Origin of the sequence: Hymenobacter montanus (genome assembly GCF_014699115.1) — a bacterium.
In the GTDB taxonomy this organism is placed as follows: domain Bacteria; phylum Bacteroidota; class Bacteroidia; order Cytophagales; family Hymenobacteraceae; genus Hymenobacter; species Hymenobacter montanus.
Genome location: NZ_JACXAD010000007.1, coordinates 112,995 through 169,394, shown reverse-complemented (window position 1 = coordinate 169,394; position 56,400 = coordinate 112,995). Strand labels below are relative to the sequence as shown.

The 56,400-nt window shown below is 60.9% G+C and carries 56 protein-coding genes (2 of these 56 running past the window's edge); 36 read left to right on the top strand and 20 right to left on the bottom strand.

Features of this window, described 5'->3' with window-relative positions; genetic code table 11:
- From IC235_RS08435 to hemF, 7 genes are all read left to right on the top strand, one after another.
- Window positions 1-52 carry the 3' end of a hypothetical protein gene (locus tag IC235_RS08435; RefSeq protein ID WP_191004733.1) on the top strand. 287 nt of this gene lie to the left of the window's left edge, so only the last 52 of its 339 coding nucleotides appear in the window; the start codon falls outside the window, past its left edge; it ends in the stop codon at window positions 50-52.
- Window positions 49-930, top strand: a complete 882-nt coding sequence (locus IC235_RS08430) for a cbb3-type cytochrome c oxidase N-terminal domain-containing protein (RefSeq protein WP_191004732.1) — start codon at window positions 49-51, stop codon at window positions 928-930. The genes IC235_RS08435 and IC235_RS08430 overlap by 4 nt, the downstream gene beginning before the upstream one ends.
- Before the next feature lie 147 nt (window positions 931-1,077).
- Window positions 1,078-2,487, top strand: coding sequence for a cytochrome c oxidase accessory protein CcoG (gene ccoG, locus IC235_RS08425; protein ID WP_191004731.1), 1,410 nt, complete (start codon window positions 1,078-1,080; stop codon window positions 2,485-2,487).
- A 128-nt stretch (window positions 2,488-2,615) separates the two neighbouring features.
- Entirely contained in the window at window positions 2,616-3,077 is a 462-nt protein-coding gene (locus IC235_RS08420) for a FixH family protein (RefSeq protein WP_191004730.1), read from the top strand.
- A gap of 49 nt (window positions 3,078-3,126) precedes the next feature.
- The gene (locus IC235_RS08415) at window positions 3,127-3,873 is read left to right on the top strand and encodes a sulfite exporter TauE/SafE family protein (protein WP_191004729.1); all 747 of its coding nucleotides are present in this window, start codon (window positions 3,127-3,129) and stop codon (window positions 3,871-3,873) included.
- Window positions 3,874-3,927: 54 nt separating this feature from the next.
- On the top strand, window positions 3,928-4,815 hold the full coding sequence (locus IC235_RS08410; protein ID WP_191004728.1) for a universal stress protein: 888 nt from the start codon (window positions 3,928-3,930) through the stop codon (window positions 4,813-4,815).
- A gap of 180 nt (window positions 4,816-4,995) precedes the next feature.
- Entirely contained in the window at window positions 4,996-5,931 is a 936-nt protein-coding gene (gene hemF, locus IC235_RS08405) for an oxygen-dependent coproporphyrinogen oxidase (RefSeq protein WP_191004727.1), read from the top strand.
- A 69-nt stretch (window positions 5,932-6,000) separates the two neighbouring features.
- Here hemF and hemA read toward each other — a convergent pair whose 3' ends face one another.
- Entirely contained in the window at window positions 6,001-7,248 is a 1,248-nt protein-coding gene (gene hemA, locus IC235_RS08400) for a glutamyl-tRNA reductase (RefSeq protein WP_191004726.1), read from the bottom strand.
- A 166-nt stretch (window positions 7,249-7,414) separates the two neighbouring features.
- Between hemA and IC235_RS08395 the strand changes: the two genes are divergently transcribed.
- Together IC235_RS08395 and IC235_RS08390 are read left to right on the top strand one after the other, a co-directional pair.
- Window positions 7,415-8,404: a 2-hydroxyacid dehydrogenase gene (locus IC235_RS08395; RefSeq protein WP_191004725.1), complete on the top strand. Its 990-nt coding sequence runs from the start codon at window positions 7,415-7,417 to the stop codon at window positions 8,402-8,404.
- A gap of 164 nt (window positions 8,405-8,568) precedes the next feature.
- Window positions 8,569-11,169, top strand: coding sequence for a M14 family metallopeptidase (locus IC235_RS08390; RefSeq protein WP_191004724.1), 2,601 nt, complete (start codon window positions 8,569-8,571; stop codon window positions 11,167-11,169).
- Window positions 11,170-11,314: 145 nt separating this feature from the next.
- On the opposite strand, the gene IC235_RS08385 is transcribed toward IC235_RS08390, so the two are convergent.
- The 3 genes from IC235_RS08385 to IC235_RS08375 form a co-directional block, all read right to left on the bottom strand.
- Window positions 11,315-11,680, bottom strand: a complete 366-nt coding sequence (locus IC235_RS08385) for an MmcQ/YjbR family DNA-binding protein (RefSeq protein ID WP_191004723.1) — start codon at window positions 11,678-11,680, stop codon at window positions 11,315-11,317.
- Window positions 11,680-11,868: a DUF6728 family protein gene (locus IC235_RS08380; RefSeq protein ID WP_191004722.1), complete on the bottom strand. Its 189-nt coding sequence runs from the start codon at window positions 11,866-11,868 to the stop codon at window positions 11,680-11,682. The genes IC235_RS08385 and IC235_RS08380 overlap by 1 nt, the downstream gene beginning before the upstream one ends.
- 201 nt (window positions 11,869-12,069) lie before the next feature.
- Window positions 12,070-12,819 carry a phytanoyl-CoA dioxygenase family protein gene (locus tag IC235_RS08375; RefSeq protein WP_191004721.1) on the bottom strand — a complete coding sequence of 250 codons (750 nt, stop codon included), beginning with the start codon at window positions 12,817-12,819 and terminating at the stop codon, window positions 12,070-12,072.
- A gap of 427 nt (window positions 12,820-13,246) precedes the next feature.
- Here IC235_RS08375 and IC235_RS08370 point away from each other — a divergent pair, with 427 nt between their 5' ends.
- Window positions 13,247-13,696, top strand: coding sequence for a hypothetical protein (locus tag IC235_RS08370; protein WP_191004720.1), 450 nt, complete (start codon window positions 13,247-13,249; stop codon window positions 13,694-13,696).
- A gap of 255 nt (window positions 13,697-13,951) precedes the next feature.
- Window positions 13,952-14,422: a nuclear transport factor 2 family protein gene (locus IC235_RS08365; protein WP_191004719.1), complete on the top strand. Its 471-nt coding sequence runs from the start codon at window positions 13,952-13,954 to the stop codon at window positions 14,420-14,422.
- Between the two features lie 88 nt (window positions 14,423-14,510).
- Here the strand turns inward: IC235_RS08365 and IC235_RS08360 are convergent, their stop codons facing one another.
- From IC235_RS08360 to ispG, 3 genes are read right to left on the bottom strand one after another with little or no spacing between them, the layout of a single operon-like run.
- Window positions 14,511-14,789, bottom strand: a complete 279-nt coding sequence (locus IC235_RS08360) for a hypothetical protein (protein WP_191004718.1) — start codon at window positions 14,787-14,789, stop codon at window positions 14,511-14,513.
- Window position 14,790: 1 nt separating this feature from the next.
- Window positions 14,791-15,075 (bottom strand): hypothetical protein, encoded by a 285-nt coding sequence (locus tag IC235_RS08355; RefSeq protein ID WP_191004717.1) that lies wholly within the window; start codon window positions 15,073-15,075, stop codon window positions 14,791-14,793.
- A gap of 20 nt (window positions 15,076-15,095) precedes the next feature.
- Window positions 15,096-17,084 carry a (E)-4-hydroxy-3-methylbut-2-enyl-diphosphate synthase gene (gene ispG, locus IC235_RS08350; protein ID WP_191004716.1) on the bottom strand — a complete coding sequence of 663 codons (1,989 nt, stop codon included), beginning with the start codon at window positions 17,082-17,084 and terminating at the stop codon, window positions 15,096-15,098.
- A gap of 200 nt (window positions 17,085-17,284) precedes the next feature.
- On the opposite strand from ispG, the gene IC235_RS08345 reads away from it, so the two are divergent.
- Window positions 17,285-17,770: a TlpA disulfide reductase family protein gene (locus IC235_RS08345; protein WP_191004715.1), complete on the top strand. Its 486-nt coding sequence runs from the start codon at window positions 17,285-17,287 to the stop codon at window positions 17,768-17,770.
- 33 nt (window positions 17,771-17,803) lie between these two features.
- A complete protein-coding gene (locus tag IC235_RS08340; protein WP_191004714.1) occupies window positions 17,804-18,412 on the top strand; it encodes a thioredoxin family protein in 609 nt (202 codons plus the stop codon).
- Between the two features lie 54 nt (window positions 18,413-18,466).
- Here IC235_RS08340 and IC235_RS08335 read toward each other — a convergent pair whose 3' ends face one another.
- Both IC235_RS08335 and IC235_RS08330 read right to left on the bottom strand, forming a co-directional pair.
- Window positions 18,467-19,012 (bottom strand): PAS domain-containing protein, encoded by a 546-nt coding sequence (locus tag IC235_RS08335; protein WP_191004713.1) that lies wholly within the window; start codon window positions 19,010-19,012, stop codon window positions 18,467-18,469.
- Between the two features lie 40 nt (window positions 19,013-19,052).
- Entirely contained in the window at window positions 19,053-19,418 is a 366-nt protein-coding gene (locus tag IC235_RS08330) for a hypothetical protein (RefSeq protein ID WP_191004712.1), read from the bottom strand.
- A 136-nt stretch (window positions 19,419-19,554) separates the two neighbouring features.
- Here IC235_RS08330 and IC235_RS08325 point away from each other — a divergent pair, with 136 nt between their 5' ends.
- Entirely contained in the window at window positions 19,555-20,121 is a 567-nt protein-coding gene (locus tag IC235_RS08325; RefSeq protein ID WP_191004711.1) for a hypothetical protein, read from the top strand.
- Window positions 20,122-20,270: 149 nt separating this feature from the next.
- Here the strand turns inward: IC235_RS08325 and IC235_RS08320 are convergent, their stop codons facing one another.
- Window positions 20,271-22,460 (bottom strand): glutamine synthetase III family protein, encoded by a 2,190-nt coding sequence (locus tag IC235_RS08320; RefSeq protein WP_191004710.1) that lies wholly within the window; start codon window positions 22,458-22,460, stop codon window positions 20,271-20,273.
- 244 nt (window positions 22,461-22,704) lie between these two features.
- Between IC235_RS08320 and IC235_RS22585 the strand changes: the two genes are divergently transcribed.
- Together IC235_RS22585 and mtaB are read left to right on the top strand one after the other, a co-directional pair.
- Entirely contained in the window at window positions 22,705-24,567 is a 1,863-nt protein-coding gene (locus IC235_RS22585; RefSeq protein WP_317173546.1) for an LTA synthase family protein, read from the top strand.
- Between the two features lie 149 nt (window positions 24,568-24,716).
- Entirely contained in the window at window positions 24,717-26,042 is a 1,326-nt protein-coding gene (mtaB, locus tag IC235_RS08310) for a tRNA (N(6)-L-threonylcarbamoyladenosine(37)-C(2))-methylthiotransferase MtaB (RefSeq protein ID WP_191004708.1), read from the top strand.
- A gap of 223 nt (window positions 26,043-26,265) precedes the next feature.
- On the opposite strand, the gene IC235_RS08305 is transcribed toward mtaB, so the two are convergent.
- The 4 genes from IC235_RS08305 to IC235_RS08290 form a co-directional block, all read right to left on the bottom strand.
- Window positions 26,266-27,141, bottom strand: a complete 876-nt coding sequence (locus IC235_RS08305; protein WP_191004707.1) for a helix-turn-helix transcriptional regulator — start codon at window positions 27,139-27,141, stop codon at window positions 26,266-26,268.
- A 49-nt stretch (window positions 27,142-27,190) separates the two neighbouring features.
- Complete coding sequence (locus IC235_RS08300) at window positions 27,191-27,913, bottom strand: hypothetical protein (protein ID WP_191004706.1); 723 nt, start codon at window positions 27,911-27,913, stop codon at window positions 27,191-27,193.
- Between the two features lie 149 nt (window positions 27,914-28,062).
- Window positions 28,063-29,301 (bottom strand): ABC transporter permease, encoded by a 1,239-nt coding sequence (locus IC235_RS08295; RefSeq protein ID WP_191004705.1) that lies wholly within the window; start codon window positions 29,299-29,301, stop codon window positions 28,063-28,065.
- 42 nt (window positions 29,302-29,343) lie between these two features.
- A complete protein-coding gene (locus IC235_RS08290; RefSeq protein ID WP_191004704.1) occupies window positions 29,344-29,742 on the bottom strand; it encodes a hypothetical protein in 399 nt (132 codons plus the stop codon).
- A gap of 148 nt (window positions 29,743-29,890) precedes the next feature.
- Between IC235_RS08290 and IC235_RS08285 the strand changes: the two genes are divergently transcribed.
- The 4 genes from IC235_RS08285 (at window position 29,891) to IC235_RS08270 (ending at window position 36,456) form a co-directional block, all read left to right on the top strand.
- Window positions 29,891-31,168 (top strand): asparagine synthetase B, encoded by a 1,278-nt coding sequence (locus tag IC235_RS08285; RefSeq protein ID WP_191004703.1) that lies wholly within the window; start codon window positions 29,891-29,893, stop codon window positions 31,166-31,168.
- Between the two features lie 495 nt (window positions 31,169-31,663).
- A complete protein-coding gene (locus tag IC235_RS08280) occupies window positions 31,664-33,601 on the top strand; it encodes a PAS domain-containing hybrid sensor histidine kinase/response regulator (protein WP_191004702.1) in 1,938 nt (645 codons plus the stop codon).
- A 38-nt stretch (window positions 33,602-33,639) separates the two neighbouring features.
- Complete coding sequence (locus IC235_RS08275; RefSeq protein ID WP_191004701.1) at window positions 33,640-33,930, top strand: hypothetical protein; 291 nt, start codon at window positions 33,640-33,642, stop codon at window positions 33,928-33,930.
- Between the two features lie 669 nt (window positions 33,931-34,599).
- Entirely contained in the window at window positions 34,600-36,456 is a 1,857-nt protein-coding gene (locus IC235_RS08270) for a glycoside hydrolase family 2 protein (protein ID WP_191004700.1), read from the top strand.
- Window positions 36,457-36,469: 13 nt separating this feature from the next.
- Here the strand turns inward: IC235_RS08270 and IC235_RS08265 are convergent, their stop codons facing one another.
- A complete protein-coding gene (locus IC235_RS08265) occupies window positions 36,470-36,775 on the bottom strand; it encodes a hypothetical protein (RefSeq protein ID WP_191004699.1) in 306 nt (101 codons plus the stop codon).
- A gap of 197 nt (window positions 36,776-36,972) precedes the next feature.
- Between IC235_RS08265 and IC235_RS08260 the strand changes: the two genes are divergently transcribed.
- Complete coding sequence (locus IC235_RS08260) at window positions 36,973-38,079, top strand: Mrp/NBP35 family ATP-binding protein (RefSeq protein ID WP_191004698.1); 1,107 nt, start codon at window positions 36,973-36,975, stop codon at window positions 38,077-38,079.
- A complete protein-coding gene (locus tag IC235_RS08255) occupies window positions 38,079-38,342 on the top strand; it encodes a NifU family protein (protein ID WP_191004697.1) in 264 nt (87 codons plus the stop codon). Before IC235_RS08260 ends, IC235_RS08255 begins: the two co-directional genes overlap by 1 nt.
- 46 nt (window positions 38,343-38,388) lie before the next feature.
- Here the strand turns inward: IC235_RS08255 and IC235_RS08250 are convergent, their stop codons facing one another.
- Window positions 38,389-39,006 carry an SET domain-containing protein gene (locus IC235_RS08250; protein ID WP_191004696.1) on the bottom strand — a complete coding sequence of 206 codons (618 nt, stop codon included), beginning with the start codon at window positions 39,004-39,006 and terminating at the stop codon, window positions 38,389-38,391.
- A gap of 115 nt (window positions 39,007-39,121) precedes the next feature.
- Here IC235_RS08250 and fahA point away from each other — a divergent pair, with 115 nt between their 5' ends.
- Window positions 39,122-40,408 (top strand): fumarylacetoacetase, encoded by a 1,287-nt coding sequence (gene fahA / locus IC235_RS08245; protein ID WP_191004695.1) that lies wholly within the window; start codon window positions 39,122-39,124, stop codon window positions 40,406-40,408.
- 69 nt (window positions 40,409-40,477) lie between these two features.
- On the opposite strand, the gene IC235_RS08240 is transcribed toward fahA, so the two are convergent.
- A complete protein-coding gene (locus IC235_RS08240) occupies window positions 40,478-40,918 on the bottom strand; it encodes a potassium channel family protein (RefSeq protein WP_191004694.1) in 441 nt (146 codons plus the stop codon).
- Window positions 40,919-41,354: 436 nt separating this feature from the next.
- On the opposite strand from IC235_RS08240, the gene IC235_RS08235 reads away from it, so the two are divergent.
- From IC235_RS08235 to IC235_RS08185, 11 genes are all read left to right on the top strand, one after another.
- Window positions 41,355-41,963, top strand: coding sequence for a TetR/AcrR family transcriptional regulator (locus tag IC235_RS08235; protein WP_191004693.1), 609 nt, complete (start codon window positions 41,355-41,357; stop codon window positions 41,961-41,963).
- A gap of 39 nt (window positions 41,964-42,002) precedes the next feature.
- The gene (locus IC235_RS08230) at window positions 42,003-43,295 is read left to right on the top strand and encodes a TolC family protein (protein ID WP_191004692.1); all 1,293 of its coding nucleotides are present in this window, start codon (window positions 42,003-42,005) and stop codon (window positions 43,293-43,295) included.
- Window positions 43,296-43,309: 14 nt separating this feature from the next.
- Window positions 43,310-43,525, top strand: a complete 216-nt coding sequence (locus IC235_RS08225) for a hypothetical protein (RefSeq protein WP_191004691.1) — start codon at window positions 43,310-43,312, stop codon at window positions 43,523-43,525.
- Window positions 43,522-44,436, top strand: coding sequence for an HlyD family secretion protein (locus IC235_RS08220; RefSeq protein WP_191004690.1), 915 nt, complete (start codon window positions 43,522-43,524; stop codon window positions 44,434-44,436). Before IC235_RS08225 ends, IC235_RS08220 begins: the two co-directional genes overlap by 4 nt.
- 12 nt (window positions 44,437-44,448) lie before the next feature.
- The gene (locus tag IC235_RS08215; protein WP_191004689.1) at window positions 44,449-45,375 is read left to right on the top strand and encodes an ABC transporter ATP-binding protein; all 927 of its coding nucleotides are present in this window, start codon (window positions 44,449-44,451) and stop codon (window positions 45,373-45,375) included.
- Window positions 45,372-46,157: an ABC transporter ATP-binding protein gene (locus tag IC235_RS08210; RefSeq protein WP_191004688.1), complete on the top strand. Its 786-nt coding sequence runs from the start codon at window positions 45,372-45,374 to the stop codon at window positions 46,155-46,157. The genes IC235_RS08215 and IC235_RS08210 overlap by 4 nt, the downstream gene beginning before the upstream one ends.
- A 29-nt stretch (window positions 46,158-46,186) precedes the next feature.
- Window positions 46,187-47,296, top strand: coding sequence for an ABC transporter permease (locus IC235_RS08205; RefSeq protein ID WP_191004687.1), 1,110 nt, complete (start codon window positions 46,187-46,189; stop codon window positions 47,294-47,296).
- Between the two features lie 67 nt (window positions 47,297-47,363).
- Complete coding sequence (locus IC235_RS08200) at window positions 47,364-48,482, top strand: ABC transporter permease (RefSeq protein WP_191004686.1); 1,119 nt, start codon at window positions 47,364-47,366, stop codon at window positions 48,480-48,482.
- A gap of 60 nt (window positions 48,483-48,542) precedes the next feature.
- A complete protein-coding gene (locus IC235_RS08195) occupies window positions 48,543-49,010 on the top strand; it encodes a DUF2147 domain-containing protein (protein ID WP_191004685.1) in 468 nt (155 codons plus the stop codon).
- A 483-nt stretch (window positions 49,011-49,493) separates the two neighbouring features.
- A complete protein-coding gene (locus IC235_RS08190; RefSeq protein WP_191004684.1) occupies window positions 49,494-50,606 on the top strand; it encodes an adenylate/guanylate cyclase domain-containing protein in 1,113 nt (370 codons plus the stop codon).
- Window positions 50,607-50,667: 61 nt separating this feature from the next.
- A complete protein-coding gene (locus IC235_RS08185) occupies window positions 50,668-50,871 on the top strand; it encodes a hypothetical protein (RefSeq protein WP_191004683.1) in 204 nt (67 codons plus the stop codon).
- Between the two features lie 594 nt (window positions 50,872-51,465).
- Here the strand turns inward: IC235_RS08185 and miaE are convergent.
- The 3 genes from miaE to lpxK are packed head-to-tail and all read right to left on the bottom strand — an operon-like array spanning window position 51,466 to window position 55,222.
- Window positions 51,466-52,062 carry a tRNA-(ms[2]io[6]A)-hydroxylase gene (gene miaE, locus IC235_RS08180; RefSeq protein WP_191004682.1) on the bottom strand — a complete coding sequence of 199 codons (597 nt, stop codon included), beginning with the start codon at window positions 52,060-52,062 and terminating at the stop codon, window positions 51,466-51,468.
- A 10-nt stretch (window positions 52,063-52,072) separates the two neighbouring features.
- Window positions 52,073-54,073 (bottom strand): putative porin, encoded by a 2,001-nt coding sequence (locus IC235_RS08175; protein WP_191004681.1) that lies wholly within the window; start codon window positions 54,071-54,073, stop codon window positions 52,073-52,075.
- Window positions 54,074-54,130: 57 nt separating this feature from the next.
- Entirely contained in the window at window positions 54,131-55,222 is a 1,092-nt protein-coding gene (gene lpxK, locus IC235_RS08170; protein WP_191004680.1) for a tetraacyldisaccharide 4'-kinase, read from the bottom strand.
- 117 nt (window positions 55,223-55,339) lie between these two features.
- On the opposite strand from lpxK, the gene IC235_RS08165 reads away from it, so the two are divergent.
- Both IC235_RS08165 and IC235_RS08160 read left to right on the top strand, forming a co-directional pair.
- Window positions 55,340-56,032, top strand: a complete 693-nt coding sequence (locus tag IC235_RS08165; protein ID WP_191004679.1) for a DUF6992 family protein — start codon at window positions 55,340-55,342, stop codon at window positions 56,030-56,032.
- A 218-nt stretch (window positions 56,033-56,250) separates the two neighbouring features.
- Window positions 56,251-56,400, top strand: the start of a protein-coding gene (locus IC235_RS08160) for a uracil-DNA glycosylase family protein (RefSeq protein ID WP_191004678.1). The gene runs 594 nt beyond the window's last position; 150 of the gene's 744 nt are visible here — the first part of the coding sequence; it begins with the start codon at window positions 56,251-56,253; its stop codon lies beyond the right edge, outside the window.

Below are 56,400 nucleotides of genomic sequence, written 5' to 3'. Positions count from 1 at the left end.
TCCTACGCCCGCCTTCGCGGCGGCTGCCACCCCCGAAGCCATTGCCGCATGAGGGCCTTCCGTTACTTTCTGGGCGCGGCCGGCGTAGGGCTGCTGGCCGCCCGCCCGGCCTTGGGCCAGGCGGCGGAGGTGGTGGCGCGGACCCAGCCCGCCGGCCCCGGAACCGAGAAGCTGTTCTGGTTTGGGCTGAGTACGCTGGGACTGGTGCTGCTCGTGTTTCTGGTGCTATTTATGGCCCTGCTCCTCAACCTGAGGCTCGTGCTGCGCAAGGTATATGCCCTGCCCACGGTGCACGACACCTGGAGCGGCCGGGCCCTGGGCCTGCTCGTGGGCGACGCCCGCCTGGTAACCGGCGAGTACCGCGACGAGCTGATGGGCCACGACTACGACGGCATCACCGAGTACGACAACGACCTGCCGCCGTGGTGGAAGTACGGCTTCTACCTCACCATTGTGTTTGCCTTGGTCTACGTGGGCTACTACCACGTGGCCCGGTCCGGGCAGCTGCAACTGGCGGAGTACGAAACTGAGATGCGACAGGCCGCCCGGCTTGTATCGGCCGGCCCCGACGACCCCAACCGGCTCACCACGTACGCCGCCCTCTCGGCACCGGCCGATTTAAGCGCTGGCAAGGCCCTGTTCGTGACCAACTGCGCACCGTGCCACGGCGCCAACGCCGAAGGCAAAGTGGGCCCCAACCTGACCGATGACTACTGGCTGCACGGCGGCGAAATCAACCAGGTGTATAAAACCATCAAGTTCGGCGTGGCCAGCAAGGGCATGGTGGCCTGGAAGAGCAAGCTCGCCGGCAAGCAGATCCTGCAGCTAGCTTCCTACATCAAATCCCTGCAGGGTACGAAGCCAGCCAATGCCAAAGAGCCGCAGGGTGAGAAGGAAGCGGCCGACAGCAAGCCGGTCGCCGCTCAGTAGGGCGGACTCCGCAGGCCACAGCCATAGACCACACTACAAGCCTATTTGAGCAGCATTGGTTGCGCTAAAATTCCCTAGGCCGCGACCACAGACCACACATCAGCTAACTGTTCCCGGGCGGGCTGCGAAGGCCGCGCCCCTTATCCAATGGCCGCCATCAAGTACCAACCCAGCGACGACTTCCGCACCCACCTGTCAACGGTGGATGCCGCGGGCAAGCGCGTGTGGCTGTACCCCAGAAAGCCCCACGGCCCCCTCTACCGGGCCCGCCAGTGGCTCAGCGGGGGGCTGCTGGCGCTGCTGTTCGCGGGCCCCTGGCTGCGCTGCAACGACTTGCCCCTGCTCCTGCTCAACCTGCCGGCGCGGAAGTTTATCATCTTCGGCCAGATTTTCTGGCCCCAGGACTTCTTCATTCTGCTGGTGGGCGCACTGACGTTTGCGGTGTTCATCATCGTGTTTACCATCGTCTACGGTCGGGTGTTCTGCGGCTGGGTCTGCCCGCAGACCATCTTCCTGGAAATGGTGTTCCGCCGCCTGGAGTACTGGCTGGAGGGTGACGCGCCCCAGCAGAAAGCCCTGGACCGCGCGGCGCTAAGCTGGAACAAGCTCGGCCGCAAGGCTACGAAGCACGCGCTGTTCCTGCTTATCTCCTTTCTCATTGCCAACACCTTTCTGGCTTACATCATCGGCACCGATGAGCTGGGGAGGATAGTGACCGACCCACCCCGGCAGCACTTGGGCGGCCTGGTTTCAATAGTGGGGTTCACGGGACTGTTCTACGCCGTGTTTGCGCGGTTCCGGGAGCAGGTCTGCACCATTGCCTGCCCGTATGGCCGCCTGCAGGGCGTGCTGCTCGACCAGGACAGCCTGGCGGTGGCCTACGACTATCAGCGCGGGGAGCCCCGCGAAAAGATGCGCCGGAACCAGGCGCGCACCGCCGGCGACTGCATCGACTGCCAGCAGTGCGTGCAGGTGTGCCCCACGGGCATTGACATCCGCAACGGCGCCCAGCAGCTGGAATGCGTGAACTGCACCGCCTGCATCGACGTCTGCAACAACATCATGCACCTGCTGAACAAGCCCCCCGGCCTGATTCGGCACGCTTCCGAGCACAACATCGCCGAGGGTACCCGCTTCCGCCTCAACGGGCGGGTAAAGGTCCTGTCGGGGGTGCTGGGGGTGCTGGTAGCCGGGCTGATTTTCCTGCTGGCGTCGCGCTCCAACGTGCAGGCCACCGTGCTGCGCACCCCCGGCCAGCTGTTCCAGAAAACCACCCGCGGCACGATTACCAACCTCTACAACGTGTCCATCATCAACAAAACCAACCGCCCCTATCCCATTACGCTGCGGGTGTTGGAACCCGCCGGGGGCACCATCGCGCTGGTGGGGAATGAGGGGCTGCAGCTGCCGGCCCAGGGCATGACCGAAGGGGTGTTTTTCGCGGAGCTACCCAAGTCGGCACTGCATACCACCAACCAGAAAATCCGCATTGGCGTGTTCAGCGGCAACCAGCTCATCACCGAAACGAAAACCAAGTTCCTCGGCCCCATCCGGTAGCGCGGCCGCTGTGGTTCGTGCTGCTTCAATTCTCATGCCCGCTATACGCGGACTTACAAAGTCCGCGCTACTTCAACTTCTATGGCCGCCATACGCGGACTTACAAAGTCCGCGCTACTTCTATTCTCATGACAACCACTCGCCGCAACCTGTGGCCCGCCGCCATTATCGCCACTTTCGTGCTGTTCGCCGGCTACATCGGCTATATGGTGCAGCAGGCCATGCGCACCAGCGTGGACCTGGTCAGCGTCGACTATTACCAGCAGGAGCTGGCCTTCCAGCAGCGCCTGGAGTCAGTGGCCCGGACGGCCGCCCTGCCCGCCCCGGTGCGGGTAAGCTACCAGCCCGGGGCGCGACGCCTTACGCTGCAGCTACCACCCAGCCTGGCCGCGCAGGCAGTGCACGGCACGCTGCACTTCTTCCGACCTTCCGACCAGAGGCTGGATTTTAAGCTGCCCTTCGAGCCCACCGGCGATTCGGCCCGGCAGCACCTGAACACGAGCCGGCTGCGGCCCGGGCACTGGCGGCTGCGGCTGGATTTCACCGCAGGCCGCCAGCAATATTTCATCGAGCAAGAACTGACCATCTGAACCAGCCTCGCCAACAAGGAATAAACAGCTGACTATTAACACTATCATCATGCTTTGGGCGGGCTTCTTATTTGGGGTGCTGGGCAGCTTCCACTGCGTGGGCATGTGCGGCGCCATTGCCCTGGCCTTGCCGGGCAGCAGCTCCCGGGGCCGGTACGGGGCCGGGCGGGTGCTCTACAACCTTGGGCGGGTTACGACTTATAGCCTGCTGGGAGCGACCGCGGGCCTCCTGGGCCAGGGTCTGCGAGTGGCCGGCTGGCAGCAGGGCTTGTCGCTGCTATCGGGCGCCCTGATTCTAGGGCTGGTCGTGACGCCAAAACGCTGGCAGTCCCGCGGTGCGGCTTCACTGGGTTTAGACGTCGTGCTGGCCCAGGTGAGAAGCCGGCTGGGGTATTTCTACCGGCATCCTTCGCTGGGCGCCCTGTACGCCACCGGGGTGCTGAATGGCCTGCTGCCCTGCGGGTTGGTTTACGTGGCCCTGGCGGGAGCGCTGAGTGCGCCGGGCGTAGCCGGGGCGGCGGGCTACATGGCCTTTTTTGGCCTGGGCACCGTGCCCCTGATGCTGGCCTTATCCCTGACCGGGCAGTTGGTGCCTCTGGGGTGGCGCGGGCGGCTACGCCGGGCCGTGCCGGTGCTGGCAGCCGTGCTGGCGGGCTTGTTCATCGTGCGCGGACTGGGGCTGGGCATCCCCTACCTAAGCCCCCAAATGGGCAGTGTTACCACGGCCCCGGCTGGGCAGCCCCAGCCTGCCTCGGTGCACTACTGTCAGGGGCCGGTCGAGACTCCGGCCGAATAAGCCTATCCATATTCTAGCAGCTTGCTCATCAACTTTTTTCCGCCTCCTAACGCCATGCAAACCATCCTGGTGCCTATTGACTTCTCCGCGGCCTCCGAAAACGCGCTGGTTTACGCCAACAAGCTGGCTCTGCGCCTGCCAGCCGAAATCGTGCTGGTGCACAGCCGCACCGGTCGCCTCCTCCCCGCGGAACAGCAGACCGCTGTGCTTCACCGGCTTAAAGCCCTGGCCGAGCGTGTGCGCTACCAGCAGCTCACCCGGCAGAGTGGCCGCCGCATCAGCTACCGCTGTCACGTAAGCACTGAGCCACTGGCCGAGGCACTGGCAATGCTGGTGGCGGACTACCGGGCCAGCCTGGTGGTAGCGGGGCTGACGCTGAACGATTGTGCTACGAACCAAGCCCCTGGCAGCCCGCTGGCCCTGCTGCCCGAACGCGTGAGCTGTCCCGTGCTGCTGGTTCCCCTGGGCCGGCACGAGCTAGCCAGCCGGATAGTGATATCCGGCAACTTCGCCGGCCTGGATGGCAGCTACCTGCAATGGCTCAAGCCGCTGGCCAGCCCGGCCGGAGCGCACTTCAACCTGGTTCAGTTCCACGCGCCGACCAGCGCGGGCCTGGCTCCCCTCAAAAAGGCCCTGATCAGTGCCCGCGCCCATTTCGCGGATGCCACGGTGCACTTGCTGCCCGAGGAAGATACGCTCGAGGGCCTCAGCGACTTCAGCGCCGAGCACGGCGCGCAGCTGCTGGTGGTAACCACGGCCGACGGCTGCCTGGTGCGGCGCTTCTTCAACCCCCACTACACCAAAACTAACGCCTACCACCTACGCATTCCGGTGCTACTACTGCCCACCAGCACCGAGCCCACCCCCGCCTGCTGCGAGCAGTGCAGCCTGCGCCAGGCGGCGGAAGCCCGTTTACAGGCCTACTTGCTGGAACTGACTTGATTGCCCACGCCTAGCTGCCCCGGGTAATTGCACTCCTGCCTAATGTAAAGCTTTGCGGCTTCTTTGCTTCGCGCCCAGCCGCCCCGGGTAATTGCACAAGCCCTCTCAATCTACCTTCTCTTTTCAGCGCTGCCACCGGCGGCCCAGTAAGCCGCGACCTGACGCCCAACCGTTTCCGCTATGCAACCTGCCGAATCTATTCACCCCGCCCCCACTACCTCCAACGCCCGGACTTCCGTAGAGGCCTGGATGCGCCACTTTCAGGACTGGCTGTGCCAGCAGCTCGAGGCGGCCGATGGCGGCACGACCTTTCAGGAAACGCCCTGGGAACACGGCGAAGGTGGTGGGGGCCGCACCCGCGTCATCGGTAACGGCGCGGTGCTGGAAAAAGGTGGGGTGAACTTCTCCGCCGTCTGGGGCCGCCTGAGCGAGGCCGCCGCGCGCCAGCTGCTCATGCCCGACCCCGCCTACTTCGCCACCGGCGTGAGCGTGGTGCAGCACCCGCGCAGCCCTATGGTACCCATCTCCCACATGAACGTACGCTACTTCGAGGCCGGCAACGGCGAAGCTTGGTTCGGCGGCGGCCTCGACCTGACCCCGATTTACGTGGACGAGGCCCAGGCCCGCTGGTTTCACCAGCAGATTCGCGCGGTGTGCGAGCGCCACAACCCCGGCTACTACTCCCGCTTTAAGGACTGGGCCGATAAGTACTTCTACCTGCCCCACCGCCAGGAGACGCGCGGGGTGGGCGGCATCTTTTTCGACCGCCTCACCGTGGGCCAAGATGGCAGCTTTGACGAGCTGTTTGCCTTCGTGCAAGCCGTGGGGGAAGTTTACGGCCGCACCTACTGCGAGCTGCTGCGCCAGAACCGCGACCTTCCCTATGGCGAGTCGGAAACCCAGTGGCAGCTCCTACGCCGGGGCCGCTACGCGGAGTTCAATCTGGCCATTGACCGGGGCACCCGCTTCGGCCTGGAAACCGGCGGACGCACCGAATCCATCCTCATGAGCCTGCCGCCCCTGGCCGCCTGGACCTATGACTACCAGCCCGCCCCCGGCTCCCCCGAAGCCGTCACCCTAGCCTGGCTCCGCCAAGGCGTGAACTGGGTGCAGTAACGCGGACTCTGCGAGTCCGCGCGTGAACGATGCCCCATGGTTCTAACTCGCGGACTCGCAGAGTCCGCGTTACGGGGCTAAGGCAGCGAACAGGCCTTCAATCGGTCTGGTTTCGCCGCGCTGCAAGGCGGCTTTTAGCTGCAGCACCTGCCGCTTCAGCACCTTTTGCACCAACGCCTTCGTTGCTTCTTCCAGCAATTGAGACTGGGCCGGACTGGCGCTTTTGCGGAACCGGGCTAGCTCTTTTTGCCGCAGCTGCTCCAAGGCACTTTTCACCTGCTGAATAACCGGCGCGAGGCACAGTTCGCGGGCCCACTGGGCAAACCCGGCCTTGCTCTCCGCAATAATGGCCCGCACCTGCGGAATAGCCGCTACCCGCCGGGCCAGCGCCGCCGAGGCTTTGCTTTGGATGGAATCGATGTTGTACACCAGCACGCCCGGCACGTTCTCCACCTCAGCCGCAATGCTGCGCGGCACCGACAAGTCAATAAAGAACTTATGCGCTGAAATGGGGAGGCCCGACACCATTTCGGAGGTAAAAAAGGGGGCTGCCGCATTTAGGGAAGAAATAATGACGTCCGCGGCCCGCAGGCCCTGGCTTAGCTGCGCAAAGTCGAGCAACTGCACACCGCACTCAGCGGCCAGGGCAGCAGCTATGGCCGTGGTGCGGTTGCAAATCGTCACCTCGGCAAAACGCTTGCTTTTAGCGAAATGACGGCAGACATCGGCGCCTATCTCGCCGAGCCCCACAATGAGAACCCGCGGCCGGTCCATATGAGCGGTCAGCTCCCGCACCAGCTCCAGGGTCGCGTAGGAGGTGGACGCGGCACCGTCGCGAAACGCGGTTTCCTGCTGCACCCGCTTGCTGCTGCCCAGCACGGTGTGCAGCAGGCGGTGCAGAAACGGCCCGGCGGCCTGCGCGGCGGCCGAGCGTTGGTACGCCCGTTTCACCTGTCGGCTGATTTGCCGGTCGCCGACTACTTGGGCATCCAGGCCCAGGGCCACTTCAAACAGGTGCTGGACCGCTTCCGGCGCCGTGTTGAACGCGGTAAAGTAAGAGCGGTAGGCGGCCCCGTCGGCCAGCCCCGCCACTTGTCCTAAGGCTTTGATGATGGCCCCGCTCGGGTCGCCCTCGGCCGAGTAGTACACTTCGGTGCGGTTGCAGGTGCTGAGCACCAACAGGTCAGCCAGCCCAAGCTCGTGTTGCAGGGTGTGCAGCAGCAGCCGGCAGGCGGCTTCATCGAGCGCCAGCAGTTCCCGGATTGCCAATGGCGCTTTCTTGTAGGTAAGGCTAAGCGCCTTGAAAGGATAAGTCATAAGGAGGGCAGGGCTGAGCAGTGCAGGGTCAAATTTCCGCTCTGCCAGCGCGGAGGCCCATGATTATTCTTATGGAGCGGGATGACAGTTATCAGGCCGCGACAAGCGAAAAGCTGAGCCGGAGGCAAAGCGGTAGCTTTGGGCCGCACAAACCACGTTTCTTCTTATGCGCCTTACCGTTTTCAGCGCCCACCGCTTCGAGCAGCCTTATCTGATTCAGGCGGCCCAGGGGCAACACGAGCTGCATTTTGTTGAAGCAGCCCTCGGGCCTGCTACTGCCGCTCAAGCCCGGGGCAGCCAGGCGGTGGCCTTATTCACCGGCGACAATGCTTCGGCTGCCGTACTGGAGCAGCTGCACGCCCTCGGGGTGCGCTTCGTAGCCGTGCGGGCCGCCGGGTACGACCACGTTGACCTGGCCGCGGCCCGCCGCCTGGGCTTGCGGGTAGCCAACGTGCCGGAGTACTCGCCTTACGCCATTGCCGAGCATACCATCGCGCTTATTCTCGCCCTGAACCGACGGCTACACCTGGCCGACCAGCAGCTGCGCACCTATGATTTTCGGCTCGACCAGCTGATTGGCTTCGATTTACACGGCAAGACCGTGGGCATTATTGGCTGCGGCCGCATCGGCGGCATTGTTGCCCGCATCCTGCACGGCTTTGGCTGCCGGCTGCTGGGCTATGACCTGGTGCCTGACTCCCGGCTGGGAGCGGAGCTGGGGATAGCCTACGTAGCACTTAACGAGTTGTATGCACAAGCCGACATCATCACCATTCACGCCCCGCTAACCGAGCACACCCGCCACCTGATTGATGCCAAGGCGCTCGCCCAAATGAAGCCCGGCGTAATGCTCATCAACACCGGCCGCGGGGGCGAGTTGGACACGCTCGCGGCGCTCGCAGCTCTGCGAAGCGGGCAGCTCGGCTATCTTGGCCTGGACGTGTATGAGCACGAGAAAGGGCTGTTTTTCGAAGACCACTCCCATGAGGCTCCGCCGGATGCCACCTTCGCCCAGCTCCTGGCTCAGCCCAACGTGCTTATTACCGGCCATCAGGCCTTTCTGACCCGGGAAGCCCTAACCAATATTGCCGACACTACCGTAGCCTCGCTCTCGTGCTGGGGGCGCGGCGAGGCCTCCGATACCGAGCTTCAATAGCGGAGAGTTCCTGCGGATGGGGTCAGCTCAGGCCCTAAGCCCCCAAAGCCGCCACCTCGCCCGAGATAGCCGGCTTCCGCTGCCTTATCCAGCTCAGCGTCCTGAATGCATATTTGTACCGGGTGGCCCGTCCTTCCTGTTCAGCGCATTCTTTTCGATTTTTCATGTCCATATTCCTACCCTTCCGCGGGCCAGCCCTGGTCCGCGCTTTCTACCGCTTTTGTGTATTAGGCCTGCTGCTGTTACCGCGGGCGGGCCGCGCCCAGAGCACCGACGCCACGGGTCCGCTACTTACCCCCGCCCAGTTCCTGGGCTACCCGCTGGGCACCCAGTTCACGCCCCACGCCGACCTGCTGCGCTACGTAGCCCACGTAGTGGCCCATGCGCCGGACCGGATGAAGCGCGTGCGCTACGGCAGCACCTACGAACACCGCCCGCTGGAAGTGGTGCAAATTGCCAGCGCCGACAATTTCGGCCGCCTCGACGAGATCCGCCACAATAACCTCCGGCTGGCGGGCCTGGAAAAGGGCGCCGGCCAGCGTCAGCTGCCCGCCGTGTGCTGGCTGAGCTACAACGTGCACGGCAACGAGGCCGTATCGTCCGAAGCCGTGATGCAGGTGCTCTACGACCTGGCTAACCCGGCCGACCAGCAGATGCAGCGCTGGCTGAAGAACACGGTCGTCATCGTGGACCCCTGCGTTAACCCCGACGGCCGCGACCGCTACGCCTCCTGGTACAACCGCGTCCGCAACCAGTCGACCACCGCCAACCCCGACTCCTGGGAGCACCACGAGCCCTGGCCCGGGGGCCGCTACAACCACTATTATTTCGACCTGAACCGCGACTGGGCCTGGCAAACCCAGCAGGAAACCCGGCAGCGCATTGTGCTCTATAACCAGTGGCTCCCCGCCGTACACGCCGACTTCCACGAGATGGGGCCCAACAACTCCTACTATTTCTCGCCCGCCGCCAAGCCCTACCACGCCGACATTACCGCCTGGCAACGCACGTTTCAGGGCATTTTGGGCGACTACAACAAAGTAACGTTCGACCAAAACAACTGGCTGTATTTCACCCGCGAGATTTACGACCTGTACGCGCCGACCTACGGCGACACCTGGCCCGCCTTCAACGGGGCCATCGGCATGACCTACGAGCAGGGCGGCGGCGGGCCCGCCGGCGTCGCTTTCGCCCGCCTCGACGGTGATACCCTCACGCTAAGCCAGCGCATCGCCCACCACCACGCCGCCAGCCGCACCACCATTCAGGCCACCGCCGAGCGCCACGACGACCTGCTCCGCGAGTTTGAGACCTATTTTACCACGGCCCAAACCAAGCCCCGGGGCGAGTACAAATCCTACGTGCTGTCGACCGGCAACGACCCCGGCCAGCTCCGGGCGCTGACCCAGTACCTCGAGCGCAACCAAATCAGCTACGGGTTTGCCCCGAAGCGCTTGAAAACCCGCGGCTTCAGCTACACCTCCGGCCAAACCGAGTCGGTACAAATCGAGCCCCGCGACGTGGTCGTGAGCATGTACCAGCCCAAGTCGACGCTGGTGAAGGTACTCTTTGAGCCCCGCCCCCAACTGGAAGATTCCCTAACTTACGATATTACTTCCTGGGCCCTGCCTTACGCGTTCGGCCTCCGCGCGTTCGCCCTCCCCGGCCGCGTCGACGCGACGGCTGCGGCTCCCGCCCAAGCGTTGGTGCAAGGCCCCGGCGCGCCCAGTGCTCGTCCTTACGCCTACCTCGCCCGCTGGAATAGCCTGCAAGACGCTCGCTTCCTGAGCCGCTTGCTCCAGCAGAAAGTGAAAGTGCGCTACGCGGAAAAGGAGTTCGAGGCGGAAGGCGAGCAGTACGCGCCCGGCAGCCTCATCATCACCCGGGCCGGCAACGAGGCCCTGGGCGCCCGCTTCGATCAGTTGGTCCGCGCCCAGGCCGACTCGGCCGGCACCGTGGTCAGGGCCGTAAAATCCGGCTTCTCCAGCGCGGGCCGCGACTTGGGCTCGAGCACCGTGCACTTCGTAAAGCAGCCCACCGTGGCCGTGGTGGCCGGGCCGGGAGTCGATGCCAGCGCGTTCGGGGAAGTATGGCACTTCTTCGAGCAGCAGCTGGGCTACCCGCTCACGGTACTGGGCACCGACTACCTGAGCCGGGTATCCCTCCAAAAATACAACGTGCTGATTCTGCCCAATGGCAGTTACGCCGACGTCTACCCCGATAAAGCCCTCGAAAGCCTTAGGGCCTGGGTGCGCGACGGCGGCAAGCTCATTGCCCTCGAAGGAGCCGCCCGGTTCTTAGCCAACAAAAAGGATTTCCTGCTCAAAACCAAAGCGGTGGATTCCGTGGCCGTGCGGAAAGATGCAAAGGACAACCCCTATAAACTCCTGCGCCGCTACGGCGACTCCGAGCGCGAAGAGGCCGAAGAAGTGGTGCAGGGCAGCGTGTACCGCGTACAGCTCGACAACACCCACCCGCTGGCCTTCGGCTACGGCAGCACATATTTCGCCCTGATTCGCAACCCGCTCAACTACGGCTTCCTGGGCAAGGGCGGCTGGAACGTAGGCGTCATCAAAAAGGACAGCTACTCGGCCGGTTTCATCGGGGCCAAAGCCCGTCGGGAGCTGGCTGACACCTTCGTGGTTGGCACCCAGGACCTAGGCCGCGGCGAAGTGGTGTACTTGGGCGACAATCCCCTGTTCCGGGCTTTCTGGCAAGGGGGCAAGCTCCTATTCAGCAACGCCCTTTTTATGGTGGGCCAATAGGAAGCATCATCAACGACGGGAACCTGATTGGGTGACCCTACCCTTTACCAAACAAACTACCAGCAACGAAAACGCCCCATCGGATTCCTGGTAGGGCGTTTTTATAGGGGAAGTGCCCACAATAAAGCTAGGGCGGAGTTCCCTGCTATTCGGCTTTGGGTTGGTCAGTTAACGCTAATCGGGCCGCCTTGGGCAGGGCGGCCCGAACCAACTCATACGAATGATCTATCATCTCGCGCAGCTGCGCGGTTGGAACCCCGGTACCAATGAGCACCGTGTTCCAGTGCTTTTTGTTCATGTGATAGCCCGGGCGCACGTAATCGTGGGCTTCGCGCAATTCGATGGCCCGCTCCGGGTCGCACTTGAGGTTGATGCTGCCGAACGTTTCGAGGTCGGTCAGGGCAAAAATCTTACCGCCTACTTTGAGCACCAAGGTGTCGGGGCCAAAAGGCGTTTCCTCCGTCACCCCGGGCTTAAGCAGGCAGTAGTCACGAAACTCCTCGATGTTCATTAGTGCGTAAATGCCGGGATCACGTAGCGAAAGAGCATCACCACTAAGCAGACCAAAAACATCGCCAAGCTAAGCTTATTGATGAAGTGCATGGTCTTCATGTTGAAGTTATTCTTGCGGGTAGGGTCGTGGCGGCGGAAGTAATAGCCGAGGACCGGACCAAAGTTAAAAAGGTTCTTACCGTTCATGGCGGGTCGTGTTTTGGTTCAGAAAGATAACACCAGGCGCTCCATAATGATTTGATTTTTCGGGAAAATCCGACTATCATCCTCGCTTTCACCAGCTCGTCAACGCCTTAAAAAACAGACTCCTGCCAGACCCAATAACGTATTCAACCAGCCTCAAACTTGTTTCAAGTAGCCGAATAAAAAACGTCTTAGCTTACGCGACTACCGTTGTTTTTCCGCTTCAAGCCACGGCCGCCGCTCCCGCCACTGCAAGCCGCCCGGTAGCTCCGTCGAGGCAAATTCCAGGTGGATCACCCGACGCGGGCGGGCGCTGGTGCTGCGATTGGAAGCATGCAGCAGCAGGGGCCGCATGAGCAGGACCCCACCGGCGGGCACGGCGCACACCACAGCGGCCGGCGTAAGAGCCGGCAATGTGGCCGGGGGCAGTACCCCGTGCTGGTGCGTCCCGGCCACTACTTTCAGCCCGCCATTGCTGGCATCGCAGTCGTCGAGGTGAATGCGAATGGTGCACATGTTTTCCAGCACCGCCACGGGGGGCTGCACCGAGGTACCTTCGGGCTTGCTGGTCCAGGGCCCAAAACCGGGCAGCTCAACCCGGCCGTCCACGTTGATCATCAGGTCCTGATGCCAGGCCACCAGCCAGTTCGATAGCGCGGGCTTGTCAAAATAAATGGCTTTGACGAGCTGGCACCCCTCCGGGAACAGCTGAGTTAGCAGCGCGCGCAGGGCGGCGGTATCCAGCAGCGGCCCCAGTTCCGGCACCTCGCCCAGCAGATTCCGAATAGCAAACACGGCCTGGCTCCGACGAAAATTAGGGCCACTGGCAGGGGCCCCTTCGATGCATTGCAGCAAAGCGGCTATCTCGGCCGGCTCGTAAAGCCCCGGTAAAATGGCAAAACCATCTTCCTGCAACCGGCCGGCCAGCGGGTTAGCACCTGACGTTGTTTTCATACGCCCGCAAAACTACAATCAACTTTGGGCGGCCAACGGTGACAGTGCAACTCCTAACAGGCTCATTACCTTCAGGGAGAAAAACACCTTTACAATGGCTCCTCCCTCGCCTATTCATCGGCTGATCCAATCCATAAATTGATGCCCAGGCTGGCCACACCTCCTTCCGTGCGATATTTCAATTATCTCTTATTTGAAAGATAAGGCGTGGAACATTATTATAATTACCGACCCCTTCTACCAGCAAGCCAAAATTCAACCCTGTAATGAATGAAATACAAATGCGTGGGGAATGTGGGTGTGGGGATACAACAAAGTAAATTTTTCCTGCTACTGTTGGATCACGGGCATAGGCAAAATCACACCAATTTGTGTATACTTTACGTGATAACAAGGCTGATATTTCCCTCCCAGACTTTTGATTTTTATGAGCAAACTAATTGCAGATGAACTGGTAAACAGCATACAAATCCAACCAAGGGACGTCGAAGGCTCCTTGCGCCTCCTTGATATTAAAGGCTCGGAAGAAGTTTTAGTGATAACGAGCACTTTAGGTTTCTTCAGTTTAAGCGAGATGCTCTACGTAGCTTCTGGTGTACACGATCGTGAAGGAATTGGTATAGATAATACTGGCTTTCGCTATCCCACAGATGAACTAGACCCTGGACAGGAACCTCTTGAGGGGGTAGAAATTTACAATCCGCTTGGAGAGGTGCAAGTACCTATTTTAGCTTTTGAACACCTAATGGCTCGTTACCTCCGTGCTCTAATCACAGAAGCTAAGAAACGTAACGACTCCGTAATCCAGCAATCGTGGTGGTGCGAGTTCGTGATGACAACACAACAAATTGAGGAGCGGCTTCGGCAAGGTGAATGAGCATTCAATAAGGGCCACTTAAGAAAATAGCTGATGTCTTTGATCAAGTTAACTTCTATGGATTATGACACGCTACCAGCCGATATTCTCTGAGATAATTCAGATTATGAGTATACCGAAAAAAAGTACTTCTTCTGGGCAAATCCCAACCGCAGTCGTCATTTTTCATGCCCCCCGATCAGCAACTTCTCAACGGGAATTTTACCATTCCTACTAAGTACCAGCTTTTCTCCTAATGGCAATTATCTCTCCGTCATGAAACACTATCCCATCTTTCTTTTCTCCTGCCTATTGCTCGGTGTACGGCGCGAGGCGCACGCCCAAACAACGCCGGCCGAAACCCAAGCTGTAAAGCAAACGGTTACGGCATTTTTCGACGGCCTGCGGCGCGGCGACAGCAGCATGGTTCGCCGCACCCTGGCCCCCGGCGCCGTACTGCACGGCATCGGCGGCCAGCCGGGCCAGCCACCCACCCTGAGAACGGAAAGCATCAGCGGCTTCCTGAAAGCCGTGGGCACGCCCCACCCGGAGGTGTGGGACGAGCGGGTGCAATTCGAGCAGGTCCTGATCGACGCTAACCTGGCCAGCGTGTGGGCCCCATATGAGTTTTACCTAGGCAGCAAGTTCAGCCACTGCGGCTACGACTCGTTTCAGTTGGTAAAATTAGCCGAAGGCTGGAAAATTGCGCACGTTATCGACACACGGCGTAAGGAGAAGTGCAAGTAGCTTCCTGATTGAAGCCAACGGCTAGCCATCCTGGAGACGGAACATATTCATTACTCGCGGATCCAGACCACAGAATTCTATAGCTACCTCATTCTATAGCTATCTCATCGAATTCTTCGGAGTCGGTCACACAAATGCCGCCTGCACAAAGAATAGGCTCACCCGTTAGCAGGACTCCTTTCAAATTAAGGCGCGCCAACTGGTCCCAATCAGGTTTCGCCGTGTGCAACCTGAAAAGGGCTTGAAATGCTTCAATATACGCACCCGAAGGCTTCAAGAGCCCTCCTACTACCCCCATTGAAGCGTCAATGACTTTTGATTCAATCAAACCCAAGCAAATTGAACCGGCGAACAGCTGAACATTCATGCTAATCGCCAAAAGCTTTAACGCCACGTTCGGCAGCGGCTGCTTTTTTCAATATGGCCATTAGTTTACCCATTGGCAAAGGATTGAGCTCAGCCAAAGCTGATAGTTTACGTCTTACTAATTCACTTGACCAGCTGAAATCACCATAATAATCGAGGTGAGCTTCTATGATCCTAGCTTTTTGCGCTGTTTCAAACTCCGCCCATTCAATTCCACCCAAGTAAGTTAGCTGCTTTGGCGAAACGTATTTAGGCTGAGCGTCTTCAATGGAATAAAAGTCCAGCATACTTGCTTTAGTTAAAAAGCCTACACTCCCGCTGGCTCCTCCAGTAGCTCCTTCTCGACCCACCGGCCATCTTCGCGCATCAGCTCGATCAGCTCGTCGACCGCCGCTTCCTCGGGCACCGATTTTTTGATGACTTCCTGGCCTCGGTAAAGCGAGATTTTGCCTTTGCCCACGCCCACGTACCCATAATCAGCATCGGCCATTTCGCCGGGGCCGTTCACGATGCAGCCCATGATGCCAATTTTCACGCCCTTGAGGTGGTCGGTGCGCTTGCGAATCATGGCCGTGGTTTCCTGCAGATCAAACAGCGTCCGGCCGCAGCTGGGGCAGCTGATGTACTCGGTTTTGCTCATGCGGGTGCGGGCCGCTTGCAGGATGCCGAAGGAGAGCTGGTTAAGGCCGTCGAACGTCGTAAGCCACTGGTCCTTGCTCCGCTCGGGCAGCAGCTCAGTGCCGAGCAGCAAGCCATCACCGAGGCCATCGAGCAGCAACCCGCCGCCATCGGTAGCGGCATAGAGCTGGGTTTCCTCGGGCGAGAGAGCCGGAAACTGACGCTTGATAACGACCGGGCAGCTTACGCCGGCATTCATCAGTTCGAAGAAGGCGCGCCGGATTTCCGGCATGGCGTGAGCGTTATCGGTGCGCAGAATCACCACCGCGGTGCGGTCGGCCCGTAGCTGGTCAAGCACCGGCGCGGTGAGCGAAGCCAGGGTTTGAAACACAAAATTCAGCACCGGGTGCCGCACGGCCGTCACAGCGTATTCAGCCGGCGTAAACAACGGGAAGTGGTCCTCGCGGTGGCCCGCATCGCGCCAGGCGGTGTAGTCCACTACTTCCTTGAGGCCATTAGGCAGCATGAACGGGGCCGGCCGCTGGCCCGTGTAGACGTAATCGGCCCCGAGGTCCGACATCTGAAACTTATCCAGAAACGACGAGTACAGGTGGCCGGCGGCCCGCAAATCAGCGTATTCCAAGCTGGGCAGGCGGGACAGGTCGGTGATGACGCGGGGTACGTTCTGCCCGCCCAGGTTGGCCACCTCGCGGGTAACGCGGCGGAAGTACTGAAACGGGTTGATGGGCGCTTCGCCCGGCAGGGGCGCAATGGACTGGGCCGCGGCGGCCCGGTTGGTGTAGCGGTCAATCAGCATTTTCGCCACCGGGGCTTCGGCCTCGGGCGCCTCGGTCAGGCTCACGCGCACAGTGTCGCCGAGGCCGTCTTCCAGCAGCGTGCCGATGCCCACGGCCGACTTGATGCGGCCATCTTCGGCTTCGCCGGCTTCGGTTACGCCCAGGTGCAGCGGGTAAGGCTGCAGCCCTTCCTCGCCGAGCTTCTGCACCAGGAGACGGTAGGCCTGCACCATCACCTGGGTGTTACTGGCCTTCATGCTGAGCACCACATTGTAGTAGCTTTCTTCTTCGCAGAGCCGCAGGAACTCCAGGGCCGACTCCACCATGCCCAGCGGGGTGTCGCCGTACCGGCTCAAAATCCGGTCGGACAAGGAGCCGTGGTTGGTGCCGATACGCATGGCAGTGCCGTACTGCTTGCAAATTTTCACGAGCGGCCGGAACCGTTCCCGGATGCGCTCCACCTCGGCCGCGTAGGTCGCGTCGGTGTACTCGATTTCCTCGAACTTCTTTTTATCGGCGTAGTTGCCCGGGTTCACGCGCACTTTCTCTACGATGCGGGCGGCCAGCTCGGCGGCGTTGGGCGTGAAGTGGATGTCGGCAATGAGCGGCACGTGGCAGCCGCGCTTGCGCAGCTCCTTTTTGATTTCCAGCAGGTTTTGGGCCTCTTTCACGCTGGGCGCGGTGATGCGCACGTACTCGCATCCGGCGGCCACCATGCGCAGGGTTTGCTCCACCGAGCCGAGCGTATCCATCGTGTCGACGGTGGTCATGCTCTGGACCCGAATGGGGTAGTCGCCCCCCAACGGCAAGTCGCCAATGTTGACCACCCGGGCCACGCGGCGCTGGTACTTGGTTAGGCTGGGGCAATACGTTTTATTCATAACCCGAAAACTATGGTCAAAAGGCGAAAGTTGCGCCGAAGCACAAAGGTAAAGCCATTCGGGTTCGGCCCTCTTCCCGCCGACCCCGTAACTTCTGACCAAGTTTGGCTGTCTAGGCTAACAAGAATATCATCCTTGGGGCGTTAAGCTGACTAGTGACAACCGCCGTCCGCACTTCGCCCCTGTTTACCTATTTAAACATGCTCAAATTGAAAGCCTTTTTCTTCAGCGGGGCCGTGTTGCTGGCCGCCCCCAGCCAGGCGCAGCATGTTGCCGTTATCAAGTTTCCGGAGCTGCAAAAGCGGCTGGCCCAGCCCACCGACACCACTTACGTCGTCAACTTCTGGGCCACCTGGTGCGGGCCCTGCGTTAAGGAGCTGCCCAACTTCGAGCAGGTCCGGAGCGCGTACGCCAACCAAAAAGTAAAAGTGCTGCTAGTAAGCCTAGACTATGCTTCGCAGCTCGACAAGAAAATCAAGCCTTTTATCAAACAACGTAAGCTGCAATCCGAGGTGGTATTACTCAATGAGCCCGATCCCAATACCTGGCTGGGCAAGATCGACCCCAAATGGACAGGCTCTATTCCTTTCACCCTAATTGTTAACAACCAGCGGCGGCAGCACGCTACCTTCGAGCAAGAGCTTTCGACGGCTGAGCTCACGGCCGCCCTGCAGAAGTTCTTATAAGCAACGTTCTTTCCTTACCCTTTTTATCGCCTTATGAAAAAGCCCCTCGCTATCCTTGCCTTCTGCTGCGCTTTGCTGCTGAGCAGCTTCATTGCCCGCCCCACGGCCGATGGCTACCAGGTTGGGGACAAAGCCACCGACTTTAAGCTGAAAAACGTGGACGGCAAGCTGGTGTCGCTGGCCGACAACAAGGCCGCCAAAGGCTACATCGTGGTGTTCACCTGCAACACCTGCCCCTACGCCAAGGCTTACGAAAGCCGCATCGTTGCGCTCCATCACAAATATGCCCCGCAAGGCTACCCGGTTGTGGCCATCAACCCCAACGACCCGGCCGTGGTGCCCGGCGATTCGTACGCCGCCATGCAAACCAAAAAGTACGCTTTCCCCTACCTGCAGGATGAATCGCAGCAAGTAGCGAAAGCCTATGGTGCCACCCGTACCCCGCAGCTGTACGTGCTCACTCGCCAGGGCAGCGACTTAATAGTTAGCTACACGGGGGCCATCGACGACAATTCTGAAGATGCCAAACTGGTAAAAACCAAATACGCAGAAAATGCCCTGACCGAAATTTTGGCGGGTAAACCCGTCTCCGTCAGCGCAACCAAAGCCATTGGCTGCACCATTAAATGGAAACGAGCGTAGGGGTGCTCTGGAACACACCACCTTACCCTAACAGCTCTCTCATTTAAAATTGCTTTACCTGCTCTTACTCAACTGCTGCTTGAGTTCCTGCACTTCACGTTCCAGGTCCAGAGTTCGGAAGACGATCTTGGCTTCCAGGTCGGCATACGCCGCTTCGAGCTGGTCGCGTAGCTGACGCTGCTCCTGAATGTCGGTGCAGGTGCCAAACCAGGCGATGATCTGGCCGTCCTCGCCCCGACGGGGCAGTGCCTGGCCCAGGAACCAGCGGTACGAGCCGTCCTTCGCCTTGAAGCGGTACTCGATGCGGTAATCTTCGCCGGTTTCCAATGCATGGCCCCACACTTGCCGGGCCCGGACCTGGTCGTCGGGGTGCAACAGGTTATTCCACATGTCTGGCCCCACGCTATCGGCCAGCGAGTAGCCGGTAAAATCAACCCACCGCTGGTTGAAGTAGGTGTGATATCCCTTTGCATCAGTGATCCAAACCAATTGGGGAATTACGTCGGCAAGAAACGCAAATTGTTCGGGCCCTACGAGGCCATTTTCGGCGACCCGCAAATCTATAGCGGGCAGCGGAGCAGCGGAGGATGGTGTACTCACGAACGGGACTTAGTAAGCTTCAGGGGTAGGAATTAAAAAATCAGGCGCGGTCGAGCTGCATTTCCATGCCTGACGCAAAATACAAATGGAGTTGGCTATACAGCCCATCGGCGGAGCGGCGCAGGCGCGTGACCAGCGCGCGGGTGGCCTCGTTGGGCAGGTCGAAGCTCAGGTACGGGCGGTTGAGTGTTTCGTCGCGGGTGACCGCCCAGTTACCAGTCTGGCTGGGCCCCCACGGTGCGCACTGCGCCTCCACTTGCCCGGGGGTGATTACCAGGCGGGTAGCCTGCGCCAGCGGGCTGGCCGGGTCGTTGCGGTTCAGTACCCGGCTGGCCACCCGCCATTCGCCGCCGAAGAAGTCATCAGGCAGTTGTTGTAAGTTTATATCAATCAAAAAATTTGACATACGGAAGGAAAGAGCAACCGGCCCGTTGCAAAAAACAAAGCCAAAAGTAAGCTTTGGCACATTTGCCCTATTTAACGGAACTCCTGGCTGGCGCGTTCCTTTGCCGAAACTACCTCCGCTTCTTGGCTTATCCCTCATGAAAAAACCTCGCTTCCTTCCCGCCTTGGCTGGCATGGCCCGTTTTACGGGCCTGGCCGCCTGGCAAACCGGCCGCCTGTTCCGGCAGCTGGCGGCCCGTGCCCTCGACAGTGTGCAGGAAGTGTTACGGGCCGAAGTGGAGAAAGGGAACCTGAAACTGGTGGCCGATTTCCTGGCCGACAAGGCCTTGCCGGCCGCCCGGGTGCTCCTGCTGGAGCAAATGACGGTTCGCCTGCTCGCGCGCCTGGGTTTGCGCGGCGTCCTGGCGTCGAACGTAGTGGGCTGGGTACTGCCTTTCGTAGTTGAAAAGCTGATTACCGTGGGCAGCAAAAGCGGCCTGTTCGACAAGCTGAAGGCCAACACCACCGTAAGCGAGGCGCTGGATAAGCTCGATGAGCTGCGCCGCGCCACCTGGAAAATGCTCGTGCCCGACCCCGGCTCCGGCGCGGAAGTAATTGAGGAGGAAACCGATGCCCTGACGCCGCGGCTACCACTGCTGCTCGCCGCTCCGGTAGCCCCCACCCCAGAGCCCGCTAAGCGACGCGCCTCCAAGCCTGGCGGCTAGATCCCGCTGGCCCCACCATATCCTTAGCTACCCGCAAACGTTTGCGGAGGCCGGCCAAAAAAAGGCACCTCATAGAGATACCTCTTTCAAAACCGGGGCGCGGCGAGAATTCCCACCCAACACCGGACCCGATTCCGTCCCCGTAGGTGTTACCGACTGAACAACAGTTCGCGGTACTTAACCAGGGGCCAGTCCTCGTCGGACACCATCTGCTCGAGCTTATCAACAGCGCGGCGGATGGGTTCGAATTTTGGTTTCACTTCTTCGCAGTACGCTACGGCTAACTCGCGGGCGTCTTCGATTTTATTGGCTTGTTTGCGCGCCTCCGTCATGGCGTCGGCGTTAGTTTTAATGGTGGATACGTGGCGCGAAATGGCTTTGATCATTTCTACCGTTACCTGGCTGTGCTCATCGTCGAGGCCCAGCTCGCGCAGGCCGCGCACGTTGTTCACTAATTTGGTCTGATACGAAAGTGCCGTCGGAATGATGTGGTTTACCGCTAAATCACCAATTACGCGGCTCTCGATCTGAATCTTTTTCTGGTACTCCTCGAGCAGAATCTCGTGGCGGGCGTGCAGCTCTACTTCCGAGAAGATGCCGTGCCGGGCGAACAGCTCGGCGGCGTCTTCGCGCACCAGCGCATCCAGCGCCTGGGGCGTGGTAGCAATGTTGTTCAGCCCGCGGCGTTGCGCTTCGGCCTTCCACTCGTCGGAGTAGCCGTTGCCTTCGAAGCGAATGGCCTTGGAGCTGATGATGTACTCGCGCAGCACTTCCACGATGGCTACTTCTTTCTTTTTGCCTTGGTCAATCAACGCATCGACTGCCTGCTTGAACTCGATGAGCTGATTGCCGACGATGGTGTTTAGCACCGTCATGGCCGAGGAGCAGTTAGCCGAAGACCCTACGGCCCGCAGCTCAAACTTGTTGCCCGTGAAGGCGAAAGGCGACGTGCGGTTACGGTCGGTGTTGTCGAGTAGAATGGCCGGAATCTTATCAATACCCAGCTTGAGGTAGATGTTGTCGCCCTTATCGAGCGGCAGCTTGGCGGTGCGCTCCAGTTCGTCCAGAACCGAGTCGAGCATGGAGCCGACAAATACCGACACGATGGCGGGCGGGGCCTCGTTGGCTCCCAGGCGGTGGTCGTTCGACGCCGAGGCGATGCTGGCGCGCATTAGGTCAGCGTAGCGGTGGACGGCCTTAATGGTGGTGACGAAGAAAGCCAGGAACTGAAGATTCTCCTTGGGGCGGCGACCGGGCGCGAGCAGGTTCACGCCGGTGTCGGTGCTCATTGCCCAGTTGTTGTGCTTGCCGCTGCCGTTGACGCCGGCAAAGGGCTTCTCGTGCAGCAGGACTTTGAAGTTATGGCGCTCGGCCACCCGGTCCATCACGTCCATCAGCAGCTGGTTGTGGTCGACGGCCAGGTTGGCATCTTCAAACGTGGGAGCGCACTCAAACTGGTTGGGGGCTACCTCGTTGTGCCGGGTGCGCAGCGGAATGCCGAGCTGGTTGGCTTCCTCTTCAAACTCCAGCATGAAGCCGTGCACGCGGGCCGGAATCGAGCCGAAGTAATGATCGTCGAGCTGCTGCCCTTTGGCCGGGGAATGGCCGAACACGGTCCGGCCCGTCAGCACGAGGTCGGGGCGGGCATCGTACAGGGCCTTATCTACCAGAAAGTACTCCTGCTCAATGCCAAGCGTGGTATTCACGCGGCTCACGTCCTTGTCGAAATAATGGCAAACATCCAGGGCGGCTTTCTCCAGCAGGGCCAACGACTTCAGCAGCGGGGCTTTGTAGTCGAGGGCTTCCCCAGTGTAAGCCACGAATATGGTGGGGATGCAAAGCGTTTTAGCGCCCACCGTTTCAATAATGAAAGCGGGCGAAGTGGGGTCCCAGGCGGTGTAGCCCCGGGCCTCGAACGTATTCCGGATGCCGCCGTTGGGAAACGACGAAGCGTCGGGTTCCTGCTGCACCAGCGCGGAGCCCTTGAAGTTTTCGATGGGCCGCCCGTCGGAGTTGAGGTCGAAAAATGAGTCGTGCTTTTCGGCAGTGGAGCCGGTGAGGGGCTGGAACCAGTGGGTGTAGTGGGTGGCTCCCTTGGACATGGCCCAGGTTTTCATGGCCGACGCCACGGCATCAGCCACGTTGCGCTCGACGGTGGCCCCCTGCTTGATAGCCGCTTGCAGCTTCTTAAAGTAGTCGCCGGGCATCGTGGCCCGCATGGCCTCTAAGTTGAATACATTCTGTCCAAAGCTGTCGGAGCGCCGGGCCGCGGCAGGAACCACGGTTACGGGTCGGCGCTGATTGACGAGCTCTAGGGCTTTAAAGCGGAGAATTGCCATGTAAGGATAACCGAATGAGAGTAGCTTGGCGTGTTGACTTATAAATTACGGGGCAAAGATAAGCAATGAATCAGTTTATACACTAATGGACCCTTGAATAAAAGGCCTTTTTCCAAAAAAGAACAATTTATACGCAATTCACCCTTTAAAATCAACCCGATTTTAGATTAATCAACGCTATCTGTACAAAGTAGACCATGCGGCTCTCTTATGGTCCGACTGTGGCGCCACCTATCTTTGCCAGGTGAAAAATCGCTTTGCGTTCCAGCCGCGCTACTTTTGCTTCTGGCTGTTGTTTTTTGGATTGGCCCGAGGGCTCTTCTTAGGATATCAGCATGTTGCGACATCCCAGTTACCTCTGGCTACCGTAGTAAAAACCTTTGCGTACGGATTACGGCTGGATGCTTCAGCGGCAGCGTACGTGTGCCTGCTGCCGTTTTTGCTCTTTGTACTGGGCAGCTTGTTTCGGCGGCTGCCGTTGCAAAGCCTGATCAATGCCTACTCAGCGGCCATGGGCCTGCTGTTGGCCTTCTTAACTACGGCCGACCTGGAGCTGTACCGAACCTGGGGCTTCCGGCTGGATGACACCCCGTTGCAGTACCTCGAATCGCCCAAGGAGATGATTGCTTCGGCGGGAAGTGCGCCCATTGCCTTGCTCCTGGGGCTGCTCGCGGCGTTGCTGGGGAGTAGCTGGGTCTTATACAAGGTAGTGGTGGGGCCGCTGCCCCCCCTGCCCGCGTGGTTTGGGCGCCGACGGGCGGCGTTGGCCGGGATACTGTACGCGGCCCTGCTGGTGGTGCCGTTGCGCGGCGGCACTCAACAAATTCCGGTTAACCAAAGCGACGTGTACTTCTCGCCTATTGCCTTCGCCAACCATGCGGCCATCAACGCTCCGTGGAACCTGATGAGTGCCCTTATTCTGCGGTCGGCAGAGTCGCCGCCCCCATCCTTCATGCCCGACAGCGCGGCCCGGCGGCTGGTGAGCGGCATCTACCCCGGGGCCGTGGGGGCCCCGGCCCCGCCGGATTCAACCACTGCGCTGTTAACTGAAGCCCGGCCCAACGTGCTGTTCATCATCCTCGAAAGCTTCACGGCCAAGCTCGTGGGCAGCGTGGGCGGCGAACCAAGCGTAACCCCAACCCTAGACAGCCTGGCCCGCACCGGCGTCCTCTTCACCAACATCTACGCGGCCGGCGACCGCAGCCAAAAAGGCCTGGTTGCCCTGCTCTCGGGCTATCCCAATCAGCCCACCACCAGCATCATTAAGTTTCCACGCAAGATTGAGCGCCTGCCCCACCTATGCCGCTCCCTGGCCGCCGCCGGCTACCGCTCGCACTATTATTACGGCGGCGAGCTAGCCTTCGCCAACATGAAAAGCTACGTGCAGACTGCCGGCTACGAGCAAATCACCGAGCGGGCCGATTTTGCCCACGCCGACCAGAACTCCAAGTGGGGCGCCCACGACGGAGCACTCTTCAGCCGGATCCTAAAAGAGGTACCGCCCCCGCCGCAGCCGTTCTTCATCACGGCATTCACTCTGAGCAGCCACGAGCCCTTTGAAGTGCCGATAAAACCTAAATTTCCCGGTACCACCGAAGCAGCGCTGTTTCGCAATTCGGTTTATTACACCGATTATACGCTGGGCCAGTTCTTACGGGCGGCCCGGCAGCAGCCGTGGTACGCCCACACCCTGCTGGTACTGGTGGCGGACCACGGCCACCAGCAGCCCGGCGACTCGCCCATCGAAAGCCCTGAGAAATTTCACATTCCGCTGCTACTGGCCGGGGGCGCGCTACGGCCCGAAGCCCGCGGACGCCTGGTGACCACCATAGGCTCGCAGACCGACGTGGCCGCTACCCTGCTGCACCAGCTCAAGCTCCCGGCCACCGCCTTTACATGGAGCCGCGACTTGCTGGCCCCCCGGCCGGCTTCCTTTGCCTATTACTGCTTCACGAACGGGTTCGGGGCAGTGTCGCCGGCCGGCACTATCACGTTTGACAACGTGAGCCGCCAGGTAGGGCAACACAACGCCAACATCCCCGACGCACAGCTGCGACTGGGTCAGGCCATGGAGCAGGTTTCGCTGACCGACTTTGCCCGCAAGTGAGGTGATGGCCAAAGATGGCTAAAGACAAAGATGGTCATGCCGGGCAAGGCGGCATGGCTGCCCTGCTGGCTTTATGATTTCGAGCATCCCTACCCGATCAGGGCCTGCTCTTAGTAGCTCGCCGCCTGCCTTCGTACCTTTGCGGGCCTATGCCTACCCCCCAATCCGTTGCCTTTTACACGCTCGGCTGCAAGCTGAACTTCTCCGAAACGTCGGCCATCGGCCGCCAGTTTGAGGAAAGAGGTTTTCAAAGAACGGCTTTTGAAGCCGGGGCTGATTTATATGTCATCAATACCTGCTCCGTCACCGACCACGCCGACCGCAAGTGCCGGAAGGTGGTACAGCAGGCCCTCCGGCACAACCCCGACGCCTTTGTCGCCATCGTGGGCTGTTACGCACAGCTCAAGCCCCAGGAAATCGCTGAAATTCCCGGGGTGAGCGCGGTGCTGGGCGCGGCCGAAAAATTCCAGCTAGTCGATATCCTGGCTGATTTCCGGCGGCCCGCCGCCGGGCAGCCCGGCCAGGTGCATGCTTCGCCCGTTTCGGCAGCCACGGAATTCCACGCCGCGCATTCGTTTGGCGACCGGACCCGCACCTTTCTGAAGGTTCAGGATGGCTGCGACTACTCCTGCTCATTTTGCACCATCCCGCTGGCTCGGGGCGGCAGCCGCTCGGGCAGCATCGCCAGCGTGCGGGAGCGGGTGGAGAAGCTGGCCGAAACCGGCGTCAAGGAAATCGTGCTCACCGGCGTGAACCTCGGCGACTTCGGCCTGCAAGGCCCCGAACGCGAGCGGCGCGAAGACTTTACCCAGCTGGTACGGACGCTGGACGAGGTCGCAGGCATTCGCCGCTTTCGCATCAGCAGTTGCGAGCCCAATCTGCTGACCGATGGCATCCTGGATACCGTGGCCGCTTCGGCGCGCTTCATGCCCCACTTCCACATCCCGCTGCAAAGCGGTTCCGACAAGATTCTGGCGTTGATGCGCCGTCGCTACCGCCGGGCCCTCTACGCCAGCCGGGTCGCCCGCATCAAGGAGCTGATGCCCCATGCCTGCATTGGCGTCGACGTGATTGTGGGCTTTCCCGGCGAAACCGACGCGGACTTCTTGAACACCTACCACTTCCTGAACGAGCTGCCCATCAGCTACCTGCACGTTTTTCCCTATTCGGAGCGCCCCGACACCCTCGCTCCGACCCTGCCCGGCCGGGTCCAGGACCGGGTGCGGCACGAGCGCACCACCCAACTGCGCAGCTTGTCGGAAAAGAAGAAGCGGTTTTTCTACGAGCAGCACCTGGGCCTGGAAACCGAAGTGCTCTTCGAAGACGATGTGACCGAGGGACGTATGGAAGGCTTCACCCCCAACTACATCCGCGTAGCAGCCAAGTACGACCCGCTGCTGGTGGGCGAACTAAAGACCTTGCGCCTTACCAGCATCAATACCCTTGGCCTAATGGAAGCCGAGGAAACGGTCTGACCCACGGACCACGGATTCGCTCGGATTTTTCGGATTTCACGGATTTTGTGGACGACGTTATGGCATATTGCAAAAGAAAAGGCCACTCAATTGAGTGGCCTTTTCTTTTGCGTTGGTTTGAGTTGTGCGTTGGCTTAGGTGCAAAGCCAAACCCTTATGAATCGTCTACGAAATCCGTGTAATCCGAAAAATCCGAGCGAATCCGTGGTCCGTGGTCCGTGGATCAGCGTTGACGGGCCAGGGCCAGCATTTCGCGCAGCATCTGCTGTTGCTCCAGCAGGTGCTGGTTGCGTAGCTCGGCCAGGGCCAGTTGGTGCTGCAAGTGCTGGGCGTGGAGGGCGGCGGCCACGTAAGCTTCGGGCGAGGGGCCGGCAGGCGGTGCGGTAGGGCCGGCTTCGGGCGCCACAGCTGTTGCTGTTATGATAGCTGGGCCAGAAGCTGGCGCAACTGGTGGCGCTTCGGGGGGTAATGCGCTTGGGGTAGCAGCGGCGGCAGCTGGTGGGGTCGGCGGTGCGGCGGTTTCAGGCGGAGCCGCCGCACCGACTGCCGGGGTGGCGGCGGGCGCAGTGGGCTGGTGGGCCGGGGCTGGTGGCCACGGTGCGGTGGCGGCTTCGATGGGGGCAACAGCTCCGGCGGGTGCAACGGCTTCGGCGGGCGGGGCAGCGGCAGCACGGATGGGTTGGTTAGCGGCGGCGGCCAGAGCCAAGGTAGCGGCTATTTCGGCCGGTTGCAGTCGGCTGCCCGCCACGCCGGGGCCGGACCGGCGCGGGGTGGGCGCCTCGATTTCGGATAAGTCGATGGGTTCCAGCGGCGGCTCCGGGGCAGCCGCTGGGGCTGGGGTTATGGGCTTGGGAGCGGGCTCACCGCTTACCAGCATCGGGCCGCGGCCTAGCAGCAGCCAGTCTCTCGATACATTTGGATAAATCTCAAATACTTTACACAATAGGTCGTAGCCTGGCTTGTTGCGGCCATCGATGAGGTGCTGTATTACGCTGGCCGTTTTGCCCAACGAGATAGCAAAGCTGTTTTTCGTGAGGCCAAACTGTTGGATAAGTTGAGCAAAGCGTTGGTCGATGGGGACAATAGCGGGAGCAGCCATGGCATTTGCACAAATGAGTAGTTGCGCAAATGTATAATATTAGCCATTACTACTGCTTCTTAACCGTTACGGCTTTGGCTACGGGCACCAGCAAGCCCCGGGGCTGGACCCGGGCGTAAGGAAAGTGGTAGGTATTGTCGGGCTCGTAGTTCTGGATAACATGGGGCAGCAGGCGCCCATAATACAGCCGCAGCTCGTGCGGTGTGAGCGCAAAACTTTCCAAGTCCGGCTCGGCGGCCCGGTCTTCTCCCGCGGGCCCTGGGTCGCTTTCAAAGCGCACCCGCTTCGTCGACCAATCCCAACAAAAATGTTCAGCCACCATGGCTACATCGGCGGATTCTTCTTGATCAACCGCCATCTCAGCCAGTGCTTCGCCAAAACGACGGGTAATGGCGTTGTGCATGCGGCGCCTCAACTGGGCTGGGGAGTCGGCAACCAAGTCAGCCAACGCCAGCCGGCGGCCGGTGCGCAGGTCGAAAGTTACGTAGGACTCCTGCTCCCACGAGTAGGCCCCGGTAAACTCCTGAGCATACTGCAAGGATAGCAAGCCCCGCTGATTCAGTAGGACGCTGTAGTTGCAAGCGGTTAGGCCGTGGCCCGCGGTGTTCCAACCCAGGCCGTTTTCAGCATCGTAACAACAGGCCCGCGCAGCCTGCCGCAGCTGCTGGCTTATGCTCAGGGTTGAATCTGTTTCCTCGCTCAGCACCAGCCGGACGAGGCAGCGGTTGATGCGCCTGGCTACTGCGGCATTAGCTAATTGGACTTGCGGCACGTTGAATCTCCTCTCTTTCCCACCTTCCGTTACCGCTACAACGCGGGCCCTCACCCCTGCTCCAGGTTGTGCCACCGCGGATGCTGCTCCTCCCATTAAGTAGGCGAAGAGGGCCCATTTTTTAGGCATCAGTAGCATCTATTACTCGATTACTCGTAGCGTAACGATTCAATGGGGTCGAGCGCGGCCGCTTTGCTGGCGGGGTAATAGCCCGAAGCCAGCCCCACGCCGACGCAGATAATCAGCCCCACAACCATCCAGAGCCAGGGTACTAAGAAAGAGCCCGAGCCCACAAACTTGGCCACGCCATTGCCGCTCAGCACGCCCAGGATGATGCCAAACGTGCCGCCCAGCAGGCAGATCACGATGGCCTCAATCAGAAACTGCTGGCGGATTTGCCGGGCCGTAGCCCCCAGCGCCTTGCGGATACCTATCTCCCGGGTGCGTTCGGTTACCGACACCAGCATGATGTTCATGAGAGCAATACTGGCTCCGAGCAGGGTAATGAAGGCCATAACACTCCCGCCCGCCCGCACTTTCCCGGAAATGGAGTCCAGATCCGAGGCCAGGGATTCGCTGCTTTCCACCACGAAGCTGTCTTCCTGGCCGAGTTTGTCGTGGCGCACGGCCCGCATGGTGCCGGTGGCCTGGCCAATCAGGAAATCGAGGGTGCCATGCTGGTCAGTAGCGGTTTTAATGTCGTAGGTGAGGGCCCGCTGCCGGGGCAACTGGTTGCCGGTTTCGAGGGGTAGCAGGGCCAGGCGGTCGGCGCCGCCTCCGCCCATGCTGCTGCCGCTTTTTTCAAGGAGGCCCACAATCAGGAAGCGCCGGCCCAGGGCCGATACGTACTTACCCACCGGGCTTTGCTTGGGAAACAGCTTGAGGCGGATTTCGTTGCCCACGATCAACACGTTGGCGCCGTTGTTCAATTCGGTCTGCGAAAAAGTCCGTCCTTCGGCCAGATTGTAGCCCTGGATTTTCAGGTAATTTTCGTCGCCCGCCACCACTTGCATGTTGGGGTTGGTTTTGATGCCGTTGGCTTTCATCTCCACGGCGCCCGCGATAAAGGCCGAAATGCCCACTTGGGCATCGTCGCCCATGGCCGCTTTGTAGAGCTTGGCTTCCAGAAAGCTCACGGGCGGGTATTGCTTGGCTTGCACCCCGCCGCGCCGGCCCCGGTTGCTGTATCCTTTGGCGTGGATTTCGAAGGAGTTGGCCCCGAGGCTGGCAAAGGTTTCGGCCAGCGAATTTTTCATTGCATCGATGCCCGTCAGAATGCCTACCAGCGCAAACAGCCCGATGCTCAGGATAAGGGCGGTGAGAATCGTGCGCAGCAGGTTGGCGCGGATGGAGCGGAAGGCTTCGCGAACGTTTTCGAAAGGACTCATAACAGGCGTAAGTGGGGACGGCCGTAGCGCTAAGCAATGGCCCTACATGACGTGAATATCCTGCAGGATAAGGTGCATACGGCCAGCTCGCCTTACCAAATCGAAAGTGGCCGTTAAATCTGAACTCAGTCCATTGATATTCAAATCGTACCAAACATCACCTCGTTCGTCGTCGTGCCAGTCTACTTCTTTGCGCGGCCGGCCAATCTCGCTGTTGCCTGCTCCATCCAGCGCCGTGCCATTGTTGAGCAGGGTCACTCGATTCGCCGCGTCGCCGTAGGAGTTACTCACTTCTTCGATTAAAGCGGGCCTCCAACCGGGCTCGGCAACAATCAGCGCGAGTACTTCGTCGTACTTTTTCTGCACCAACAAGCTGACCCAACGGTCGATGAAAGCGATAATTTGGGCTTTTGAAGCGTCAGAGGACAAAGCAACAGCCATAACCATTACGGAAAATTTTGGCCGGTAAGGTACTACATGACCGGGGCACCGGAGGCGGAAACACAACGGCCGAATGCCCGCCACCGCTTAACTTGAACCACGGCCGCCGCAACCTCGTTGGTGCGGTGCGTTTCTTTCGGTAAAAACTATGCTCCTCCAGCGTCTTCTGCTCTTTGTTGCCTTGGCTGCGGCAGCCGTTACGGCGCCCCTGGCGGCCCGCGCCAACCACGTGTTCATTCCCATGGACAACACCCAGAAAGAGAGCCTTAAAGCCTATGGGGTGGCTTTCTGGCTGCTCCAACACGAGGTGCCCGTCGACTGGCTCCTGAACTACCGGGGGGGGGCCTTTGCCTTCGAAACCACGGCCGGCGCCGAAAATGAGCTGGCTGTACGGGGCGTCACCTTCCAGGTAATCAGCAAGGCTCAGTACACCGGCATTCTTCAGGAGATTGCGGATCCTAACGCCAACATGGACGTGATGAAGCTGGAAAAAGCTCCCAAGATCGCGGTGTACACCCCCAAGGGCAAGCAACCCTGGGACGATGCCGTGACCATGGTGCTCAACTACGCGGAAATTCCTTACACGCAGCTTTACGACGACGAGGTGCTGGCCGGCACCCTGCCCAAATACGACTGGCTGCACCTGCACCACGAGGACTTCACCGGCGAGTACGGCAAGTTTTACGCTACCTCCCGCACCACGAGCTGGTACCAGCAGCAGCAACGCGACGCCGAAGCGGCGGCCAAGCGCAACGGCTTTGCCAAAGTGAGCCAGATGAAGGGCGTGGTGGCCACCAAAATCCAGGAGTTTATTGCCGGGGGCGGATTCCTGTTTGCAATGTGCTCGGCCACAGACAGCTACGACATTGCCTTGGCGGGCCTGGGCGTCGACATGGTGGAAAGCATGTACGACGGCGACCCCGCCGACCCCGCCGCCCAGTCGAAGCTCAACTTTAACCGCTGCCTGGCATTTCAAAACTTCCAGCTGGTGCGCAACCCCTACGAGTACGAATACTCCAACATCGACATGCAGCCGGGCGAGCGGGGCCTGGGCGAGCAAAACGACTATTTCTCGCTTTTTACCTTCTCGGCTAAGTACGACCCCGTGCCCACCATGCTGTGCCAGAACCACGAGAAAACCATCCACGGGTTTATGGGCCAGACCACGGCTTTCCGCAAGAGCCTCATCAAATCCGACGTGGTGATCATGGGCGACACCAAGCAAACCGGGGAGGCCCGCTACCTCCACGGCACGCTGGGCAAGGGCACCTGGACCTTCTATGGCGGCCACGACCCCGAAGACTACCAGCACATGGTGGGCGAGGAACCCACCGACCTGGCCCTGCACCCCAACTCGCCGGGGTATCGGCTGATCCTGAATAATATTCTGTTTCCGGCGGCCAAGAAGAAAAAGCAGAAAACCTAGGCTGCTCTAACCCAGCTAGCGGGCGCCCTAACCAGGTTGTACGGACTCTTGGGTTTGAGTTCATGAAGGCTTTGGCGCCTGTTCCTGATGGTGCGGAAGCCCCACCCCGGCCCGCCGCAAGAACAGCAAACACCCGCGTGCTTCGGCGCGCACGTTTTTCGCTCAGCACTTTCGCCACGGCATTGAAACCTGCTTGAGGGCCCTCAAGACCGATTCTCCGAGAAAATCCAGGCCCCCTCCCCGCCGGACTCGCTCGCAGAGTCGGCCTCTTCGTCATTGTTCACGTGCTTGACCGATTTTAGTTTGTAATCCACGACTTGGGTTGGCTCCTGCGGCGGCAGACCAGCCGCACAGGCTGGCCGCCTAAGTTTTCGCCGGGCTAGTGGCAGCTTTCGCCTATGCCATCGGTTCGTTCACTCCTTTAAAATTGGCACTCAGCTTTTTGGGCTTCCGGAATAAGCGGAATGGATGCACATTGCGCCCCACTACCCGCCCATGAAAATTGACGCTCCTTCCCTTGCCTCTGCCGCCGACTACATTGCCCAGCTCGAAACCGAGCTGGCCAGCCTGCGAGCCAACGCCGAAATCATCGAGCAGAGCCCTAACCTGATCGTGCGCCTGGCCGCCGACGGGCAGCCTGAATATACCAACCCAGCCGCCCAGGCCTTCGTGCGGAGCCTCGACGCCGCCACGGCCCAGGCCTGGCACGCGCACCTGCTTAGCACGGCCGCCGCGAGCCGGGCAGCGGGCTGCACGCAGTACACCGAACTGACCAGCGGCGGGCGCTACTTCACGCTCGCGGCCCGGCCCGCGCCCGCCGGTGGGGCCGTCACGCTCTACCTGACCGACATCACTGAGCACCACCAGGCCGAGCAGAAAATGCTGGAGGAGCGCAACTTCTTCCAGACCGTGTTCAACGAGCTGCCCGGCGACGTGGCCGTGTTCAACGCCGAACACCGCTACCTGTTCCTGAATCCGGCCGCCATCAAATCACCCGAAATCCGGGCTTGGATTGTGGGCAAGGACGATTTTGAATACTGCGCGCACCGCGGCTTCAGCCCCGACTGGGCCACGGCGCGGCGGCAGTATTTCGAGCAAGCTCTGAATTCGCGCCAGGGAACGGCCTGGGAAGAAGCCCTGTCGCTACCCGAAGGTCCGCGCCACTTTCTGCGGCGCTTCCTGCCCATTTACCGGCCCGATGGCACCTTGCACTTCATGCTCGGCTACGGCCTTGACATTACGGATCGGGTGCTGGCCGAGCAGGAGATGAAGCACGCCCAAAAGGTGGCCGAAACCGCCGCCCAGGCCCGCACTACCTTCCTGGCCAACATGAGCCACGAAATCCGCACGCCCCTAAATGGGGTGCTGGGCATGGCCGCCCTGCTAGCCAAAACCAAGCTCAATGCCGAGCAGCACGAGCAGGTTGCCATCATCCATTCGTCGGGGCAGCACCTGCTCGCTGTTATCAACGACGTGCTCGACGTGGCCAAGATTACCTCCGGCAAGCTGGAGCTCGAGCAGGTAGCCTTTAATCTCCGCGATTCCGTGCAGCAGGCTGTGGCCCCGCTGGCCCAGCAGGCCCGGGAGCGCGGCCTCGATTTCCGGACCGAGATTCCGTTCATCAATTGCCCCTGGGTGCTGAGCGACCCGTTCCGACTAAACCAGATTCTGCTCAACCTGCTGTCCAACGCCATTAAGTTTACCCACTATGGGCAGGTGACGCTGACCGGCCGCGTGCTGGCCGAAACCGCCGACTCGCTCACGCTGGAGTTTCGCGTCAGCGATACCGGCATCGGCATTCCGGCCAATAAGCTGCAGTACATCTTCGAGAGCTTCACCCAGGCCTACGCCGACACGACCCGGCAATTTGGCGGCACGGGGCTGGGCCTGAACATCAGCCGGGCGCTGGTGGAGCAGTTCGGCGGCTGCCTCACCGTGGACTCCATGCCCGGGCGTGGCAGCAGCTTCGCCTTCAGCCTGGAGCTGCCCAAGACTGAGGCCCCCGTCAGCACCCCCGCGGCGCTGCCCCAGGCCGAGGCCCTGGCGGGCATGCGCGTGCTGCTGGTTGAAGACAACAACATCAACCGCCTGGTGGCCCGCCAGATGGTGCAAAGCTGGGGCGGCACGGTGGACGAGGCCCCCGACGGCCTGCGGGCGCTGGAGCTGTTCGAGCAAAACCGCTACGACGTCATTCTGATGGACATCCAGCTGCCGGGCATGAACGGCATCGAGATAACCCGGCACATCCGCCAGCACGCCGACACCGAGCGCGCCGGGGTGGCCATTCTGGCCCTCACGGCCAACGCCTACCCGTCGGATACGCAGCAGTACCTGGCCGTCGGCATGAACGACTGCCTCGCCAAGCCTTTCGACGAAGCCGATCTCTGCCACAAGCTTATGGGCTTGCGCCCCACCCCGCCCTCTACGACCTGAGCAAGTTCCGGGCCCTGGCCCACGGCAACACGGCCTTCGTGCCCGACATCATCCGCTCTTTTTTGAAGGATATTCCGCCCAGCCTCACCCGGCTGCGTGAAGCGGTGCAGGCCGGTGAATGGGCCGAAGCGCAGCGGCTGGTGCACTTCATCAGGCCCAACCTGGAGGCCCTGGCCGTGGCCGGCACCGCCCCGCCCCTGGCCGCGCTGGAGCACCTGGGCTCCGGCGGCCCCAATCCGGTCGGCCCGACCACCGAGGCCGTGGACCAGCTCGCGGCCGCCGTGCGCGCCGTGCTGGCGCCGTTGAGCGCTGAATTGCCCGCCAGCTAGCAATTGCGGCGGCGCAGGCAATTCAGCGCCGCCTCGCAGCTTTTGTCGATAGGCGTCTCGTAGCTGCCCGGTTGCGGGTACCCGTCGCTGAGGATGCCAGCCGTTTTTTAGGAATTAAAAATGAAGAATTAAAAATTTGACCAGCACATTTTTAATTCTTCATTTCTAATTTTTAATTCCTTTTCGAGAACTGCTCTAGGTAGTCAACCAGCAGTACTCGTCGTGTTTTAGAGCGTCCTGCTTTATCTAGCGTACGCTTACTTCTGCTCATGAGCTTATAATAATCAGCTTCAATTGGGCTGACATGTTCGAAGCGGCGGGTTTCGTTGTGTCTGTCGGCCGAAAGAGCTTTTGCTCTGGTTGCGGGCGGCGTAGCGGTTTTCACCGCAGGGGCGCTGCCCGAGTCGGTTGGCCTGGAGCGGGATAATGATCTGGAATCCGCGCAGGGCAAGGGCCGGCGCACCTGATTAGTCTCGTAGGTCTTGTCAGCCACCACGGCGCCGGGTTGCCCGGCGAGGCTGCAGCAACTTGGGCAGTTGCGTACGGTCATTGGGGCAGAAAACAGCCGATGGGCCGGGTCCTTGTATCATTCCCGGCCCGATGACCGTTAGGAAGATTCCTTGTGCAGATTTTTCAGGACTAAATTGTTTTTTCTTTTCACCGCCTCGCATGGACGACCTGCAGCAAGCTAACTCCAACTACTCGCTCTCGGCCAGCCGCCCCGCCGAACACCCCGCCGAAGAACCCGAAAATCCCCTACCCCGTGCCGTACTGCGCATGAACAACCACGTGCTGCTCGACGGGCAGTGGCGTTTCGCCCACGACGCGGAAGATGTGGGCCTGCGCGAGGAGTGGGCCCTGGGCCATGCGTACGAGCATACCGCGCACTGGCCCGGCTCGGTAGAGGAACACTTGGCGCAGGCCCGCGGCGAGCAGGGGGCTACCGCCTGGCAGGACCAAGTGGTGGTGTGGTACGAGCGGGAGTTCTCCTTGCCCGAGGTAGCCGAGCCGCAGGTCCGCTCCCTGCTCCAGCTCACCTTCGGAGCCTGCGGCTATGAGACCCGGGTGTGGCTCAATGGACAGCTGCTCAGAACCATTGAGGGCGAGGACGTCCACTACGGCGAGTACACGTCCTTCTCCTACGAGTTGGCCGAGGAGAACCTGCACCTGGTGAACCGCCTCACCGTGCGCATTGCTGACACGCTGGACGCCGAAATTCCGCGCGGCAAACAGGAATCGCACGTGTATAAGCGGGGCGGGATCTGGTACCAGACCTACACCGGGGCCGTGCGCAGCGTGTGGCTCGAAGTAGTGGAGCGCAATCGGCTGCGCTCCCGCGTGGGGGTGGTAAGCGTGGTTGAAGACCAGCTCGTGCGCTTCAACCTGACGCTACGGATTCATGACCCGGCCGATTACGTGCTGCGCCTTCAGGTATTCGACCCGCAAACCCCCACCCGCACCGAACCGCTGGCGACCTCCGATTTTCCCCTGCGCCTTGCTGCCGGGCAGTGGCAGCAGCGGGTGGTGCTGGAAGTGCCCGGGGCGGAGCTATGGTCGCCGGAAGCCCCCAACCGCTACCGGCTGGTGGCGCAGCTTATCGACGCCGAGGGGTACGCCGCCCAAATCGAAACCTTGTTCGGGCTGCGCAAAATTGAAGCCCGCGGGCGCTACGTCTACCTCAACAACGAGCCCACCTACCTCGATGGCATTCTCTACCAACCCGGGCAGGCTACCCTGGAGGAGATGCAGCGCCACATGCACGCCATGAAAGCCTTGGGCTGCAACCTGGTGCGGGTGCACATTGCCGGCATCGACCCGCGCATCTATAACCTGGCCGATGAGCTCGGGCTGCTGCTGTGGGTGGAAGTGCCCAGCCCCCACAGCTCCACACCGCGCAGCCGCGAAAACCACCGCGCCGAGCTGCTGCGGCTCGTGACCTTGAGCGAAACCCACCCGTCCATCGTCATCTGGAGCCTGTACAACGAGGACTGGGGAGCCCAGGACATTGCCACCAACGCCGAAACCCGCCAGTACATCATCGAAACCTACCACTTCATGCAGATTACCTATCCGCAGTTTCTGGTGGTCGATAACGACGGCTGGCATCACATCTCCCACACCGGCCGCCTGAAGTCCGACTTGCTAACGGCCCATCTGTATACCCCCGACCTCAGCCGCTGGCAAGAGCTCCTCGACCGCCTCGTGGGCGGCGAAATGGAGGGCACGGCCGCTTTCCCCCTGGTGGTGGGCGACCCGTTTTTCTACCGGCGTCAGGTGCCGCTGGTGGTGAGTGAGTGGGGCGGGTTTGGCTTCCCGGATTACGGGGGGCCCCAGGATGCCGAGGCGCGCACCAACACCATCCGGGCCTTCAAACAGGAGCTGCGCCGCCGGCCCATTGCCGGCGACGTTTACACCCAAGCCACGAATATCGAAGACGAGCGCAACGGACTCCTCGACCCGCACACCGGAGCCCTGAGCGTGCCAGCCGGCCTGTTGGCTTCGCGGCAGCTCCAGCATTTGCAGTAAGCCAGAAATTGAACTAATACAAGGGCAACTGGTGGGCGCCCTGCGGCGGCGCCAGCGTCGCCGTCATGCACCACGCCGAACCCAAAGCCGTGTTGTTGACCCGCAGCTGGGTGAGTACTTCGCCGGGTACCGTACTCGTTACTGATGTCGCCTGAATCAGCCATTTGGCGACTTCTACGTGTTGGTGCGGCGCTGGAACTTTGGCGGCCCGGGGCACCACCAACTCGAAGATGACTACCTGCTCGGTTTCTTCATAACAATCGGCTGAGTGGCTCACCTCTAAAGAGCCGGGGTTAAGGGGGTTGTCGACGTTTTGCATAAAAAAAGGAAGGAGAAGATTAAGCAGGGACAGATGCCTTTACGCGTAGTAAATATGGGTTGTATTTCCCGATTTATTGCTGGGTAGTCCATTATTTAATAGAATTTCGTAGAATTCCGGGCAACCCCGTCCGAACCGGGCCGCCGCTTCCGGGGTTATCTTTGCGAACCGCCATTTCCCGGCGCCGTGCCCGCAACATGACCACCCTAACCAAAGAAGCCGTTCTCAAAGCCCTGAGCTACGTGGAAGAGCCCGATCTGGGCCAGGACCTCGTGACGCTCAACATGATTGAGAACGTTGAGATTGACGGCCTCACCGTCGCGTTTACCGTAGTGCTCACCACCCCGGCCTGCCCGCTCAAGCAACTCATCCACGATGCCTGCGAACGCGCCATTCACACGATGGTGAGCCCGGAGGCCAACGTGGTTATCACCATGACTTCGCGCGTAACCACCCAGCGCCATAATCGCGGCGACCTGCTGCCCGGCGTGAAAAATATTATTGCCATTGCCTCGGGCAAGGGCGGGGTGGGCAAAAGCACCGTCACCGCTAACCTGGCCGTGGCCCTGGCCGCCACCGGCGCCCGGGTAGGATTGGTCGACGCCGACATTTCGGGCCCCAGTATGCCCACTATGTTTGGGGTGGAAAACGAGGCGCCGCATGTATTTCAGGGGCCTAATGGCAAAAACCTCATCCAGCCCATCATTAAATACGGGGTGAAGCTGATCAGCATCGGCTTTCTGGCCCCGGCCGAGAGTGCTATCGTGTGGCGCGGCCCCATGGCTTCGTCGGCGCTCAAGCAATTTATTACCGAGGTCGACTGGGGCGAGCTGGACTACCTGCTGCTCGACCTGCCGCCCGGCACTTCCGACATTCACCTCACCCTGGTGCAAACTGTGCCCGTCACCGGCGCCGTCATCGTGACCACACCCCAAAAGGTGGCACTGGCCGACGCCCAGAAAGGGCTGCAAATGTTCCGCCAGCCCCAAATCAACGTACCGGTGTTGGGCGTGGTGGAGAACATGGCCTGGTTTACCCCCGCCGAGCTGCCCGAAAACAAGTACTTTATTTTCGGCGAAAACGGGGGCCGGCGCCTGGCCGAGCAGCACAACGTGCCGCTGCTGGGCCAGCTGCCGCTGGTGCAAGGCATCCGCGAAACCGGCGACCAGGGCCAGCCCGCCGTGCTGGATACTAACTCGGTAGTCGGCCAGCTTTTCGCTGATCTGGCCGAGGCCGTGGCCCGTCAGGTCAGCATTCGAAACAACGTGGCCCCTAAAACGGCCGTCGTGCAGATGAACCCCTAATGCCCGTGGAAACGCCAACCTCCGCCCCCTGTTTTGATCATCCGCTGATGCCTCGAATTGAGGCCGCTCTGGACAGCCTGCGCCCCTACCTGGCCACTGACGGCGGCAACGTGCGCGTGGCCAACATCACCCCCGAAGGCGTGCTGCAGCTCGAATGGGAGGGCGCCTGCGGGGCCTGCCCCATGTCGCCCATGACCCGCGCCGGCTTGGAAGACACCGTGAAAAAGGCGGTGCCCGAAATAACGGCCGTCGAAGCAAGGTAGAGTGTATCCTGGGCTGCGCACCACTTTTCGAGGAGACACCGCGCACTCAGGCGCTGCGGATTTTCAGCGGCTCGCTTTCCGGCGCGTAATAGCAGCGCAGAATAGACTCCATGGCCCGCTGGCCGGCGGCAACGGCCAGCACCTGCTCCTGGTGGACGGGGGCGAGCAAGCGCAGCAAGGGTTGCGGCACCTGATTAAACCACCGAAACGCTTCCACCAGCTGCGCGTCCCACTCGGCGTGGAAGTTCAGCAAGTCGTCGGGCAGCACCTGGGTGCGGGGGCTGCCGGGCTCGGGCAGGCAGTCGAAGGGCTCGCTGGGGTTGAGGTAGCCGTAGTCGTCGGTTAATTCTTCGCCGGGTTGAATGTCGCGCACGGCCAACTCGCAGTCGTAGGCCGTGCTGATGCAGCTCGAACGAAAGCTGTGGTTGACGAAGCGGGCGTGGTCGCCGCAGAGCACGTAGTCGCCGTGGTGGTCGCGGTAGCAGTACTTCTCCAGGAATACTTGCTGCAAGGGGTCCATCTGCTGCAAGGCCCGGGGCGAAATAATCTGGTCGAGCGAATCGAAAACCCAGGTAATAGTGCCTTTGGGAATAAGCTTGGTGGCCACCACCCCAAAGCCAATCTCGGGGCTTATAAATCGCAGTTCAGTGTCGGGATGAATCATGAAAGACAACCTAGGAGAGAGGCTGCAAGGTTGAAAAAAACGGCCATCTAACCAAGCAGAACAGCGCATAAGGCAGGCCCAAGCTACTTTTGCCGCGTATCCTATCTCCCGCTACATGGCCACTTCACCTAATTCGCCCGCTCTTCGGTCCTGGATCGACATTCCGCCGGGCCACGATTTCCCCATTCAGAATCTGCCCTTCGGCGTGTTCGAAACCGATGAGCGGGGCCCCCGCCTGGCCGTAGCCATCGGGGGATACGTGCTCGACCTGTACGCCCTCAGCCAATACGGCTTTTTTGAAGACTTAACCGAGCTGGGGGCCGCCCAGCCCAAGGTATTCCGGCGCCGCTCGCTCAACGCCTTTTTGCGCCTGGGCCGCCCGGCCTGGCGGGCCGTCCGCCAGCGCGTGAGCGAGCTGTTGCGGCACGATGCCCCCAGCCTGCGCGACCACGAGGAAGCGGTCCGGGAGTGCCTGCTGCGCCAAACGCACGTGCGCATGCTACGCCCCGTGAAGCCTAACAACTACACCGACTTCTACAGCAGCATCGAGCACGCCACCAACGTGGGCACCATGTTCCGGGACCCGGCCAATGCCTTGCTGCCCAACTGGCGCCACCTGCCCATTGGCTACCACGGCCGCACCAGCAGCATCGTAGTGTCGGGCACGGACATCCGGCGCCCCCACGGCCAGCGCAAGGCGCCCGACGAGGCCGCGCCCACCTTCGGCCCCAGCCGCCAGCTCGACTTTGAGCTGGAAATGGCCTTCGTGGTGGGTACCGGCACGGCCCTGGGCACGACCGTTCCCATTGCCAACGCCGAGGAGCACATCTTCGGCCTGTGCCTGTTCAACGACTGGAGTGCCCGCGACCTGCAAAGCTGGGAATACGTGCCCCTGGGCCCTTTCTTAGGGAAGAATTTTGGCAGCAGCGTGGCCCCCTGGGTGGTGACACTGGATGCGCTGGAACCCTTCCGCACGGCCGGACCAGTCCAGGAGCCGGCCCCCCTGCCCTACTTAGCCCAGACCGGCAATCACAATTTCGACGTCCAGCTCGAAGTAGCTCTGGTGCCGGCCCAAGGCCTCGAAACCACCATCAGCCGGACCAACTTCGGGCTGCTGTACTGGAGCATGGCCCAGCAGCTCACTCACCACGCCTCCAATGGCTGCAACCTCGAAGCCGGCGACCTGTACGCTTCCGGCACCATCAGTGGCCCCACGCCCAACTCGCTGGGCTCGCTGCTGGAGCTGGCCTGGCGCGGTACCCGCCCGGTGCCATTGGCCGATGGCTCGGAGCGCAAGTTCCTCCTGGATGGCGACACGGTAATCATGCGGGGCTACGCCGAGCGCGACGGCGTACGCATTGGATTTGGCGAAGTGCGCGGCACGGTGCTGCCCGCCGAGTAGCTAGCGTACAGATCAACCAACGCCTCAGCCGTTCATGGCTTCGTCGGGCTTCCTCATAACAACAGGCACTCAGGAACGACGGGTGAGCAGATGCAGATTAATGAGCCGGGCGAAAAGGGTGGCGATAAACAACTGGCCGACCACGGCCTCGAAAGTGGCCAGGCCGCGGGCCAAAGGATGCAGGGGCAGTACGTCACCGTAGCCGGTGCTGGTAAGCGTGGTAAGGCTGAAATAGAGCAGTTGACCGATTTGCTGCCGGGAATCGCCCGAGATTCCGGCAAAGGAACCAGGATGATGGGTTTCCAGCATGACAAAAACGGCCAGAAATAACAGCGCCAGTGTTAGGTACACGACCATACCTCCTCGGATGCGGTGGCTACTCACTAGTTCCGTGGTGAAGACTGCCCGACCGACGGCGCCCACTAACACCAGCATGAACAATAAAATGGCGCACCACAGGCCCAGGTGCAGCGGTGCGCCTGGCTGCCGGTTTTCGAGTGTCGTCAACATTCCAACTATCAAGAGTACGATGACTAGCACTCCCCGTTCCCAATTGGCAGAAACTACCCCGACTGCTACCAGCCCGATGAGGAACTGAAAGAAGCTAACTACGCCCAGACTCAACTCACCCGCACTGGCCAGCGGGGCTATGCCAAAAACAAATACTATTTCTACTGCCAGCAGCAGGGTTAGGCCTGGCTCGTGTACGAATCGATGCCACTTCCGGAAATAACTAAACCAGGTAGGGTACTTTTTTGGGTAAGGCATTTTTCCGGATACACTCATGACAAATGCCTGTTAATCATTATTTTAATATCATTTCAGATTTATTCAGTAGCCTTGAGCCCCGGCTTGTAGAAAATAAATTCGGCGCTTTTTTCTTGCAGATTCGATTCTGTCCTGCATATTTACGAAAAATTAACCACACGGTTAAACCAATTGTACAGTGGAGTCCCTTAAACCCTCAACCGAAACCCTTATCCTTGACGCGGCCCAAGCCGTGTTCCTGGAAAAAGGCTTGGCCGGGGCACGCATGCAGGAAATTGCCGACCGGGCGGGCATCAACAAGGCGCTGCTGCACTACTATTTCCGCAGCAAAGAAAAGCTCTCGGGCATCATCATTAGCCGGGCTATTGGCGTCATCATGCCCCGCATGATGGGGGTGCTGGAAACCGACCAGGACTTATTTGAGAAGATTCGCAACGTGGTGAACACGTTTATAAGCTTCATGAGCCACAACAGCTACCTGCCGCTGTTTATGGTGAACGAGGTCAACCGCAACCCGCAGTTTTTTTTCACTGCGGCCATTCAGCAGGAAAAGCCGCACCTCGACAAGTTTTGCCGACAGGTAGACGAGGCCGTTGCCCAGGGCCGAATACGGCCCATTAGTTCCACGCAGCTCTTGATGAACATGATGTCGATGCTAGTGTATCCTTTTTTGGGAAAGCCTATTTTTCGCGTGGCTCTGGGGCTGACCGAGGAAGCCTTTCAAGAGGAAATGGAGCGCCGGCGCACGGATGTAGCCGACTTCATCATTAAGTCCATTGAGGCTTGATATTTTTTTGCCCAGTCGTTAACCAAGTAGTTAAAGCGTATGGATAAGAAACAAAAAGCGGTATTGGCCCTCTGCTTGATGGCACGCGCGGCAATGGGGCAGCCCGCCCCCCCACCCGCGGGCCCGGTGCTGACGCTGGCCCAGTGCTACGAGCTAGCCCAGGCCCAGGCCCCTTTACGCCGGCAGCTAGCCCTCACCAATGCCCAAACGGCCAACAACCAAGCCCGGCTGGCCACCCAGCGCCGCCTGCCCCAGCTAGCTGTCAACGGCCAGGCATCGTACCAGAGCGAGGTAACGAAAATCCCGCTGGAAGTTCCTGGTATCAACATTCCAACGATATCCAAAGACCAGTACCGCCTGACGCTAGACGCCAGCCAAACGCTGTACGATGGCGGCCTGACCCGCCAGCAGCAGCAGCAGGAAGCCCTGGCCGGCGCCGTCAGCAACCAGCAGGTCGAGGTAAGCCTGTACCGAATTCGCGAGCAGGTTACCGCCCTCTATTTCGGGACCTTGCTAACCGACGAAAACACGCGCCTGCGGCAAGCGCTACGCACCGATTTAATGCAGCGGCGCAAGACTTTGGTTGCCCGCCGAACCTACGGGGCGGCCACGGGGCAGGACCTTGCCCGGCTCGACGCGGAAGTGATGAGCCTTGACCAGCAGCTGCGCGAGCTGGCCCTGAACCGGGCCGGAACGCTGCACCAGCTCGGCGAACTGCTCGGGCAGCCCGTGCCGGCCGGTACGCGCCTGGAAGTGCCCGCAGCGCTGCCGACAGCCCCCGGCCGGCCGGAATGGGGCTTGTACGAGCGGCAGCGGGCACAGCTGGCCGGCCAGCAACGACTCAACGATGCCCGGCTGGCCCCGCGCCTGAGCTTGTTCGGGCAGGTGGGCTACGGGCGGCCGACGCTGGACTTTCTGCGCAACGACTTTCACGGCTACGGCCAGGGCGGGCTGCGCCTGAGCTGGAACCTGAGCAACTACTACACCCGCCGGCAAGACCGCGAGGCCCTACGGCTCAGCACCGAGGCCGTGGCCGTGCAACAGGCGGTGTTCGAGCAAAACCAGCGTGTGACCCTCGCCGGGCAGCAAACGGCCGTGGACCGCTACCAGGCCCTGTTGGCAACCGACGCCGAACTGATTGGGCTGCGCGAGAAAATTCAGGCCACGGCCGCCGTGCAGCTAGAAAACGGTATCATCGGCTTCACCGACTACTTCACCGAGGCCAACCACTTGACCCAGGCCCGCCTCCAGGAGCAGCTGCACCGCCTGCAATTGCTGCAAGCCCAGGCAGATTACTCCCTCACCCAGGGCGCGCCGGTCCGTCCACTTTAACCCGTCCGCTACCTGTGGAAGTCCTCATCGCCCTGCTGACGCCGGTCCTGTTCCTGCCCTTGATTACGGGCTACATGGCCACGAGCCACGGCCGCTCCTTCTGGCGCTGGTTTGGCATCGGCTGCGCTCTGCCTTACCTCTCTCTGTTCATCATTACCTACGTGGTGTACCGCGCCCAACGCCGGTTCCGCACGCTCCCGTCCGATCCATCTAATGTCAACTTGCCATGAACGCCCCTTCTGTATCTGCTTCCGCCCTGGCGCCCCGTCTGCTGCTGGCGATCGGCCTGCTCGCCAGCTGCCAGTCCGAAGAACCCCGCTTTGACGCTTCCGGCAATTTTGAAACTACGGAGTACGTGGTGGCCGCCAAGGCCCAAGGTCAGCTGCTGCGCCTGGCCGTGGCCGAGGGCGACGAGCTGCCCGCCGACCGCGAAGTCGGCGTTATCGACACCACTCAGCTCTACTTACGCAAGCGCCAACTGCAAGCCAGCCAGCAGGCCGTGCGCCAGCAAACGCCCAATGTCTCGTCGCAGCTCGGCGCGCTGGCGCAGCAGGTAGCCAACTTGCAGCGCGAGCGGAAACGGGTGGTGAACCTGGTGAAAGCCGATGCCGTGCCGGCCAAGCAGCTCGACGACATCGACTATCAGATTGCGGTGGCGCGCCAGCAAGTGGCCGCCCAGCGCTCGACCCTGGGTACCCAGGCCAGTGGCACCAGCGCGCAGGTGGAGCCGCTGCGGATGCAGGTGCAGCAAGTCAACGACCAGCTGCGGAACAGCCGGGTGGTGAACCCGTTAGCCGGCACCGTGCTCACCGTGTACGTGGAGCCCAGCGAGGTCGTGAACTACGGCCAACCACTCTACAAAATTGGGGATACCAAAACGCTGATTCTGCGGTCCTACGTGGCCGGCGACCAACTTACCCGCGTCAAGCTGCGGCAGGCGGTGAAGGTGTTGGTCGACGCGCCCGGTGGGAAGCGCCGCGAGTACCCCGGCCAGGTCCAGTGGATTGCCAGCAAGTCGGAGTTCACGCCCAAGGTGATTCAAACCAAGGAAGACCGGGTAAACCTGGTGTACGCCCTCAAAATAGCCGTGCCCAACGACGGCAGCCTCAAAATCGGCATGCCCGCCGACGTGCTGTTTTAACCCCCCGCCGCCATGCCAGCCGTTGAACTCATTAACATCAGCAAATCCTACGGTGCCACCCCCGCGGCACGCGAGGTGAGCCTGACCGTGGAAGCCGGCGAGCTGTTCGGGCTCATCGGACCCGATGGGGCGGGCAAAACCACCCTGTTTCGCATCCTGACCACGCTGCTGCTGGCCGATGCGGGCACGGCCACCGTGGCGGGCCACGACGTGGTACGCGACTTCCGCGCCATCCGCAACGTGGTGGGCTACATGCCGGGCAAGTTCTCCCTCTACCAAGATTTGACGGTGCAGGAAAACCTGGAATTCTTCGCCGCCGTGTTTCGCACCACCGTGGCCGAAAACTACGACTTGGTCAGGGACATCTACGAGCAGCTGGCCCCGTTCAAAAACCGGCGGGCCGGAGCCCTGTCCGGGGGCATGAAGCAGAAGCTGGCCCTGTGCTGCGCCCTCATTCACAAGCCCACGGTGCTGCTGCTCGATGAGCCGACCACCGGCGTCGACGCCGTGTCGCGGCAGGAGTTCTGGCACATGCTCGGCACGCTCAAGGCCCGGGGCATTACCATTGTCGTCTCCACCCCCTACATGGACGAGGCGGCACTGTGCGAGCGGGTGGCGCTGCTGCAGGAAGGCCAAGTGCTGCGCGTCGATACACCCGACGCCCTGCGCCAGTCTTACCCCTGGCCGCTGTACGCGGTGCGGGCTGCCCACATGCACCCCCTGCTGCAAGACCTGCGGGCCTACCCGGATACCCACAGCTGCTACGCCTTCGGCGAAAGCGCCCACCTCAGCCTCGCCCACGCCGCGCCCGATGCCGCCGCCCGGCTCACGGCCTACCTCACGGGCAAGGGCCACGCGCCGGTCGTGGTGGCGCCGGTCGCGGCCACGATTGAAGATACCTTCATGGATTTACTCGCCCAACAGCAACCCGCCGCATGAATAAGCTTCATCCTCCTGACGTAGCGGCGAGCCGCGCGGCCCCGGCCGGCCCGGTTATTACCTGCGAGCTGCTCACCAAGCGTTTCGGCGACTTCGTGGCCGTGAATGCCATCAGCTTCGAGGTGGCCGCCGGTGAGATATTCGGCTTTCTCGGGGCCAACGGCGCCGGCAAAACCACCGCCATGCGGATGCTCTGCGGCTTGCTGGGCCCCACCGAGGGCGCGGCCACGGTGGCCGGCTTCGACGTCTTCCGGCAGCCCGAGCTGATCAAGCAGCACATCGGCTACATGAGCCAGAAATTCTCGCTCTACGAAGACCTGACGGTGGGCGAGAACATCCGCTTCTACGGCGGCGTGTACGGGCTGAAGGGCGCGGTTATCCGCGAGAAAACCACGGCCCTGCTCCAGCGCCTGGGCCTGGAGGCCGAGCGCAACACGCTGGTGGGCAGCCTGCCGCTGGGCTGGAAGCAAAAGCTGGCTTTCTCGGTGGCCCTGCTGCACGAGCCGGCCGTCATCTTCCTCGACGAGCCCACCGGCGGCGTCGACCCCATCACCCGCCGCCAGTTCTGGGACCTGATTTACGAAGCCGCCGCCGCTGGCACCACCATCTTCATCACCACCCACTACATGGACGAAGCCGAGTACTGCGACCGGGTCAGCATCATGGTCGACGGCAAAATCGAAGCCCTCGCCTCCCCCGCCGGGCTCAAGCGCCAGTTTGGGGTCGCCACCATGGACGAAGTGTTTCTGCACCTGGCCCGGGGTGCGAAAAACACGGAATAGGCTTACCCACCACCCAGCAGTAATACGCCATGAAAGCCTTCCTGATGTTTGTGCGGAAAGAGTTTTTTCACATCTTCCGCGACCCCCGCACCCTGCTCATTCTCTTCGGCATGCCCGTGGCGCTGGTCACGCTGTTCGGCTTCGCGCTGACCAACGAAATCAAAAACGCCGACGTGGCCGTGCTCGATTTCGATAAGGGGGCGCACGCCCGGCAGGTGCAAAACCGGCTGTTCTCATCCGGCTACTTCGGGCTGCGCGATTACGCCACCACCTACCCCGATGTGGCCGCCGCGTTCCGGCAGGGGCACGTGAAGCTGGCAGTGGTGTTTCCGGTGGGCTTTTCTGCCGACCTCGACCACCTGGGCCACGCCCAGGTGCAGCTCGTAGCCGATGCCTCGGACCAGAACACGGCCATCAGCCTAGTGGGCTACGCCACTTCCATCATCCGGGCCTACGCGCAGGAGCAGGCCCGGCCCACTGGCCCGGCCGGTCCGCGCGTCGAGGCCGTGGCTCGGCTGTACTTCAACCCCGAGATGAAGGCGGCCTACACCTTCGTGCCGGGTACGATGGCCCTGATTCTACTGCTGGTCTCGGCCATGCTCACGAGCATCACCATTGCCCGCGAAAAGGAAACCGGCACGATGGAAGTGCTGCTGGTGTCGCCCATGCGCCAACTGCCCATTATCATCGGCAAGATTCTGCCCTATTTTCTGCTTTCCTTCCTCAACGGGCTCGTTATCCTGGGGCTGGGCGTGTGGGCGCTGCACATTCCGCAGCGCGGCAGCCTGGGCCTGCTCATCGGCGAAACGCTGCTCTACATTTTCGTGGCCCTCGCGCTCGGTGTGCTGATTTCTACCCGGGCGGCCTCGCAGCAAACGGCCATGCTCATCTCCATGCTGAGCCTGCTGCTGCCCACGCTCATTCTCAGCGGCTTCCTGTTCCCCATTGCGAGCATGCCCGTTCCGCTGCAATTCTTGTCCAACATCATTCCCGCCCGCCACTACATCGTCGTGTTGAAAGGCATTATGATAAAAGGACTGAGCCTGCGCGAACTCTGGCGCGAAACCCTCACCCTGGCGGGCATGGGCACCGCGCTGCTGCTGCTGGCCCTGGCCTCGTTGAAAAACCGCCTCGCCTGACGTCCAGGAGTAATGAAACCTCTCCTGCTGCTCTATTAACTGCTCATTATTTACGGTTCCCTGCCCCATGCGTATCGTCTGGTTTCTGATTGAAAAAGAGGTGCGGCAGCTTAGGCGCAACCGCACCCTGCTGGCTTTGTTGCTGGTGGCCCCCCTGATTCAGCTAGTCCTGCTCTCGTTCGCGGCCAACTACGAAATTGAAAACCTGACGCTGACCGTGGTGGACCAGGACCACAGCCCGGCGGCGCGGCGGCTGATTGACAAGTTCCAGTACACGCCCTACTTCCAGCTGACGCGGGTGCGGCCCTCCAGCGCGGCGGCCGAACAGGACTTGCTAGCCGACCACGCCGACCTGGTGCTGGTGATTCCGCCGCGCTTTGAGCGCGACCTGGTGCACGGCGGCGCGGCGCGGGTGCAGCTGCTCGTCAACGGCCTCGACAACGTGAAAGCCGGCCTGGCCAGCTCCTACGCGGCCGGGGTGGTGCAAGCCTACCAGGACGAGCTGCGCCCCGCCACCGTGCAGGCCGCGGTGGCCGTGCGGGGCGGGCTGGAAGTGGTGCCGGCCTACTGGTACAACCCGCGGCTCAACTACAAGACCTTCATGGTACCCGGCATTCTGGTCGAAATCATCAGCCTGATTGTGATGATGGTGGCCACGCTCAACATCGTGCGCGAAAAGGAAATCGGCACCATTGAGCAGCTCAACGTCACGCCCATCCGCAAGTGGCAGTTCATTCTGGGCAAGCTGCTGCCGTTTTGGGTGGCGGGCCTGTACCAGTTCAGCATTGGGCTGCTACTGGCGCGCTTCCTGTTTCACGTGCCGATGGTGGGCAGCGTGCCGCTGCTCTACGGCATCATGAGCGTGTACCTGCTGGTGCCGCTGGGGCTGGGGCTACTCATTTCCTCGGTCAGCAACACGCAGCAGCAGGCCTTGTTCGTGGCCTTTTTCTTCCTCATCATTTTCGTGTTACTCTGCGGCTTGTTCACGCCGACCGAGTACATGCCGGCCTGGGCGCGGGCCCTCGATGCCATCAACCCGCTGCTCTACATCATCGACATCGGGCGGCGCATTCTGCTCAAAGGCAGCACCCTGCGCGACGTGCTCCGTCCGGTGCTTATCCTGCTGGGCATGGCCGGGGCGGTGAACACGCTGGCCGTGTGGCGCTACCGCAAAACCAGCGGATAAGACGATGCTATTCGGCTTCCACTGGCTCTTTTTTCTTAATCACCGCCCATCTTTTTAGCCATGCAGTTCCCTTTCTCATTCCGATTCGCAGCCCTCCACGTTCTGCGGCCGGCCTGTATGCTAGGGAGTACGCTGGCCACTCTGGCCGCTGCCCAATCCGCCCCGGCCGCAGATAACCCGGCCGGCACCTGGCTCCTTGACGACGGCCACTACAAGGTGCAGGTATTGCCGCAGGTGGGGGACCGGTGGCGCGCCAAAATTGTGGCCCTGGGCCCGGGGGTGGCTACTAAAGACGTAGAGAACCCTAACGCCTCTTTGCGCACCCGCGACATCGTGGGAACCGATTTATTCTGGAACCTGCGCTGGAACCCGCGGGAACACAAATGCACTGATGGAACGCTGTACGCCCCCGAGCACGGCAAAACCATCACGGCCACGGCCTGGCTCGAAGGCCCCAATACGCTGCGCGTGCAGGGCCGGGTGCTGATGATAACGCACACCCGCACCCTGAAACGGGTGGCTAACTAGGGCAGGGCTCTTTTTTCATCATTCATTCGCCGGCTTTCCCGGGCGCCGTTTCGACGCAGCGCGGACCTTGTTACTCGGTCGGCTCCCTTCCTTATTCCTCTGCTTCGGCGCTCTTCGTCATTCGCGGGGGCTTTTCCTCTTACTACCTATCCCAATTATCCATGAGGCGCATTTCCTCCTCTCAATTCCTCGCCGCCTGTTTGGAGCTGGGGTGGGTCGCTTTACCGGGGCAGCAGGCCCTGATAACGGCTACGACACGAGCAAGACCTGACCGGCAAAGATTAAGCACTGCTGCTCAACTGTTGCCAGACGAGCCCCGGCTTCTGGTTCCAGGCTCTGGCTTAACCTGCCCTGCCGGACTAGCGGGGCGGCCCAAAGGTGCTATCGGGATTCGGGCGCTGCTCGGGGAGGTTGTCCAGCTACCCGTTTCCTGGACGAGGATTCTCTTGAGCGCTTCCCCGGCGAGGCTCGCCGCTTCTGGGCATGTGGCGTAGGGGGGCGCCGGTGTGGCAGCGCATCCACACAGCCTGGCGGAATCCGCTGGAGCGTTACCGGCTGCGGGCAGAGCTGCTGGTGGCGGTGGCCTTCATGGTGCAACTGCAACTATTGGCGCTGTTGGCGAAAGGTCCGGACGGGTTTCGCTTCGTTGGCATCCTGGGGTTGGGCTTGGCGGCCGGGCTGTTGATTGGGCTCCTGGAAGTGCGGGTGTTTCCGCGCGCGTTGGGCCGGGCGCGGCTGCCCGTAGCCATTGTGTGTGGGGCCCTGCTGCACCTGCTGGTGCTCACCCTATTCGTCCGGCTCCAACTCGGGGCCGTGGAATTGCTACGGCGCTTGCCGGAATCCGGGCTGGCCGCGGCTGCTATCCGAGACCGGCAGGCAGTGGCGGGCACCTGGGGGTTCACGCAAGTGCTGCTGGCCTACGGGTTAGCCATGCTTAACACCACGGTGCTCTATCAAACAAGCAGGGTGATTGGGCCGCGGGTGCTAGCCGGGTTGCTGCTCGGGCGGTATCACCGGCCGGTAGCCGAGCACCGCATCTTTTTGTTTTTGGATGTAAAAAACTCCACCGGCCTGGCCGAACAACTCGGCGAACAGCGGTACAGCCGACTCATCAGCGACTTTTTTTACGACCTGAGCGCCGCCGTGGTGGCCAGCCGAGGCGAGATTTACCAGTATGTCGGCGACGAAGCCGTCATCACCTGGCCCACGGCGACCGGTAGTGAACAGGCCCGCTGCCTGAGTTGCTTTTTTGCGTTCGACGCCGCCATCACCCGGCGCCAAGCGTACTATTTGAGTCAGTACGGCGTGGTGCCAGCCTTCAAGGGCGGGGCGCACCTAGGCCGGGTGATGGCCACCCAGGTCGGCGATATTAAGCGCGACGTCGTGTACCACGGCGATGTGCTCAACACCACGGCTCGCATTCAGGCCCAATGCAACGCGCTGCACAGCCGCTTGCTTATCTCGGAGGAACTGCGGCAGCGCCTGGGGGCAATACCCGAATTTCGTCTCATGCTACTCGGGCAGATTGCCCTGCGCGGCAAGCAGCAGCCGGTGCAACTGGTAGACGTGCAGCCCGCCACACAGGAGGGAAAGTAAGCCGTTGGTCCTATACCTGCCAGCTTTCTTGTCCTATGCCTGCTTGAAACTACTCCCTACATTGCATCCTCCGTTCTTCCGCCGCTTTTTTCTCATCATGACCAATGCCATTCATCGCCGCATTGCTCGAATTCTAACGCATTACCCGATGCTGCTGCATCAATCCGTGCGCCCTTACGCCCACTTGGCTCGGTTGGAGCTTAGCCCTTTAGTAAATAACGAGTTGTACTGCGACGTGGAGCAGAGTACCTCCCAGAAAGATTAGCCGGCCAAACTACCGCGTTAGCCGGCCCAAATGCTTCCGCGCAACCAGATGAGCCAGAGGTTTTCCAGCATTGGCTTAATAACGCCCATCTTTCGTCTAAAGATTACAACTGGTTAATCATCAGCTACCAAATCGTCGATTGCAACGCAGGACGCCTGGCCATCGGCGAGGAGACAATACACCGCGATTGAATCAGGATCTTTAAGTAGTCACCCAGAAGTAATCGTAGTATTTTAGGGCGTCCTGCTGAGCTTGTCGAAGCAGGACGTTCTGATGTACACGATATACTTATGCTCAAGTGCTTAGTCGCTCACGCCTCCTATATGCCCGCCGTCCATGCCGCGTCCCCTATCTGGTCGGCCACAAAATGGGTGCAACTGTTGGCGCTAACGGCCAGGAAGAATTTATTCGGCGGAATCACGGCAATGTTAGATAGGTTTGTTGAAGAATGTATTAATAGACCAACCAGAGCAGGTTCCAACCCAAGCCTATCGAGCATAAAATAACTGATGGCAACTTCAGATTGCTTCCATTAGTCCGGTTAGCAACTGAGTAGGGATGCAGTATAACTTATCAATAATCATTCATACATAACTAATGTATCCGGTCGTCCCGCACGGGTAAGTTCGTTACTATTTCCCCTTCTATCTTCAGTAGCTCCTGCAGCCGCTCTTCTACGACTACGGGGTCGCAGTATTCTTTAGCCAAATCGACGTAGCTCACAAAATGCGCGGCTTCCGACACCATTAGCTCATAATAGAACTTACTCAGCTCTTCGTCGGCGATATGTTGCCAGAGCAACTTGAATCGTTCGCAGCTGCGCGCTTCAATCAAGGCCGAAACCAATAGCTGGTCCATCAGTTGGCGCTCGCGGGCTCCCCCCTTGCGCACGTGGGCCAGGAGTTGCACCACGTAGTCGTCGCGGCGCGGGCGACCCAGCTGGAAGCCGCGCTTGCGCAGCTCCAGCAGCACGCGCTCGAAATGGCTCCACTCCTCGGCCACTAGGTCGGTGAGCTCATCCACGAGGCGGGTTTTCTCGGGGTAATGGATAATCATGCTGATGCCGGTACTCGCCGCTTTCTGCTCGCACCAGGCATGGTCGACGAGGATGTCCTCAATGTTTTTGCCCGCAATGTTCACCCAGCGGGGGTCGGTATTAAGCTTTAGCTTCAGAATCGTTTTTTCTTTCATCGCCTGCTCTCTAATTAAAGAAATTCCACTTTATCCCAAGTTGAAAACGCCGTGGATAGCCGGTGTAATAAGGCGTAGTGAAATAGCCATCGTGTAAAATGCCCTGGTTGACGTAGGCCACCTTCAGGAACACGGATACCGCTTTAATATCGGCCGTGAAGAACACGTCAGCCACTGCGTAATTGCGGATGGTAAAGAGGTCCTGCTGATAGAATTGCTGGGTGCTGGGGCTGTAATTGTTTCCTCGAAAAGTAGATTGATAATAGACCTCGGCGCCCACCTGGCTGAACATCGCCTTTTTAAAGATGTAGCTCTCGTAAAAAACCCGGGAGCTGCTAACCAGGCTGGGAATCCGTAAGCCGTTCACGTCCCCCCCCCGCGTGTACGTGGCCTGGTTGTCGAAGCCCACCCGGCCCACCCGCACCTGATGCCGGGCGAAGCCGACGAGCAGGTTGCGCGCACCGTCAGCATCCGTAATCTGCTCGGGTACTCCCCGCGTGTTGTAGTACACGAGCTTAGTAATGCTATGCACACCGACGCTGGCTTCGAAGCGCTGTTCCGTCAGCCTACCCCAATCGGGCAGCTTTAGGCGCAGGCGCCCGGTAAGCTGGCTGGTGGTGGTGTTGTCAAACTCTTTACCGCTTTCCGGCAGGTGGTTCCACTGGTAGTGGTTGCCCACGAATACCTGCTGCGTCAGCGTGGGCGAATACGAAGAGCGCAACACCTCCGCCGAAAGCGGCCCGGTGCGCACGGAAGCCCTGAACCAGTATTCGGGGGTAGTCTGAGGACCCGCCAGCCGGATGGGGCGGATCTCGCCCGCGGTCTCGACCGCGTAAATGGTATGGTAATTAAACCGGGCCGTACCGCCGAAAAAGACTTCGTTGAAGCTGCGTCGCAGCGTATCCGGTCCCAGCAGGAGGCTGTTGGGCGTGGCCACGCGCCGCAAGGTTCGGTTCGTAAGCGATGCGATGCGGTCGCGGGCGTAAAGGCGGTACTCCACGGCTTCGGTGCGGCCGAGCACGCCCACCGTATTCTCGACCTGCTGGTACTGGGCCCGGTCGATGGTTACCCCGGGGGTATTAAACGGCTGGACTCGATAAGCCTGATAAAACAGGATATCGGTAGGCTGCAGCGCCAAGTCAGCGTAGCTGTTGTACTGGCGCTTGGCATCGAAGGTATGGTACGCCGTAAGGCCGCGGCGAAGCAGGCGGTAGGTTTGCGTGAAGTACAGCTCGTCGCGGTCCTCGGTGTTGGTGGCCTGGGTTAAGTACACACTCTGGCGCCCGTAGTTAAATAGGTCCTGGGGCCTCGTTTCGCCAGCCACCGGTTTGATGCCGCCCTGCTCAGCGGCGCGGTGGCGCACGGTGCTGAAGTTGAACAGCAGGTGGTAACGCTCGTCGTCGGTTTGGTAGCGCCCGAACAACAGCACGTTAGAGTGCTCCACCAAGCCGTCGCGAGACCCGCGCGGGGCCAGAATCTTGTTGGATGCAATTCGCTCGTAAGCCAGGCCAACGCTGAAGTTCTTCTTCAGGCTGCGGCTGTAGCTGAGCTCAAATACCTGCTCGCCGGCCCCGGACTGGATGAAGCGAAAAAACGAGTAGGGCGACCGGGAATCGTAGTACGGCACCGTCGTTGCGTCGCGGGCGTACTTATCGAACACGTTGCGGCCAAAACGGGCTCCCAGCTGGAGGTTAGGCTGGTAAAGCAAGGGCCGCGAAGCCGTGCCTACCGCGCCCAGGTCCTGCTGGAACGTAGTGTCGTGAAACCAGAAGCGCGCCTGCGGCCAGCGGGTGAGCGTGGTGTCGAGCGGCGTGCCACTGGTGGAGTCGCGCAACACTTCGGCCTCGTAGATGACGCGCGTGGTTTTGGGGCCGTACAGGACTTTGGTCGAGTCGTCCACTATCTGGGCCCGGGCGGCGGGGGTGGCCAGCAGGCCCAGCAGCAGCATGAATCCCACCCAGGGATGCCGCAGCCCCCTCACCCGTAAAAATCCCTGTTGCAAAGCCTTCAAACAAGTAACAAATACGCCGAGTTTGTAGAAGAACGCGGCTGGGTCGAGGTAAATAAATTAGTTTCCCGGGGTAGGAGCGCCGGGCAGTAGCTGCCGCAGGGTCGCGGCGCCATTGTCCAGAAACGCCACTCGCACCGGAATGGTATAGAAGGGCAGTTGGTCCCGCTCGGCCCGCAATTCGGGCGCTTGCAGGCGGGTAGCATCCTTTTCCGTCGTAAAAATAGGCCATCCCGGCTGCCAATTCGCCCGCAGGGCCGCTAAGTCGGCTGGCTGAAAGGCATAATGGTCGGCAAAGCACGCGTGGTGTTGAATGGTATAGCCCTGGCTTTCGAGATATTCCCGTAGGGGCCCCGGCTGCGCGATTCCCGTGAGCAACAGCGCCGGGCCCGGCGCGGGCGTACGGGCTGGCGGGGCGGCAGGCTCAGCCCGGCTTTCCCCCGTAGCGTCGGCCAAGGCCCGCGGCCGGGCGTATTCGTAGGCCGAGAAAACCACCGGGCTGGTCGGGCGGCCGTAGCGCCCGAGGCGCTGCGCTACGGCCGCCTGGGCCGCGGCGGATAAGCCGGGCGGGCATTTGGTTACAATGATGAGGTCGGCCCGCCAGGCCCCGCGGCGGCTTTCGCGCAGGCGGCCGGCGGGCAGCACCCAGTCCTGGTAGAACGGCCGGGCCCACTCCGTAAGCAACACGTTCAGGGTGGGCTGCACGGCGCGGTGCTGGTAGGCATCGTCGAGCACGATAACCGTTAGGGCCGGGTGCGCGTGCAACAGCTGCGCCACCCCGAGCCGCCGGTCTTCGGCCACGGCCACGGGTACCTGCCGCGCCGAAAACTGCTGGAAGTACTGCCACGGCTCATCGCCCACAGTCGAGGCCGAATCGGCGGGACCGGCCAGGCGGGGCCCCCGGGTGCGGCGGCCGTAGCCCCGGCTCAGCACGGCCGGGCGGTGGCCCCGGCGCAACAGCTCTTCCACCAGCCAGGTCACGTGGGGCGTTTTGCCGGTGCCGCCCACCCGCAGGTTGCCCACGTTGATGAGCGGCACGGCAAAGGTTGCCGGGCGCTTCCAGCCCATGTCGTACAGCCAGTTGCGGACGGCCAGCACCCCGGCGTACAGCCAGGAAAACGGTAGCAGTAAAAAAGCTAATCCAGACGGCATACGCTGACTAATTGCCCAAGCAAGAGCCCGTAAAAGTACGGCCCCGGGTCGGCCCACTACACTAAAGTGGCGGCGAACTGGTTGCTTGCAGCTTCGCTTCCTTCAACCCCCGCTGCCATGCGCCTGCTGCTCCTCCTCACCGGCCTGCTAAATATGTCGATGCTCCACCCCCTGCTGGCCCAACCAAGGGCTGATTCGAGCCGCGGACGGCCCCCGGCGCCCACCGCCGCCTCGTCCTGGTCAGCTTTCAGCGCCGGCCGCAGCCGCCTCGACCAGCGCGGCTTGGTAGTACTGGGGGCTTGGGCGGCGGGCAATTTGCTGGTTAGTGGCATCGCCACGGGCCAAACGGAAAGCTCAGCCCACTACTTCCACCAGATGAACCTCGGCTGGGGAGCGGTAAATCTGGCGTTGGCCGGGACCGGCTACCTGGCGGCCCGGCGCACTGCGCGCCAGCCCAGCTCCGACCGGGCCGACAACGTCCGCAGCCAGCTTCGAACCGAAAACCTATATTTGCTCAACGCCGGCCTCGACGTTGCCTACCTGGCCACCGGCCTGTACCTGCTCGAGAAAAGCCGCAATCCCACGGCTCCCGGCTCTGCCGACCGCTGGCGGGGCTACGGCCAGTCGCTGCTGGTCCAGGGCGGCTTTCTCCTGCTGTTTGATGGGTTCCAGTACGGCCGCCATCATCAGCACGGCCGCGACCTCTATCCCCTGCTGAGCCGGTTGAGCATAGCTCCCGGCACGGTGGCGGTACGGCTGCCCCTGGGCGGCTCCGCCGCACGGGGGCATAACTCACCAACCGATTTTTAGAGCAGTTCTCGGAAAAGAATTAAAAATTAAAAATGAAGAATTAAAAATCGGCTGGTCCATTTTTTAATTCTTCATTTTTAATTTTTAATTCCTAGAAAAGCCGTACCCTGACTGGAGAACCGCTCTCGTTGCTTACCCTCCAGGGCAGCCCACTGGTGAAGATGCCCGTTGAAGCGTATACGTATGAATTATGAGCCGAAATACTCTCCTTACCTGCCATGCCCAGCCTTGCTGAATGTCTGCCGCACTTTCTCGCCACGTTTCCGCTACCAGCTGGGTTACCCGACGGGGTTGAAGCCTGGAGCCCTTTCCGTGAGCCCGTAGTTGGTAGCTTGCTCCGCCAGTTTGCCCAGAAATACTACGCCGAC

Coding starts and splice junctions, on each gene's coding strand:
- IC235_RS08430 (WP_191004732.1), top strand. CDS start 49: ATGAGGGCCTTCCGTTACTTTCTGGGCGCGGCCGGCGTAGGGCTGCTG.
- ccoG (WP_191004731.1), top strand. CDS start 1,078: ATGGCCGCCATCAAGTACCAACCCAGCGACGACTTCCGCACCCACCTG.
- IC235_RS08420 (WP_191004730.1), top strand. CDS start 2,616: ATGACAACCACTCGCCGCAACCTGTGGCCCGCCGCCATTATCGCCACT.
- IC235_RS08415 (WP_191004729.1), top strand. CDS start 3,127: ATGCTTTGGGCGGGCTTCTTATTTGGGGTGCTGGGCAGCTTCCACTGC.
- IC235_RS08410 (WP_191004728.1), top strand. CDS start 3,928: ATGCAAACCATCCTGGTGCCTATTGACTTCTCCGCGGCCTCCGAAAAC.
- hemF (WP_191004727.1), top strand. CDS start 4,996: ATGCAACCTGCCGAATCTATTCACCCCGCCCCCACTACCTCCAACGCC.
- hemA (WP_191004726.1), bottom strand. CDS start 7,248: ATGACTTATCCTTTCAAGGCGCTTAGCCTTACCTACAAGAAAGCGCCA.
- IC235_RS08395 (WP_191004725.1), top strand. CDS start 7,415: ATGCGCCTTACCGTTTTCAGCGCCCACCGCTTCGAGCAGCCTTATCTG.
- IC235_RS08390 (WP_191004724.1), top strand. CDS start 8,569: ATGTCCATATTCCTACCCTTCCGCGGGCCAGCCCTGGTCCGCGCTTTC.
- IC235_RS08385 (WP_191004723.1), bottom strand. CDS start 11,680: ATGAACATCGAGGAGTTTCGTGACTACTGCCTGCTTAAGCCCGGGGTG.
- IC235_RS08380 (WP_191004722.1), bottom strand. CDS start 11,868: ATGAACGGTAAGAACCTTTTTAACTTTGGTCCGGTCCTCGGCTATTAC.
- IC235_RS08375 (WP_191004721.1), bottom strand. CDS start 12,819: ATGAAAACAACGTCAGGTGCTAACCCGCTGGCCGGCCGGTTGCAGGAA.
- IC235_RS08370 (WP_191004720.1), top strand. CDS start 13,247: ATGAGCAAACTAATTGCAGATGAACTGGTAAACAGCATACAAATCCAA.
- IC235_RS08365 (WP_191004719.1), top strand. CDS start 13,952: ATGAAACACTATCCCATCTTTCTTTTCTCCTGCCTATTGCTCGGTGTA.
- IC235_RS08360 (WP_191004718.1), bottom strand. CDS start 14,789: ATGAATGTTCAGCTGTTCGCCGGTTCAATTTGCTTGGGTTTGATTGAA.
- IC235_RS08355 (WP_191004717.1), bottom strand. CDS start 15,075: ATGCTGGACTTTTATTCCATTGAAGACGCTCAGCCTAAATACGTTTCG.
- ispG (WP_191004716.1), bottom strand. CDS start 17,084: ATGAATAAAACGTATTGCCCCAGCCTAACCAAGTACCAGCGCCGCGTG.
- IC235_RS08345 (WP_191004715.1), top strand. CDS start 17,285: ATGCTCAAATTGAAAGCCTTTTTCTTCAGCGGGGCCGTGTTGCTGGCC.
- IC235_RS08340 (WP_191004714.1), top strand. CDS start 17,804: ATGAAAAAGCCCCTCGCTATCCTTGCCTTCTGCTGCGCTTTGCTGCTG.
- IC235_RS08330 (WP_191004712.1), bottom strand. CDS start 19,418: ATGTCAAATTTTTTGATTGATATAAACTTACAACAACTGCCTGATGAC.
- IC235_RS08325 (WP_191004711.1), top strand. CDS start 19,555: ATGAAAAAACCTCGCTTCCTTCCCGCCTTGGCTGGCATGGCCCGTTTT.
- IC235_RS08320 (WP_191004710.1), bottom strand. CDS start 22,460: ATGGCAATTCTCCGCTTTAAAGCCCTAGAGCTCGTCAATCAGCGCCGA.
- mtaB (WP_191004708.1), top strand. CDS start 24,717: ATGCCTACCCCCCAATCCGTTGCCTTTTACACGCTCGGCTGCAAGCTG.
- IC235_RS08305 (WP_191004707.1), bottom strand. CDS start 27,141: ATGGCTGCTCCCGCTATTGTCCCCATCGACCAACGCTTTGCTCAACTT.
- IC235_RS08295 (WP_191004705.1), bottom strand. CDS start 29,301: ATGAGTCCTTTCGAAAACGTTCGCGAAGCCTTCCGCTCCATCCGCGCC.
- IC235_RS08290 (WP_191004704.1), bottom strand. CDS start 29,742: ATGGCTGTTGCTTTGTCCTCTGACGCTTCAAAAGCCCAAATTATCGCT.
- IC235_RS08285 (WP_191004703.1), top strand. CDS start 29,891: ATGCTCCTCCAGCGTCTTCTGCTCTTTGTTGCCTTGGCTGCGGCAGCC.
- IC235_RS08280 (WP_191004702.1), top strand. CDS start 31,664: ATGAAAATTGACGCTCCTTCCCTTGCCTCTGCCGCCGACTACATTGCC.
- IC235_RS08270 (WP_191004700.1), top strand. CDS start 34,600: ATGGACGACCTGCAGCAAGCTAACTCCAACTACTCGCTCTCGGCCAGC.
- IC235_RS08265 (WP_191004699.1), bottom strand. CDS start 36,775: ATGCAAAACGTCGACAACCCCCTTAACCCCGGCTCTTTAGAGGTGAGC.
- IC235_RS08260 (WP_191004698.1), top strand. CDS start 36,973: ATGACCACCCTAACCAAAGAAGCCGTTCTCAAAGCCCTGAGCTACGTG.
- IC235_RS08255 (WP_191004697.1), top strand. CDS start 38,079: ATGCCCGTGGAAACGCCAACCTCCGCCCCCTGTTTTGATCATCCGCTG.
- IC235_RS08250 (WP_191004696.1), bottom strand. CDS start 39,006: ATGATTCATCCCGACACTGAACTGCGATTTATAAGCCCCGAGATTGGC.
- fahA (WP_191004695.1), top strand. CDS start 39,122: ATGGCCACTTCACCTAATTCGCCCGCTCTTCGGTCCTGGATCGACATT.
- IC235_RS08240 (WP_191004694.1), bottom strand. CDS start 40,918: ATGTTGACGACACTCGAAAACCGGCAGCCAGGCGCACCGCTGCACCTG.
- IC235_RS08230 (WP_191004692.1), top strand. CDS start 42,003: ATGGATAAGAAACAAAAAGCGGTATTGGCCCTCTGCTTGATGGCACGC.
- IC235_RS08220 (WP_191004690.1), top strand. CDS start 43,522: ATGAACGCCCCTTCTGTATCTGCTTCCGCCCTGGCGCCCCGTCTGCTG.
- IC235_RS08215 (WP_191004689.1), top strand. CDS start 44,449: ATGCCAGCCGTTGAACTCATTAACATCAGCAAATCCTACGGTGCCACC.
- IC235_RS08210 (WP_191004688.1), top strand. CDS start 45,372: ATGAATAAGCTTCATCCTCCTGACGTAGCGGCGAGCCGCGCGGCCCCG.
- IC235_RS08205 (WP_191004687.1), top strand. CDS start 46,187: ATGAAAGCCTTCCTGATGTTTGTGCGGAAAGAGTTTTTTCACATCTTC.
- IC235_RS08200 (WP_191004686.1), top strand. CDS start 47,364: ATGCGTATCGTCTGGTTTCTGATTGAAAAAGAGGTGCGGCAGCTTAGG.
- IC235_RS08195 (WP_191004685.1), top strand. CDS start 48,543: ATGCAGTTCCCTTTCTCATTCCGATTCGCAGCCCTCCACGTTCTGCGG.
- IC235_RS08190 (WP_191004684.1), top strand. CDS start 49,494: ATGTGGCGTAGGGGGGCGCCGGTGTGGCAGCGCATCCACACAGCCTGG.
- miaE (WP_191004682.1), bottom strand. CDS start 52,062: ATGAAAGAAAAAACGATTCTGAAGCTAAAGCTTAATACCGACCCCCGC.
- lpxK (WP_191004680.1), bottom strand. CDS start 55,222: ATGCCGTCTGGATTAGCTTTTTTACTGCTACCGTTTTCCTGGCTGTAC.
- IC235_RS08165 (WP_191004679.1), top strand. CDS start 55,340: ATGCGCCTGCTGCTCCTCCTCACCGGCCTGCTAAATATGTCGATGCTC.